At 65.5% G+C, this 54,909-nt stretch carries 58 protein-coding genes, 5 tRNA genes and 2 pseudogenes; 47 read left to right on the top strand and 18 right to left on the bottom strand.

Features of this window, described 5'->3' with window-relative positions; translation table 11 throughout:
* The first annotated feature begins 134 nt into the window (after positions 1–134).
* The 25 genes from tpiA to pnp all read left to right on the top strand — a co-directional run bounded on the left by tpiA (position 135) and on the right by pnp (position 26,198).
* Positions 135–890 (top strand): triose-phosphate isomerase, encoded by a 756-nt coding sequence (gene tpiA, locus QRO95_RS08775; RefSeq protein WP_285302334.1) that lies wholly within the window; start codon positions 135–137, stop codon positions 888–890.
* 31 nt (positions 891–921) lie between these two features.
* Positions 922–1,359, top strand: a complete 438-nt coding sequence (gene secG / locus QRO95_RS08780; protein WP_010486424.1) for a preprotein translocase subunit SecG — start codon at positions 922–924, stop codon at positions 1,357–1,359.
* Positions 1,360–1,410: 51 nt separating this feature from the next.
* Positions 1,411–1,495: transfer RNA gene (locus QRO95_RS08785), tRNA-Leu, on the top strand.
* 111 nt (positions 1,496–1,606) lie between these two features.
* Positions 1,607–1,963 carry an NADH-quinone oxidoreductase subunit A gene (locus tag QRO95_RS08790; RefSeq protein ID WP_008265012.1) on the top strand — a complete coding sequence of 119 codons (357 nt, stop codon included), beginning with the start codon at positions 1,607–1,609 and terminating at the stop codon, positions 1,961–1,963.
* Positions 1,954–2,508 carry an NADH-quinone oxidoreductase subunit B family protein gene (locus QRO95_RS08795; protein ID WP_005410463.1) on the top strand — a complete coding sequence of 185 codons (555 nt, stop codon included), beginning with the start codon at positions 1,954–1,956 and terminating at the stop codon, positions 2,506–2,508. Before QRO95_RS08790 ends, QRO95_RS08795 begins: the two co-directional genes overlap by 10 nt.
* 33 nt (positions 2,509–2,541) lie before the next feature.
* The gene (locus tag QRO95_RS08800) at positions 2,542–3,291 is read left to right on the top strand and encodes an NADH-quinone oxidoreductase subunit C (RefSeq protein ID WP_005410462.1); all 750 of its coding nucleotides are present in this window, start codon (positions 2,542–2,544) and stop codon (positions 3,289–3,291) included.
* Complete coding sequence (locus QRO95_RS08805; RefSeq protein ID WP_285302335.1) at positions 3,288–4,595, top strand: NADH-quinone oxidoreductase subunit D; 1,308 nt, start codon at positions 3,288–3,290, stop codon at positions 4,593–4,595. The genes QRO95_RS08800 and QRO95_RS08805 overlap by 4 nt, the downstream gene beginning before the upstream one ends.
* 97 nt (positions 4,596–4,692) lie before the next feature.
* Positions 4,693–5,220 carry an NADH-quinone oxidoreductase subunit NuoE gene (gene nuoE, locus QRO95_RS08810; protein ID WP_006381132.1) on the top strand — a complete coding sequence of 176 codons (528 nt, stop codon included), beginning with the start codon at positions 4,693–4,695 and terminating at the stop codon, positions 5,218–5,220.
* 4 nt (positions 5,221–5,224) lie between these two features.
* The gene (gene nuoF / locus QRO95_RS08815; protein ID WP_005410459.1) at positions 5,225–6,565 is read left to right on the top strand and encodes an NADH-quinone oxidoreductase subunit NuoF; all 1,341 of its coding nucleotides are present in this window, start codon (positions 5,225–5,227) and stop codon (positions 6,563–6,565) included.
* Positions 6,562–8,796: an NADH-quinone oxidoreductase subunit NuoG gene (gene nuoG, locus QRO95_RS08820; RefSeq protein WP_006381130.1), complete on the top strand. Its 2,235-nt coding sequence runs from the start codon at positions 6,562–6,564 to the stop codon at positions 8,794–8,796. The genes nuoF and nuoG overlap by 4 nt, the downstream gene beginning before the upstream one ends.
* The gene (nuoH, locus tag QRO95_RS08825) at positions 8,793–9,887 is read left to right on the top strand and encodes an NADH-quinone oxidoreductase subunit NuoH (RefSeq protein ID WP_006381129.1); all 1,095 of its coding nucleotides are present in this window, start codon (positions 8,793–8,795) and stop codon (positions 9,885–9,887) included. The genes nuoG and nuoH overlap by 4 nt, the downstream gene beginning before the upstream one ends.
* A 3-nt stretch (positions 9,888–9,890) precedes the next feature.
* Positions 9,891–10,379: an NADH-quinone oxidoreductase subunit NuoI gene (gene nuoI / locus QRO95_RS08830; protein WP_006381128.1), complete on the top strand. Its 489-nt coding sequence runs from the start codon at positions 9,891–9,893 to the stop codon at positions 10,377–10,379.
* A gap of 9 nt (positions 10,380–10,388) precedes the next feature.
* Positions 10,389–11,045, top strand: a complete 657-nt coding sequence (locus tag QRO95_RS08835) for an NADH-quinone oxidoreductase subunit J (RefSeq protein WP_032128645.1) — start codon at positions 10,389–10,391, stop codon at positions 11,043–11,045.
* Entirely contained in the window at positions 11,042–11,347 is a 306-nt protein-coding gene (gene nuoK, locus QRO95_RS08840) for an NADH-quinone oxidoreductase subunit NuoK (protein ID WP_005417921.1), read from the top strand. The genes QRO95_RS08835 and nuoK overlap by 4 nt, the downstream gene beginning before the upstream one ends.
* Before the next feature lie 7 nt (positions 11,348–11,354).
* Positions 11,355–13,532: an NADH-quinone oxidoreductase subunit L gene (nuoL, locus tag QRO95_RS08845; protein WP_285302339.1), complete on the top strand. Its 2,178-nt coding sequence runs from the start codon at positions 11,355–11,357 to the stop codon at positions 13,530–13,532.
* A 23-nt stretch (positions 13,533–13,555) separates the two neighbouring features.
* A complete protein-coding gene (locus QRO95_RS08850; RefSeq protein WP_049437087.1) occupies positions 13,556–15,064 on the top strand; it encodes an NADH-quinone oxidoreductase subunit M in 1,509 nt (502 codons plus the stop codon).
* Positions 15,065–15,079: 15 nt separating this feature from the next.
* Positions 15,080–16,540, top strand: a complete 1,461-nt coding sequence (gene nuoN, locus QRO95_RS08855) for an NADH-quinone oxidoreductase subunit NuoN (protein WP_032128648.1) — start codon at positions 15,080–15,082, stop codon at positions 16,538–16,540.
* A gap of 127 nt (positions 16,541–16,667) precedes the next feature.
* A tRNA-Met gene (locus tag QRO95_RS08860) sits at positions 16,668–16,744 on the top strand.
* Positions 16,745–17,101: 357 nt separating this feature from the next.
* On the top strand, positions 17,102–17,692 hold the full coding sequence (gene rimP / locus QRO95_RS08865) for a ribosome maturation factor RimP (RefSeq protein ID WP_014037945.1): 591 nt from the start codon (positions 17,102–17,104) through the stop codon (positions 17,690–17,692).
* A gap of 4 nt (positions 17,693–17,696) precedes the next feature.
* Entirely contained in the window at positions 17,697–19,208 is a 1,512-nt protein-coding gene (gene nusA, locus QRO95_RS08870; protein ID WP_005410449.1) for a transcription termination factor NusA, read from the top strand.
* 92 nt (positions 19,209–19,300) lie between these two features.
* Positions 19,301–21,946 carry a translation initiation factor IF-2 gene (infB, locus tag QRO95_RS08875; RefSeq protein ID WP_032128650.1) on the top strand — a complete coding sequence of 882 codons (2,646 nt, stop codon included), beginning with the start codon at positions 19,301–19,303 and terminating at the stop codon, positions 21,944–21,946.
* Positions 21,947–22,104: 158 nt separating this feature from the next.
* Complete coding sequence (gene rbfA, locus QRO95_RS08880) at positions 22,105–22,488, top strand: 30S ribosome-binding factor RbfA (protein ID WP_005410447.1); 384 nt, start codon at positions 22,105–22,107, stop codon at positions 22,486–22,488.
* A 107-nt stretch (positions 22,489–22,595) separates the two neighbouring features.
* Positions 22,596–23,504 carry a tRNA pseudouridine(55) synthase TruB gene (truB, locus tag QRO95_RS08885; protein ID WP_285302340.1) on the top strand — a complete coding sequence of 303 codons (909 nt, stop codon included), beginning with the start codon at positions 22,596–22,598 and terminating at the stop codon, positions 23,502–23,504.
* 173 nt (positions 23,505–23,677) lie between these two features.
* Positions 23,678–23,938: a 30S ribosomal protein S15 gene (gene rpsO, locus QRO95_RS08890; protein ID WP_005410445.1), complete on the top strand. Its 261-nt coding sequence runs from the start codon at positions 23,678–23,680 to the stop codon at positions 23,936–23,938.
* Positions 23,939–24,089: 151 nt separating this feature from the next.
* Complete coding sequence (gene pnp, locus QRO95_RS08895) at positions 24,090–26,198, top strand: polyribonucleotide nucleotidyltransferase (RefSeq protein WP_032128652.1); 2,109 nt, start codon at positions 24,090–24,092, stop codon at positions 26,196–26,198.
* 134 nt (positions 26,199–26,332) lie between these two features.
* Here the strand turns inward: pnp and QRO95_RS08900 are convergent, their stop codons facing one another.
* A complete protein-coding gene (locus tag QRO95_RS08900; protein WP_285302341.1) occupies positions 26,333–27,319 on the bottom strand; it encodes a hypothetical protein in 987 nt (328 codons plus the stop codon).
* Between the two features lie 222 nt (positions 27,320–27,541).
* Here QRO95_RS08900 and QRO95_RS08905 point away from each other — a divergent pair, with 222 nt between their 5' ends.
* Positions 27,542–28,732, top strand: coding sequence for a glycoside hydrolase family 18 protein (locus tag QRO95_RS08905; protein ID WP_285302342.1), 1,191 nt, complete (start codon positions 27,542–27,544; stop codon positions 28,730–28,732).
* A gap of 90 nt (positions 28,733–28,822) precedes the next feature.
* Positions 28,823–29,224, top strand: coding sequence for a VOC family protein (locus tag QRO95_RS08910; RefSeq protein ID WP_285302343.1), 402 nt, complete (start codon positions 28,823–28,825; stop codon positions 29,222–29,224).
* A gap of 24 nt (positions 29,225–29,248) precedes the next feature.
* On the opposite strand, the gene QRO95_RS08915 is transcribed toward QRO95_RS08910, so the two are convergent.
* From QRO95_RS08915 to QRO95_RS08925, 3 genes are read right to left on the bottom strand one after another with little or no spacing between them, the layout of a single operon-like run.
* Positions 29,249–30,808, bottom strand: coding sequence for a PepSY domain-containing protein (locus QRO95_RS08915; RefSeq protein ID WP_049401220.1), 1,560 nt, complete (start codon positions 30,806–30,808; stop codon positions 29,249–29,251).
* Positions 30,809–30,818: 10 nt separating this feature from the next.
* Positions 30,819–31,082 carry a hypothetical protein gene (locus QRO95_RS08920; protein WP_285302366.1) on the bottom strand — a complete coding sequence of 88 codons (264 nt, stop codon included), beginning with the start codon at positions 31,080–31,082 and terminating at the stop codon, positions 30,819–30,821.
* A complete protein-coding gene (locus QRO95_RS08925) occupies positions 31,082–31,378 on the bottom strand; it encodes a hypothetical protein (RefSeq protein WP_005410439.1) in 297 nt (98 codons plus the stop codon). Before QRO95_RS08925 ends, QRO95_RS08920 begins: the two co-directional genes overlap by 1 nt.
* Before the next feature lie 429 nt (positions 31,379–31,807).
* Here QRO95_RS08925 and thrS point away from each other — a divergent pair, with 429 nt between their 5' ends.
* The 11 genes from thrS to QRO95_RS08980 all read left to right on the top strand — a co-directional run bounded on the left by thrS (position 31,808) and on the right by QRO95_RS08980 (position 40,256).
* The gene (gene thrS, locus QRO95_RS08930) at positions 31,808–33,709 is read left to right on the top strand and encodes a threonine--tRNA ligase (RefSeq protein ID WP_121504558.1); all 1,902 of its coding nucleotides are present in this window, start codon (positions 31,808–31,810) and stop codon (positions 33,707–33,709) included.
* Positions 33,710–33,757: 48 nt separating this feature from the next.
* Positions 33,758–34,300: a translation initiation factor IF-3 gene (gene infC, locus QRO95_RS08935; protein ID WP_005410437.1), complete on the top strand. Its 543-nt coding sequence runs from the start codon at positions 33,758–33,760 to the stop codon at positions 34,298–34,300.
* A 266-nt stretch (positions 34,301–34,566) separates the two neighbouring features.
* Complete coding sequence (rpmI, locus tag QRO95_RS08940) at positions 34,567–34,764, top strand: 50S ribosomal protein L35 (RefSeq protein ID WP_005410436.1); 198 nt, start codon at positions 34,567–34,569, stop codon at positions 34,762–34,764.
* Positions 34,765–34,775: 11 nt separating this feature from the next.
* Positions 34,776–35,135 carry a 50S ribosomal protein L20 gene (gene rplT / locus QRO95_RS08945; protein ID WP_006380762.1) on the top strand — a complete coding sequence of 120 codons (360 nt, stop codon included), beginning with the start codon at positions 34,776–34,778 and terminating at the stop codon, positions 35,133–35,135.
* Positions 35,136–35,328: 193 nt separating this feature from the next.
* The gene (locus QRO95_RS08950; protein WP_285302344.1) at positions 35,329–36,324 is read left to right on the top strand and encodes a phenylalanine--tRNA ligase subunit alpha; all 996 of its coding nucleotides are present in this window, start codon (positions 35,329–35,331) and stop codon (positions 36,322–36,324) included.
* Positions 36,325–36,409: 85 nt separating this feature from the next.
* Positions 36,410–38,791 carry a phenylalanine--tRNA ligase subunit beta gene (gene pheT, locus QRO95_RS08955; RefSeq protein WP_285302346.1) on the top strand — a complete coding sequence of 794 codons (2,382 nt, stop codon included), beginning with the start codon at positions 36,410–36,412 and terminating at the stop codon, positions 38,789–38,791.
* Positions 38,792–38,818: 27 nt separating this feature from the next.
* Positions 38,819–39,118 carry an integration host factor subunit alpha gene (locus QRO95_RS08960; RefSeq protein ID WP_005410432.1) on the top strand — a complete coding sequence of 100 codons (300 nt, stop codon included), beginning with the start codon at positions 38,819–38,821 and terminating at the stop codon, positions 39,116–39,118.
* Complete coding sequence (locus QRO95_RS08965; protein WP_005410431.1) at positions 39,099–39,455, top strand: MerR family transcriptional regulator; 357 nt, start codon at positions 39,099–39,101, stop codon at positions 39,453–39,455. Before QRO95_RS08960 ends, QRO95_RS08965 begins: the two co-directional genes overlap by 20 nt.
* Positions 39,456–39,523: 68 nt before the next feature.
* Positions 39,524–39,600: transfer RNA gene (locus QRO95_RS08970), tRNA-Pro, on the top strand.
* Between the two features lie 117 nt (positions 39,601–39,717).
* A complete protein-coding gene (locus QRO95_RS08975; protein ID WP_014037933.1) occupies positions 39,718–39,918 on the top strand; it encodes a hypothetical protein in 201 nt (66 codons plus the stop codon).
* Positions 39,915–40,256 carry a low molecular weight protein tyrosine phosphatase family protein gene (locus tag QRO95_RS08980; protein WP_285302347.1) on the top strand — a complete coding sequence of 114 codons (342 nt, stop codon included), beginning with the start codon at positions 39,915–39,917 and terminating at the stop codon, positions 40,254–40,256. Before QRO95_RS08975 ends, QRO95_RS08980 begins: the two co-directional genes overlap by 4 nt.
* On the opposite strand, the pseudogene QRO95_RS08985 reads toward QRO95_RS08980, so the two are convergent.
* Positions 40,235–40,408: pseudogene (locus tag QRO95_RS08985) on the bottom strand (GNAT family N-acetyltransferase); the annotation flags it as partial. The gene QRO95_RS08980 and the pseudogene QRO95_RS08985 sit on opposite strands and share 22 nt — an antisense overlap.
* Positions 40,409–40,545: 137 nt before the next feature.
* Positions 40,546–41,055: a DUF3011 domain-containing protein gene (locus QRO95_RS08990; RefSeq protein WP_032128662.1), complete on the bottom strand. Its 510-nt coding sequence runs from the start codon at positions 41,053–41,055 to the stop codon at positions 40,546–40,548.
* A 240-nt stretch (positions 41,056–41,295) separates the two neighbouring features.
* Between QRO95_RS08990 and QRO95_RS08995 the strand changes: the two genes are divergently transcribed.
* Positions 41,296–41,691 (top strand): hypothetical protein, encoded by a 396-nt coding sequence (locus QRO95_RS08995; protein WP_012511691.1) that lies wholly within the window; start codon positions 41,296–41,298, stop codon positions 41,689–41,691.
* A gap of 24 nt (positions 41,692–41,715) precedes the next feature.
* Here QRO95_RS08995 and QRO95_RS09000 read toward each other — a convergent pair whose 3' ends face one another.
* Positions 41,716–42,408: an aspartate/glutamate racemase family protein gene (locus tag QRO95_RS09000; protein ID WP_049423866.1), complete on the bottom strand. Its 693-nt coding sequence runs from the start codon at positions 42,406–42,408 to the stop codon at positions 41,716–41,718.
* A gap of 86 nt (positions 42,409–42,494) precedes the next feature.
* Here QRO95_RS09000 and QRO95_RS09005 point away from each other — a divergent pair, with 86 nt between their 5' ends.
* The 5 genes from QRO95_RS09005 (at position 42,495) to QRO95_RS09025 (ending at position 44,810) form a co-directional block, all read left to right on the top strand.
* Positions 42,495–42,806 carry a helix-turn-helix transcriptional regulator gene (locus tag QRO95_RS09005; RefSeq protein ID WP_032128664.1) on the top strand — a complete coding sequence of 104 codons (312 nt, stop codon included), beginning with the start codon at positions 42,495–42,497 and terminating at the stop codon, positions 42,804–42,806.
* Complete coding sequence (locus QRO95_RS09010; RefSeq protein WP_285302349.1) at positions 42,806–43,156, top strand: polyketide cyclase; 351 nt, start codon at positions 42,806–42,808, stop codon at positions 43,154–43,156. Before QRO95_RS09005 ends, QRO95_RS09010 begins: the two co-directional genes overlap by 1 nt.
* Positions 43,157–43,193: 37 nt before the next feature.
* A complete protein-coding gene (locus QRO95_RS09015; RefSeq protein WP_132810530.1) occupies positions 43,194–43,802 on the top strand; it encodes an ATP-dependent Clp protease proteolytic subunit in 609 nt (202 codons plus the stop codon).
* A gap of 98 nt (positions 43,803–43,900) precedes the next feature.
* Positions 43,901–44,542, top strand: coding sequence for a LysE family translocator (locus QRO95_RS09020; RefSeq protein ID WP_032128667.1), 642 nt, complete (start codon positions 43,901–43,903; stop codon positions 44,540–44,542).
* 94 nt (positions 44,543–44,636) lie between these two features.
* Positions 44,637–44,810: a DUF1328 domain-containing protein gene (locus QRO95_RS09025; RefSeq protein WP_006380555.1), complete on the top strand. Its 174-nt coding sequence runs from the start codon at positions 44,637–44,639 to the stop codon at positions 44,808–44,810.
* Between the two features lie 22 nt (positions 44,811–44,832).
* Here the strand turns inward: QRO95_RS09025 and QRO95_RS09030 are convergent, their stop codons facing one another.
* The 4 genes from QRO95_RS09030 to QRO95_RS09045 all read right to left on the bottom strand — a co-directional run bounded on the left by QRO95_RS09030 (position 44,833) and on the right by QRO95_RS09045 (position 46,368).
* Positions 44,833–45,165, bottom strand: a complete 333-nt coding sequence (locus QRO95_RS09030; protein WP_005410423.1) for an SMR family transporter — start codon at positions 45,163–45,165, stop codon at positions 44,833–44,835.
* A 13-nt stretch (positions 45,166–45,178) separates the two neighbouring features.
* Positions 45,179–45,751 (bottom strand): TetR/AcrR family transcriptional regulator, encoded by a 573-nt coding sequence (locus QRO95_RS09035; RefSeq protein ID WP_049401207.1) that lies wholly within the window; start codon positions 45,749–45,751, stop codon positions 45,179–45,181.
* A gap of 86 nt (positions 45,752–45,837) precedes the next feature.
* On the bottom strand, positions 45,838–46,071 hold the full coding sequence (locus QRO95_RS09040; RefSeq protein ID WP_049423874.1) for a DUF1653 domain-containing protein: 234 nt from the start codon (positions 46,069–46,071) through the stop codon (positions 45,838–45,840).
* A gap of 12 nt (positions 46,072–46,083) precedes the next feature.
* Positions 46,084–46,368, bottom strand: coding sequence for a hypothetical protein (locus QRO95_RS09045; RefSeq protein WP_285302352.1), 285 nt, complete (start codon positions 46,366–46,368; stop codon positions 46,084–46,086).
* A gap of 404 nt (positions 46,369–46,772) precedes the next feature.
* Between QRO95_RS09045 and QRO95_RS09050 the strand changes: the two genes are divergently transcribed.
* The 3 genes and pseudogenes from QRO95_RS09050 (at position 46,773) to QRO95_RS09060 (ending at position 48,047) form a co-directional block, all read left to right on the top strand.
* Entirely contained in the window at positions 46,773–46,979 is a 207-nt protein-coding gene (locus QRO95_RS09050; protein WP_049423877.1) for a hypothetical protein, read from the top strand.
* A gap of 132 nt (positions 46,980–47,111) precedes the next feature.
* A pseudogene (locus QRO95_RS09055) lies at positions 47,112–47,676 on the top strand (DUF3011 domain-containing protein).
* A gap of 167 nt (positions 47,677–47,843) precedes the next feature.
* Positions 47,844–48,047, top strand: coding sequence for a hypothetical protein (locus QRO95_RS09060; RefSeq protein ID WP_005417823.1), 204 nt, complete (start codon positions 47,844–47,846; stop codon positions 48,045–48,047).
* 152 nt (positions 48,048–48,199) lie between these two features.
* Here the strand turns inward: QRO95_RS09060 and dxs are convergent, their stop codons facing one another.
* The 7 genes from dxs to QRO95_RS09095 all read right to left on the bottom strand — a co-directional run bounded on the left by dxs (position 48,200) and on the right by QRO95_RS09095 (position 54,804).
* Positions 48,200–50,107, bottom strand: coding sequence for a 1-deoxy-D-xylulose-5-phosphate synthase (gene dxs, locus QRO95_RS09065; RefSeq protein WP_049462121.1), 1,908 nt, complete (start codon positions 50,105–50,107; stop codon positions 48,200–48,202).
* 105 nt (positions 50,108–50,212) lie between these two features.
* Positions 50,213–50,878 carry an HNH endonuclease gene (locus QRO95_RS09070; RefSeq protein WP_019336875.1) on the bottom strand — a complete coding sequence of 222 codons (666 nt, stop codon included), beginning with the start codon at positions 50,876–50,878 and terminating at the stop codon, positions 50,213–50,215.
* A 513-nt stretch (positions 50,879–51,391) separates the two neighbouring features.
* Entirely contained in the window at positions 51,392–53,182 is a 1,791-nt protein-coding gene (locus tag QRO95_RS09075; RefSeq protein WP_285302354.1) for an acyl-CoA dehydrogenase C-terminal domain-containing protein, read from the bottom strand.
* A 65-nt stretch (positions 53,183–53,247) separates the two neighbouring features.
* Positions 53,248–53,724, bottom strand: coding sequence for an LEA type 2 family protein (locus QRO95_RS09080; RefSeq protein ID WP_049401709.1), 477 nt, complete (start codon positions 53,722–53,724; stop codon positions 53,248–53,250).
* Between the two features lie 162 nt (positions 53,725–53,886).
* Entirely contained in the window at positions 53,887–54,438 is a 552-nt protein-coding gene (locus QRO95_RS09085; RefSeq protein WP_049401708.1) for a lipocalin family protein, read from the bottom strand.
* A 141-nt stretch (positions 54,439–54,579) separates the two neighbouring features.
* Positions 54,580–54,655 (bottom strand) — tRNA-Phe (locus tag QRO95_RS09090).
* 73 nt (positions 54,656–54,728) lie between these two features.
* Positions 54,729–54,804 (bottom strand) — tRNA-Phe (locus tag QRO95_RS09095).
* Positions 54,805–54,909: the final 105 nt, after the last annotated feature.

Genomic DNA, 54,909 nt, shown 5'->3' on the forward strand with positions numbered 1-54,909 from the left:
GACCAACCCAACCCCACCCCCGCCACGAGAGGCTGCGCCGCTGGCTGAAAATCCATGTAACCGCTTACACGGAAACGGATTTTTGCCGTAACGGGTATCATGCCCGGCTGACTTCACACAGGAGCCACCCGCTCATGCGCCGCAAGATCGTCGCTGGAAACTGGAAGCTGCATGGCAGCCGTCAATTCGCCAATGAACTGCTGGGGCAGGTCGCCGCCGGGCTGCCGCTGGAGGGGGTGGACGTGGTGATCCTGCCGCCGCTGCCCTACCTGGGGGAGCTGGTCGAGGACTTTGGTGATACCGGCCTGGCCTTTGGCGCGCAGGACGTGAGCAGCAACGAGAAGGGCGCCTACACCGGCGAGGTCTGCGCCGCCATGCTGGTCGAGGTCGGCGCCCGCTATGGCCTGGTCGGCCATTCCGAGCGCCGCCAGTACCACCACGAAAGCAGCGAGCTGGTCGCGCGCAAGTTCGCCGCCGCCCAGCACGCCGGCCTGGTGCCGGTGCTGTGCGTGGGCGAGACCCTGGAGCAGCGCGAGGCCGGGCAGACCGAAGTGGTCATCGCCAGCCAGCTGGCGCCGGTGCTGGAGCTGGTCGGCGCGGCCGGTTTCGCCAAGGCTGTGGTCGCCTACGAGCCGGTCTGGGCCATCGGTACCGGCCGTACCGCCACCAAGGAGCAGGCGCAGCAGGTGCACGCGTTCATCCGTGGCGAAGTCGCGCGTATCGATGCTAGAATCGCTGATTCACTGCCCATTGTTTACGGCGGTAGCGTGAAGCCCGACAATGCCGGGGAACTGTTCGCGCAGCCGGATGTCGATGGTGGGCTGGTCGGCGGCGCCTCCCTGGTGGCCGCGGACTTCCTGGCCATCGCACGGGCGGCGGCCGCGAACTAATCCTAGAAGTTTTGTCCGAGGGCGGTTTCCAATGCTGATGTTGATCCTCAATGTCGTCTACGTGCTGGTCGCTGTGGCCATGATCGCGCTGATCCTGATGCAGCGTGGCTCGGGTGCGGCGGCGGGTTCGGGCTTTGGTGCCGGTGCCTCGGGTACGGTGTTCGGTGCGCGCGGCGCCTCGAACTTCCTGTCCAAGTCGACCAAGTGGCTGGCTGTCGTGTTCTTCGGCATCAGCCTCTTCATGGCCTGGTATGCCGGTCATGGCAGCCGCCCGGCGGCCGACCAGGATCTGGGCCTGATGTCCGCACCGGCGGCAGTCGCTCCGGCGGCTCCGGCGGGTGAACTGCCGGCCGTTCCGAAGGCTGATGCGGTCCCGGCCGCCCCGGTTCCGGCCGCGAATGTGCCGGCTCAGGCGGAATCTTCGGTTTCTGGTGAAGAAAAGCCTTCGGAAGGCTCCCAGAAAGACTGAAGCCGGTTACAATACGCGGCGCATCGGGAAGATAGTCTGATGTGATCGTTTGCCCAGGTGGCGGAATTGGTAGACGCACTACCTTGAGGTGGTAGCGACGCAAGTCGTAGGGGTTCGAGTCCCCTCTTGGGCACCATTTGTAAGTAAAGCGGGTTCGTCTGGCGCGCAAGGCGCCAGGCAGATTCCCGTCCACTCCCCCATGCCAAAGCGCCTGCAGGCGCGGCGGCAGAGGCAAGAGAGAATCGCTGTGCTGGCCGAATATTTGCCGTCTCTGCTGTTTCTGATCGTTGCCACCGGTATCGGCATTACGCTGATGCTGGTTGGTCGATTCCTCGGTCCCCGCCGCCCCGATCTGGAAAAGCTGTCGCCGTACGAGTGCGGCTTCGAGGCCTTCGAAGACGCGCGCATGAAGTTCGACGTGCGCTATTACCTGATCGCGATCCAGTTCATCGTCTTCGACCTGGAAATCATCTTCATCGTGCCGTGGACCCAGGTCTTCATGGAGCTGGGTGCCCGTTCGCTCATCACCATGGGCCTGTTCGTCGGCATGCTGTTCCTCGGTTTCATTTACGTCTGGAAGAAGGGAGCGCTGGAATGGGAGTGATTCAGACTCTCGATGGCCTCATGAACAACCCCACGCCGGAAGGCCGGGTTGATGACATCCTGCGGCCGGAGGGCGACAACCCGCTGCTGGAAAAGGGCTTCGTCACCACCAGCGTCGATGCACTGCTGAACTGGGCGCGCACCGGCTCGATGTGGCCGATGACCTTCGGTCTGGCCTGCTGCGCGGTCGAGATGATGCACGCCGGCGCCGCGCGCCTGGACCTTGACCGCTACGGCGTGGTGTTCCGCCCGTCGCCGCGTCAGTCCGACGTGATGATCGTGGCCGGTACCCTGGTCAACAAGATGGCCCCGGCGCTGCGCAAGGTCTACGACCAGATGCCGGACCCGAAGTGGGTCATCTCGATGGGTAGCTGCGCCAATGGTGGCGGCTATTACCACTACTCCTATTCTGTGGTGCGCGGCTGTGATCGCGTGGTGCCGGTGGACGTCTACGTCCCGGGCTGCCCGCCGACCGCCGAGGCGCTGGTGTACGGGATCCTGCAGCTGCAGAAGAAGATCTGGCGTACACAGACCATCGCCCGCTGACCCCTTCACCTGACAAGAGCGCGCCAAGCCCCCATGGCAGAGCAAGCATCCTTCATCGACCGACTCTCCGCACGTTTCGCAGGTGCGAAGGTCATCGTGGTCGAACCCCGCGGCGAAGTGACGCTGGAAGTGCCTGCCGCCGAGTGGCACGCCACCGCCCTGGCGCTGCGTGACGAGTTTGGTTTCGAGCAGGCCGTGGATCTCTGCGGCGTCGACTACCTCGGTTATGGCTCCGACGAATGGGACACCGCCGACGTGTCCTCGCAGGGCTTCAGCCGTGGCGTCGAAGGCAAGGCCCAGGGCCGTTTCGCGTGGGGCGAGTTCCCCACCGAGGAAAACGGCGCCGACGGTGCCCGCCCGCAGCACATGCCGACCCAGCGTTTCGCCGTGGTCGCCCAGCTGCGTTCGTACCAGCACAACCTGATGATGCACCTGCGCTGCTTCGCCCCTGACGAAGCGCTGCCGGTGGTGTCCTCGCTGACCGGCATCTGGCCGGGCCTGAACTGGTTCGAGCGCGAAGCGTTCGACCTGTACGGCGTGATCTTCGAAGGCCACCCGGACCTGCGCCGGATCCTGACCGACTACGGTTTCGTCGGCCATCCGTTCCGCAAGGACTTCCCGCTGATCGGCAATGTCGAAGTCCGCTACGACGAAGAAAAGAAGCGCGTGATCTACGAACCGGTCACCTCGGTGGAGCCGCGTGTCGGCGTGCCGCGCGTGATCCGCGACGACGCCCGTCTGCAGACCGCAGAAGGTGAGCGCGCGCAGGAGGCAGTGAAGTGAGCCACGTACACCAGGCCGGCGAAGCCTTCGCCAGCAACGCCGCCGAAAGCCGGCAGGAAATCCGCAACTACACCATGAACTTCGGCCCGCAGCATCCGGCCGCGCACGGTGTGCTGCGCCTGATCCTGGAAATGGACGGCGAAACCATCATGCGCGCCGACCCGCACGTGGGTCTGCTGCACCGTGGTACCGAAAAGCTGGCCGAGTCCAAGCCGTTCAACCAGTCGATCGGCTACATGGATCGCCTGGATTACGTGTCGATGATGTGCAACGAGCACGCCTACGTGCGCGCGATCGAGACCCTGATGGGCATCGAAGCGCCGGAGCGTGCGCAGTACATCCGCACCATGTACGACGAAATCACCCGCATCCTCAACCACCTGATGTGGCTGGGCTCCAACGCGCTCGACCTTGGTGCGATGGCGGTGATGCTGTATGCCTTCCGCGAGCGCGAAGAGCTGATGGACTGCTATGAAGCGGTCTCCGGCGCGCGCATGCACGCGGCGTACTACCGTCCGGGCGGTGTCTACCGCGACCTGCCGGACCACATGCCGAAGTACAAGGAATCGCGCTGGCACAAGGGCAAGGCGCTGAAGCAGCTCAATGCTTCGCGCGAAGGCTCGCTGCTGGACTTCCTGGAGAGCTTCACCGTCGAGTTCCCCAAGCGCATCGACGAATACGAAACCCTGCTGACCGACAACCGTATCTGGAAGCAGCGTACCGTCGGCATCGGCGTGGTCACTCCGGAACTGGCCCACCAGTGGGGCATGACCGGCGTGATGCTGCGCGGCTCGGGCATCGCCTGGGACCTGCGCAAGAAGCGTCCGTATGCCAAGTACGATGCCGTCGATTTCGACATCCCGCTGGGCAAGGAAGGCGACTGCTACGACCGCTACCTGGTCCGCGTTGCCGAAATGCGCGAGTCCAACCGCATCATCAAGCAGTGCGTGGCGTGGCTGAAGGCCAACCCCGGCCCGGTCATGGTCAAGAACTTCAAGGTCGCTCCGCCCAAGCGCGAGGACATGAAGGACGACATGGAAGCGCTGATCCACCACTTCAAGCTGTTCAGCGAAGGCTATTGCGTGCCGGCCGGGGAAACCTACGCGGCAGTGGAAGCGCCCAAGGGCGAGTTCGGCTGCTACCTGGTCTCCGATGGCGCCAACAAGCCGTTCCGCGTGCACCTGCGTGCACCGGGCTTCGCCCACCTGTCCTCGATCGATTCGATCGTGCGCGGCCACATGCTGGCCGACGTGGTGGCGATGATCGGTACCTACGACCTGGTGTTCGGCGAGGTTGACCGGTAATGCCGTCCGCCACGCCAACGCCCGCTGCAGGCAGCCGGCGCAAGCCGGCGCCGCAGTTTCTGGAATTTCACGTTATGCATTTCGCTGAGGTCGGCCGATGAAGGCGACAGGTAATTTCGAGGCGGCGCGCGACGTCGACCCGATGGTGGTGCTGAGCGACAAGACCCGCGCTCACATCGATCACTGGCTGTCCAAGTTCCCGCCGGACCGCAAGCGCTCTGCCGTGCTGCAGGGCCTGCATGCGGCCCAGGAGCAGAACGAGGGCTGGCTGACCGACGAACTGATCGCCGGCGTGGCCAAGTACCTCGACCTGCCGCCGGTGTGGGCCTACGAGGTCGCCAGCTTCTACTCGATGTTCGAGACCGAGAAGGTGGGCCGCAACAACGTGGCCATCTGCACCAACATCAGCTGCTGGCTCAATGGCGCCGAGGACATCGTCCGCCATTGCGAGAAGAAGCTGGGCATCAAGCACGGTGAATCGACCCCGGACGGCCGCGTCTACCTCAAGCGCGAGGAAGAGTGCCTGGCCGGCTGCGGTGGCGCGCCGATGATGGTCATCAACGGTCACTACCATGAGCGTCTGACCCTGGAAAAGGTCGACGAGCTGCTGGACGGGCTGGAGTAAGGGCATGGCACATCACCACGAATCCAAGGGTCCGGTCGGCCCCGCGCCGCTGCCGCACCAGGTGGTCTACACCACCCTGCATTACGACACCCCGTGGTCGTACGAAAGCTACCTGAAGACCGGTGGCTACGCCGCCCTGCGCAAGATCCTCGAAGAGAAGATCCCGCCGGAGCAGGTCATCGAGATGGTCAAGGCCTCGGGCCTGCGTGGCCGCGGTGGCGCAGGCTTCCCGACCGGCCTGAAGTGGTCCTTCATGCCCAAGGGCAACATGCAGAAGTACATCCTCTGCAACTCGGACGAATCCGAGCCGGGCACCTGCAAGGATCGCGACATCCTGCGCTACAACCCGCATTCGGTGGTGGAAGGCATGGCGATCGCCTGCTACGCCACCGGTTCGACCGTGGGTTACAACTACCTGCGCGGTGAGTTCCACCACGAGCCGTTCGAGCACTTCGAGCAGGCCCTGGCCGACGCCTATGCGAACGGCTGGCTGGGCAAGAACGTGATGGGCTCGGGCGTGGACATCGACATCTACGGTGCGCTGGGCGCCGGCGCATACATCTGCGGCGAAGAAACCGCGCTGATGGAATCGCTGGAAGGCAAGAAGGGCCAGCCGCGCTACAAGCCGCCGTTCCCGGCCAACTTCGGCCTGTACGGCAAGCCGTCGACGATCAACAACACCGAAACCTACGGTTCGGTGCCGGCGATCATCCGCAACGGTCCGGAGTGGTTCAAGGGCCTGAGCCTGACCGCCAACGGCGGTCCGAAGTGCTTCTCGGTGTCCGGCTGCGTGCAGAACGGCGGCAACTTCGAAGTGCCGCTGGGCACCAAGTTCCACGACCTGCTGGAAATGGCCGGTGGCCTGCGTCCGGGCCGCACCCTCAAGGGCGCGATCCCGGGCGGCGTGTCGATGCCGGTACTGACCGCGGCCGAGCTGAAGGATCTGCCGATGGACTACGACACCATCCGTGCGCTGGGCTCCGGCCTGGGTTCGGGTGCGATCGTGGTGCTCGACGACAGCGTCTGCTGCGTCAAGTTCGCCTGCCGCATCAGCCAGTTCTTCCACAAGGAATCGTGCGGCCAGTGCACCCCGTGCCGTGAAGGCACCGGCTGGATGCACCGCGTGCTGGAGCGCATCGTCGCCGGCAAGGCCACGATGGAAGACCTGCACCAGCTGAAGGCGGTGGCCGGCCAGATCGAAGGCCACACCATCTGTGCGTTCGGTGAAGCGGCTGCATGGCCCATCCAGGGCTTCCTGCGCCAGTTCTGGGACGAATTCGAGTACTACATCGTCAACGGTCATTCGATGGTTGACGGCAAGAAGGTGGAGGCAGCCGCCGCATGAGCGCGCAACCCGTAAACCCGAACGTGCCACCGGATCACGTGACCATCGAAATCGATGGCAAGTCGCTGGTCGTGCCCAAGGGTTCGATGATCATCCAGGCGGCCGACAAGGCCGGCATTTCGATTCCGCGCTTCTGCTACCACGAGAAGCTGCCGATCGCCGCCAACTGCCGCATGTGCCTGGTGGACGTGGAAAAGTCGCCGAAGCCGGCGCCGGCCTGCGCCACCCCGGTGATGGATGGCATGAAGGTCGCCACCCGCAGCGAGAAGGCACTGAAGTTCCAGCGCTCGGTGATGGAGTTCCTGCTCATCAACCACCCGCTGGACTGCCCGATCTGCGATCAGGGCGGCGAGTGCGAGCTGCAGGACGTGTCGCTGGGCTATGGCCGTTCGGTCAGCCGCTTCAACGAGCGCAAGCGCGTGGTGCCGGACGAGGACATGGGCCCTCTGGTCGCCACCGAGATGACCCGCTGCATCCAGTGCACCCGCTGCGTCCGCTTCACCGCCGACGTTGCCGGTACCTACGAACTGGGTGGCATGTACCGCGGTGAGAACCTGCAGATCGGTACCTTCGACGGCAAGCCGCTGACCACCGAGCTGTCCGGCAACGTCGTCGACGTCTGCCCGGTCGGCGCGCTGACCAACAAGGTGTTCCAGTTCCGCGCCCGCCCGTGGGAACTGACCGCGCGCGAATCGCTGGGCTACCACGACGCGATGGGTTCGAACCTGTTCCTGCACGTGCGTCGCGGCGAAGTGCTGCGCACCGTGCCGCGCGACAACGAAGCGGTGAACGAGTGCTGGCTGTCCGACCGTGACCGCTACTCGCACCAGGGCCTGTACAGCGAAGACCGTGCGGTCAAGCCGCTGCGCAAGGTCAATGGCGAGTGGAAGGAAGTGAGCTGGGCCGAAGGCCTGGCCGCGGCCGCCGAGATCCTCAAGGCCAACCAGGGCGACAACCTGGGCGTGCTGGTGCACCCGTCCACCTCGAACGAGGAGGGTGCGCTGCTGGCCCGCCTGGCCAAGGGCCTGGGCTCGAGCAACATCGACCACCGCATCAACAACCGCGATTTCTCCGACGCCGCAACCGCCGAAGTGTTCGGCCTGCCGCTGGCCGAGATCGAAGGCGCCGACCGCATCGTCGTTCTGGGCAGCAACATCCGCCACGAACTACCGCTGCTGCACGCCCGCCTGCGCAAGGCGCAGACCACCAACGGCGCGAAGATCCACGTCGTCAACCCGGTGGACTTCGACTTCGCCTTCAGCATCGCCGGCAAGCAGATCGTCGCGCCGTCGAAGTTCGTCGACGCGCTGGCCAACGCCGAGCTGCGTTCGGCGGTGCAGGGCGGCAACAACACCGTGCTGATCGTCGGTGGCATCGCCGAAAACCATCCGCAGGCTGCCGCGATCCGCGCCGCCGCGCGTGACTTCGCTGCTGCGACCGGTGCCAAGCTGTGCCGCATCCCGCAGGGTGCCAACGCCGTTGGCCTGACCCGCGCAGGCGTGCTGCCGGCCGGCAAGGACGTCGCCGCGATGCTGGCGCAGCCGCGCCAGGCCTACGTGGTCTACGGCCTGGAGCCGGGCCTGGACTTCGCCGACGCTCCCGCCGCGCGCAAGGCGCTGGTCGGCGCCAAGGTGGTGGCCTTCAGCCAGTTCGCCTGCGTCTCCACCCGCGACGTTGCCGACGTGATCCTGCCGATCGGTGCGCTGCCGGAAATCGACGCCACCCTGACCAACCTCGATGGTCGCGAGCAGTCGGCGCGTGCCGGCGGCAAGCTGCCGGGCGAGGCCCGTGAGGGCTGGCGCGTGCTGCGCGCCCTGGGCGGTGAGCTGGCGGTAGCCGGTTTCGACTTCACCGACCTGGCCGGCCTGCGCGCCAGCCTGGCCCCGGTGTCGGTCGCCGTTGCCGCCTCGGCACAGCCGGTGGTTGCCGGCGAAGGCCTGGAAGTGGCTTCGACCGCCGCGATCTACCGCACCGATGCGGTGGTCCGTCGCGCCCCGGCGCTGCAGTCGCATCCGCTCAACAACGCCCCGCGCATCGTGCTGAACGCTGAAGATGCCGCTCGCCTGCAGCTGCAGGAAGGGCAGATGGCCAAGGTCGGCACCGATGCCGGCAAGGCCACCCTGCCGGTGGTGATCGACGCCCGCGTCGCTGCGGGTTCGGTCTGGATTGAATCGGGCCACGGCGCGACCGCGCCGCTGGGTGCCGCTCGCGTAACGGTGGTGGCTGCATGAACGAATTGCTGTTGAACGCGGTCGATCCGCTGCACCAGTGGCTGCTTGGCCTTGGTGACATCGGCGCGCTGATCTGGATCATCCTGAAAATCCTGGTGATCACCGTTCCGGTGATCATCTCGGTGGCCTTCTACGTGGTCTGGGAACGCAAGCTGATCGGCTGGATGCACGTCCGCCACGGCCCGATGTACGTGGGCATGGGCATCTTCCAAGCCTTCGCCGACGTCTTCAAGCTGCTGTTCAAGGAAGTGGTCCAGCCGAGCAGCGCCAACAAGGCGATCTACCTGCTGGCCCCGCTGATCACCCTGGCTCCGGCCTTCGCGGCCTGGTCGGTGGTCCCCTTCGATTCGCAGATCGTGCTGTCCAACGCCAACGCCGGCCTGCTGTACCTGCTGGCGATGACCTCGCTGGGCATCTACGGCATCATCCTGGCCGGTTGGGCCTCCAACTCGAAGTATGCGTTCCTGGGTGCGATGCGCGCCTCGGCGCAGATGATCAGCTACGAAATCGCCATGGGCTTCGCCCTGGTCGGCGTGATGATCGCGTCGGGCAGTCTGAACCTGAGCAACATCGTGATGGCGCAGGCCGGCAATTCCGGTTTCTTCGACTGGTTCCTGCTGCCGCTGTTCCCGCTGTTCGTCATCTACTGGGTGTCGGGCGTTGCCGAAACCAACCGCGCGCCGTTCGACGTGGTGGAAGGTGAATCGGAAATCGTCGCTGGCCACATGGTCGAGTACTCGGGCGGTGCGTTCGCGCTGTTCTTCCTGGCCGAATACGCCAACATGATCCTGATCAGCTTCCTGATCTCGATCTTCTTCCTCGGCGGCTGGCTGAGCCCCATCCAGGGCTGGGTCAACTTCGGCGACGTCTCGCCGCTGGTCGACTGGATCTGGAAGGGCGGTGCACCGTGGCTGTTCGTCAAGGTGTTCTTCTTCGCCAGTGCCTACATCTGGTTCCGTGCCAGCTTCCCGCGCTTCCGCTATGACCAGATCATGCGCCTGGGCTGGAAGGTCTTCATCCCGCTGGCCATTCTGTGGATCGCGGTTACCGCCGTCATGGTGTTCTTCGGCGTGATTCAAAAGGGCGTCTAAGTGATGAACAGGATTACCCATTACTTCAAGAGCCTGCTGCTGCTCGAACTGCTGGGCGGCCTTTGGCTGACGCTGAAGTACAGCTTCAAGCCCAAGTACACGATGATGTACCCGATGGAGAAGTTCCCGCAGTCGCCGCGCTTCCGTGGCCTGCACGCCCTGCGCCGTTACCCCAACGGTGAAGAGCGCTGCATCGCCTGCAAGCTGTGCGAAGCGGTGTGCCCTGCATTGGCCATCACCATCGACTCGGCCAAGCGCGAAGACGGCACCCGCCGTACCACGCGCTATGACATCGATCTGTTCAAGTGCATCTTCTGCGGCTTCTGCGAAGAAAGCTGCCCGGTGGACTCGATCGTCGAAACCCACATCCTCGAGTATCACTTCGAGAATCGTGGCGAAAACATCGTTACCAAGCCGCAGCTGCTGGCCCTGGGCGACCGTCTCGAGTCCGAGATCGCCGAGCGTCGCGCCGCCGATGCCGCTTACCGCTGAGGTCGAGAGATGGATTGGGTAAATATCGCTTTCTGGGTGTTCGCCATCGCGGCAACGGTTTCGGCCGGTGCGGTGATCAGCGTGCGCAACCCGGTTCACGCCGTGCTCTGCCTGGTGCTGACCTTCTTCTCCATTGCCTGCGTGTGGCTGCTGGTCGGCGCCGAGTTCCTCGGCGTGGCGCTGGTGCTGGTCTACGTCGGCGCGGTGATGGTGCTGTTCCTGTTCGTGGTGATGATGCTCGACATCGACCCCACCAAGCTGCGTGAGGGCTGGGTCCGCTACCTGCCGGTCGGTCTCATTGTTGCCGTGGCGATGCTGGTGCAGATGCTGATCCTGATCGGCGTGAAGGGCAGGGCGGTCAACCCGTTCCCGGCCGACAACGCCGCCGCGGTCGCTGCCGACAGCTCCAACGTCACCTGGCTGGCGCGTACGCTGTTCACTGAGTACCTGCTGCCGTTCGAGTTCGCCGCCGTCATCCTGACCGTGGCCGTGGTTGCCGCCGTGATGCTGACCTTGCGCCGCCGTACCGGCGTGAAGAGCCAGAACCCGGGTGAGCAGACCATGGTCAAGGCCGGCCAGCGCCTGCGCATGGTCAAGATGGGCGCCGAAGCGCCGGTCGTGCACAGCAACAGCAAGCCGGCCGCCGGCGAGGAGACCCAGCCGTGATTACCCTTGGCCACATCCTTGCGCTGGGCGCGGTGCTGTTCGCCATCAGCCTGGCCGGCATCTTCCTCAACCGGAAGAACGTCATCGTCCTGCTGATGTCGATCGAACTGATGCTGCTGTCGGTGAACATCAACTTCGTCGGCTTCTCGCGTCAGCTGGGCGATCCGTCCGGCCAGCTGTTCGTGTTCTTCATCCTGACCGTCGCCGCCGCGGAAGCCGCCATCGGCCTGGCGATCCTGGTGACCCTGTTCCGTACCCGCCGCACGATCAATGTCGGCGAAGTCGATTCGTTGAAGGGCTGATCCACAGATGGAAATCACTCTCTCCAAGAGTCTGTTGATCGCAGTGGTGCTTGCACCGCTGTTCGGCAGCATCATCGCCGGCCTGTTCGGTCGCCAGGTCAAGCGCTTCGGCGCGCAGACCATCACCATCCTCGGCGTCGCGGTTGCCTGCGGCCTGTCGATGTACACGCTCTACCAGTTGCTGTGGGGCGGCGCGCAGCCGTTCAACCAGAACATCTACACGTTCTTCGAAGTCGGCCAGTACTCGGCCCACGTCGGTTTCATGGTCGACAAGCTGACCGCGATGATGATGGTGGTGGTGACCTTCGTGTCGCTGCTGGTCCACATCTACACGATCGGCTACATGCAGGACGATCCGGGCTACCAGCGGTTCTTCAGCTACATCTCGCTGTTCACCTTCTCGATGCTCACCCTTGTGATGAGCAACAACTTCCTGCAGCTGTTCTTCGGCTGGGAAGCGGTGGGCCTGGTGTCGTACCTGCTGATCGGCTTCTGGTTCAAGCGCCCGACCGCGATCTTCGCCAACATGAAGGCGTTCCTGGTCAACCGCGTTGGTGACTTCGGCTTCCTGCTCGGTATCGCCGGCGTGCTGTGGGTGTTCGGCACACTGGACTACTCGCAGGTGTTCTCGCAGGCCGGCATGCTGGCTGACCCGCGCGCCCAGCTGCAGATCTGGGACGGCACCATGTTCGGCATGCAGCTGCTGAACGAGCCGGTGATCTGGTCGATCGCCACCGTCATCTGCATCTGCCTGTTCATCGGTGCCATGGGCAAGTCGGCTCAGGTCCCGCTGCACGTGTGGCTGCCGGACTCGATGGAAGGCCCGACCCCGATCTCGGCACTGATCCACGCCGCGACGATGGTGACCGCCGGTATCTTCATGGTCACCCGCATGTCGCCGCTGTTCGAGCTGTCGCAGACCGCGCTGAACTTCATCCTGTTCATCGGTGCCACCACCGCGTTCTTCACCGGCCTGATCGGCATCGTGCAGAACGACATCAAGCGCGTCGTCGCGTACTCCACGCTGTCGCAGCTGGGCTACATGACCGTTGCCTTGGGCGTGTCCGCCTACTCGGCCGCCGTGTTCCACCTGATGACCCACGCCTTCTTCAAGGCGCTGCTGTTCCTGGGTGCCGGCTCGGTCATCATCGCGATGCACCACGAGCAGGACATGCGCAAGATGGGCGGCCTGCGCAAGTACATGCCGATCACCTTCGTCACCATGTGGATCGGTACCCTGGCCCTGGTCGGTACGCCGTTCTTCTCCGGCTTCTACTCGAAGGACACCATCATCGAGGCGGCCGAGATCCACGCCCACATGCAGAACAGCTGGGTGGCCACCTATGGCTACTGGGCAGTGCTGGGTGGCGTGCTGGTGACCAGCTTCTACAGCTTCCGCCTGCTGTTCCTGACCTTCCACGGCAAGGAGCGCTTCCGCGACGCGCATGATGATCACGGCCATGCCCATGACGATCACCACGCCGCAGATGCGCACCATGCTGATGCCCATCATGGGGACGCGCACCATGACGACCACGGCCATGGCCACGGTCCGCATGAGCCGCACGAAACCCCGTGGGTGGTGACCCTGCCGCTGATCCTGCTGGCCATCCCGTCGATCGCCATCGGTTTCTTCAGCATCGGTCCGATGCTGCACGGCACCGACTGGGCCGGCCACCATGCACACGACGCAATCAAGGGCCAGGTCAACACGTTCTTCACCGGCATCGTCGATTTCTACGATCCGGCCAAGAACACCGTTGCCTTCCTGGGCGAAGAGTTCCACGGGCCGGTGGCGTTCGCGCTGCACGGCATGATGCTGCCGCCGTTCTGGCTGACCCTGGCGGGCTTCCTGCTGGCTGCACTGTTCTACCTGTGGAAGCCGGACCTGTCGGGCAAGGCGCGCAAGACCTTCGCCCCGCTGGTGTCGGTGCTGGAAAACAAGTACGGCTTCGACAAGCTGTGGATCGATGGCTTTGCCGGTGGCAGCGTCAAGCTGGGCAAGGTCGCACGCTGGATCGACAGCAACATCGTCGACGGCGTGGTCAATCTTTCGGCACGTGTTGTGGACGTCGCAGCCGGCGTGCTGCGTCGTACCCAATCCGGTTTCCTCTATCACTACGCCTTCGCGATGATCATCGGCCTGATTGCCCTTCTGGGCGTGCTGATGCATTACCTGCGTTGATGACCTGTACGGAATAAGAAGACGTGTCGAACTGGCCTCTACTCAGTGTCCTCATCTGGCTGCCGATCATCGGTGGTGCCCTGATCCTTGCGATCCGTGATGCGCAGACCGCCCGCTGGGCGTCGCTGGGCGTAGCGGTGCTGACGTTCGTGGCGAGCCTCTCGCTGCTGAGCGGCTACAACGCGGGCATCGACGGTCTGCAGTTCGTCGAGACCCATGCCTGGATCCCGGCGTACAAGATCGGCTACAACCTGGGCGTGGACGGCATCGCCGTGGCGCTGATCCTGCTGACCACCCTGGTCAGCGTGCTTGCCCTGATCGGCGCCTGGAGCGCCATCGACAAGCGCGTCAACCAGTACGTGGCCGCCTTCCTGATCCTGGAAGGCGTCACGGTCGGTATCTTCTCGGCCACGGACGCGATGCTGTTCTACGTGTTCTTCGAGGCGATGCTGATCCCGATGTTCCTGATCATCGGTGTCTGGGGCGGCCCGCGTCGCATCTACGCCGCGCTGAAGTTCTTCCTGTACACCTTCCTCGGCTCGGTGCTGATGCTGGTGGCGCTGATCTACCTGTACATGAAGGGCGGCAGCTTCCAGCTGGCCGACCTGTACGCGCTGCCGCTGTCGGCCAAGGAACAGACCTGGATCTTCTTCGCCTTCCTGATCGCCTTCGCGGTCAAGGTGCCGATGTTCCCGGTCCACACCTGGCTGCCGGATGCCCACGTGGAAGCGCCGACCGCCGGTTCGGTGATCCTGGCCGCCATCGCCCTGAAGATCGGTGGCTACGGCTTCCTGCGCTTCAACCTGCCGATCGTCCCGGACGCGTCGCAGGAATGGGCGTGGCTGGTGATCGCGCTGTCGCTGATCGCGGTGATCTACGTCGGCCTGGTCGCCCTGGTGCAGGACGACATGAAGAAGCTGATCGCCTATTCGTCGATCGCGCACATGGGCTTCGTCACCCTGGGCACGTTCATTGCCCTGTGGCTGGTGCGTGAAGCCGGCAACGCCGATGCCGCCCGCCTGGGCCTGCAGGGCGCCATGGTGCAGATGATCTCGCACGGCTTCGTGTCGGGCGCGATGTTCTCCTGCGTCGGCGTGCTGTACGACCGCATGCACAGCCGCCGCATCGCCGATTACGGCGGCGTGGTCAACGTGATGCCGTGGTTCGCCACCTTCGCCATGCTGTTCTTCATGGCCAACGCGGGCCTGCCGGGTACCAGTGGTTTCGTCGGCGAATTCATGGTCATCCTGTCGGCCTTCCAGCGTAATCCGTGGATCGCGCTGGGCGCGGCCACCACCCTGATCATCGGCGCCGCCTACACCCTGTGGCTGTACAAGCGCATCTTCTTCGGTGAAGTGGCCAACAGCCATGTTGCCGAACTGAAGGACATCAACGGCCGCGAATGGCTGGTGCTGGGCGTGTTCGCCATCGGCGTGCTGGCCCTGGGCATCTACCCCAAGCCGCTGACCGACCTGATGGAGCCCTCGATCGCGAAGCTGGCGATGCAGATCGCATCCAGCAAGCTGCTGTAATTCCAGGATTTGATGATGACCACCTCGCCGCTGCTGCCATTGACCGCCGCTGACCTGCCACCGCTCGCTCCCGAGCTGGTGCTGATCGGCAGCGCCTTCGCCCTGATGATCCTCGACCTGTTCGTCAGCAACCGGAACAAGATCGTCACCCACCTGTTCTCGCTCGCTGCGCTGGCCGTGGTGCTGTTCATGCTGGCCACCGGCGTGGGCGGGCAGGGGGAGGTCTTCCATGGCATGTTCGTGCGTGATACCGCCGCGGACGTGATGAAGACCGGGATCGTGCTGCTCAGCGGCCTGACCCTGGTCTACGGCTGGCGCTACCTGCGCGATCGCAACCTGTTCCAGGGCGAGATCCCGGTGCTGATCCTGTTCGGCACCGCCGGCATGATGATCCTGGTCTCGGCCGGCAGCCTGCTGATGGTCTACCTGGGCCTGGAACTGCTGGCGCTGTGCTCCTACGCCCTGGTCGCCAGCAACCGCGAAAACGGCCTGGCCTCGGAAGCGGCGATGAAGTACATCGTGCTGGGTTCGCTGGCCTCCGGCCTGCTGCTGTACGGCATGTCGCTGATCTACGGCGCCACCGGCAGCCTGCACCTTGACGTCATCCGCGAGGCCATCCCGCACTCGGAAGAGCGCGTGCTGCTGATCACCGGTGCGGTGTTCATGATCGCCGGCGTCGCCTTCAAGCTGGGTGCCGCGCCGTTCCACATGTGGCTGCCGGACGTGTATCAGGGTGCCCCGGCACCGATCGCACTGTTCATCAGCTCGGCGCCGAAGCTGGCCGCCTTCGGCATGGCCTACCGCCTGCTGGAAATGGGCGTGGGCCCGCTGTCGACCGAACTGCAGCTGCTGATCGCCGGCCTGGCCGCGGTCTCGCTGGTCATCGGCAACCTGATGGCCATCGCGCAGAGCAACCTCAAGCGCATGCTGGCGTTCTCCACCGTCTCGCACATCGGCTTCCTGCTGATGGGCATCGCCGGTGGCGGTTCGCAGGGCTATGCCGCCGCACTGTTCTACGCACTGGCCTACGCCATCATGTCGACCGCCGCCTTCGGCGCGATCATCGCGCTGTCGCGTGCCGGCTTCGAAGCCGAGAACATCGAAGACTTCAAGGGCCTCAACGCCCGCAACCCGTGGATGGCCGGCCTGGTGCTGTGCATCATGGCGTCGCTGGCCGGCATCCCGCCGTTCCTGGGCTTCTGGACCAAGCTGGCGGTGCTGGGCGCGGCCGTCAACGGGGGCCTGCTGTGGCTGGCCATCCTTGGCGTGCTGTGTGCCGTGGTCGGCTGCTTCTACTACCTGCGCGTCATCAAGGTCATGTACTTCGATGAGCCGGTGGGCGAGGCCATGCCGCGCAGCAACGACCGCGTGCTGGGCCTCGTGCTGGGCGTGAACGCGCTGGCGCTGCTGGCGCTGGGCCTGGCCTGGAACCCGATCATGGTCTGGTGCCAGCAGGCATTTGCGCATCTTGCATAAAAGTTGACACAAAGCTGCGCGATTCGTGTAATATGCGCAGCCTGAGTTGTCACTGCAGCGGTTCAGCCAGAACATCGTTGCGGTAGCCCTCCTCGAAAGAGCAGGGCAGCAGTTCAAACACTTCCGGTGCGGGGTGGAGCAGTCTGGCAGCTCGTCGGGCTCATAACCCGAAGGTCGCAGGTTCAAATCCTGCCCCCGCTACCAAGTAAAGAGATCGCCTTCGAAGTCCTGCTTCGAGGGCGTTTTTCTTTTGGGGCTCTGGTTGATCCGCCGGGCCATGCCCGGCGAGCGAAGCGGCCGGTTTCAGGCGGGTCCAAGCCTTGCACCAGCGCGGTGCAGTCGCTATCATCAGCGGCCTAGCAATACCCCTGAAGGCGGCCTCCCAGCGGGAGTCCGGACCCGGAAGGAGGGCCGCAACCGGCAGGCACTGCAGGTTGCAACCGGAATCCAGTCACCGGAGTCTTTCCGGAAAAGGGGCCCAGCGGGCCCTTTGTCGTTTCCGGGGCGTCATGTTTCCATGCCGGCCAAGGCCGGCACCCAACCAAGAGATCAAGGCAGGCTGTGAGCGACAAGGCAACCGACATCGCGAATCTGCTCGCCCCGACCGTTGTGTCGCTGGGCCTGGAGCTGCTGGGCGTTGAGTATCTGCCGGCCCCCGGCGGTGCGACCCTGCGCCTTTACATCGACGTGCCGCTGGCTGAACAGCCCGAGCGCATCATCAATGTCGACGACTGCGAGCGGGTCAGCCGCGAAGTGTCGGCGCAGATGGACGTCGAAGACCCGATCAGCGGCAACTACACGCTGGAAGTGTCTTCGCCGGGCGTCGACCGTCCGCTGTTCAACCTGGAGCAGTTCGGCCGTCACCTCGGCGAAATGGCCAAGGTCACGCTGAAGCTGCCGCAGGACAACCGTCGTCGCCTGCAGGGCCGCATCGAAGCGACCGACGAGGCCGCGGACACCATCACCTTCATCGTCGACAAGGCTGAAGTGGTCGTGTCGGCCGACAACATCGACAAGGCACGGATCATGCCCGACTGGGTGGCGCTGGGGCTGGCCCCGAGCAAGCCGACCGGTCCGGCACCGAAGCGTCCGAAGCCGAACAAGAATTCTTCTTCCAACGAGCCGGCGGCAAAGAAGCCGCGCGCGGAGTGAGCCAATGAGCAAGGAACTGTTGCTGGTAGTCGACGCAGTCGCCAACGAGAAGGGCGTGCCGCGTGAAGTGATCTTCGATGCCATCGAGGCCGCCCTGGCCTCGGCAGCGAAGAAGCGCTATCCCGACGAGGAAGTGCTGACCCGCGTGGTCATCGACCACAAGGATGGCAGCTACGAAACCTTCCGTCGCTGGGAAGTGGTGGCCGATGACGTGGTCATGGAATCGCCGGACCGCCAGATCCGCCTGATGGACGCCGTCGATGAAGCCGAAGGCGTGGACGTCGGCGACTACATCGAAGAGCAGATCGAGAACCCGGACTTCGGCCGCATTGCCGCCCAGGCCGCCAAGCAGGTCATCGTCCAGCGCGTGCGCGAAGCCGAGCGCCAGCAGGTCGTGGATGCATGGAAGGATCGCGTGGGTGAGCTGATCACCGGTGTGGTCAAGCGCGCCGAGCGCGGCAACATCTATGTCGACCTCGGTGGCAACGCCGAAGGCTTCATCCCGAAGGACAAGGGCATTCCGCGCGACGTGCTGCGCGCCGGTGACCGCGTGCGCGGCTACCTGGCCGAAGTCCGTTCGGAACCGCGTGGCCCGCAGCTGTTCATCAGCCGCGCCGCCCCGGAATTCATGATCGAGCTGTTCAAGCTGGAAGTGCCGGAAGTCGGCCAGGGCCTGGTGGAAATCAAGGCCTGCGCCCGGGATCCGGGCGACCGCGCCAAGATCGCCGTGCTCGCCCACGACCAGCGCACCGATCCGATCGGTGCCTGCATCGGCATGCGCGGTTCGCGCGTGCAGGCCGTGTCCAACGAGCTCAATGGCGAGCGCGTGGACATCGTGCTGTGGAACGACAACCCGGCCAACTTCGTCATCAACGCGATGGCGCCGGCTGAAGTGCAGTCGATCATCGTCGATGAAGACAAGCATTCGATGGACCTGGCCGTTGCCGAAGACCGCCTGGCCCAGGCGATCGGCAAGGGCGGCCAGAACGTGCGCCTGGCCAGCCGCCTGACCGGCTGGCAGCTCAACGTGATGACCCAGGACCAGGTCACCGCCAAGTCGGAGGCCGAGCAGGCTTCGGCCCGCCAGCTGTTCATGGACAAGCTGGAAGTGGACGAAGAAATCGCCGGCATCCTGGTGAGCGAAGGCTTCGGCACCGTCGAGGAAATCGCATATGTCCCGGTCGGCGAACTGCTGGCCGTGGAAGGTTTCGACGAAGACATCGTCGAAGAGCTGCGCGCTCGTGCCCGCGATGCGCTGCTCAATGAGGCCCTGGCAGTCGAGGAAGGCCTTGAAGACGGCCAGCCGGCGCAGGACCTGCTGTCCCTGAAGGGCATGGACGAAGCCACCGCGTATGCGCTGGCCGGCCACGGCGTGCGTACCAGTGAGGACCTGTCCGACCTGGCCGCCGACGAGGTCATGGACTTCGGCATCGAAGGGCTGGATCAGGCGCGCGCCGCTGCGCTGATCCTGGCCGCACGTGCCGAGGAGATCGCCCGACTGGAACGCGGCGAATGAGCCGGCAATGAACAGGGCCCTGAGCCGCTCAGGGCGTAGAATCCGCGCCACCTCCAGATGCGGGGGGGCGCCCACAAGATCATAGGATCCGAATGTCGCAGCAAACCACCATCCGCAAGCTTGCCGAACTGGTCAACACGCCGGTCGAAAAACTGCTGGAACAGCTGGCCGGTGCCGGCATGAAGTTCAGCGGTCCCGACCAGGTCGTGACCAGCACCGAGAAGGTGAAGCTCCTGGGCTTCCTTCGTCGTTCGCACGGCAAGCCCGAGCAGGCCCCGGAAGAAACTGATCAGTCTGCAAAGAAGATCACGCTCAACCGCCGGAAACAGCAGGAAGTGACGGTCAGTTCCGGTCGCAGCAAGACGACCGTGAATGTCGAGGTGCGCCAGAAGCGTACCTACGTCAAGGATGGTGCTCGCGCCATGACCCCGGACGAAGAGCGCGCCGACATCCTGCGCAAGCTGGAAGAGTCGCGTGCGCGCAACCTTGCCGAACAGCAGGCCCTGGCCGAGAAGGATCGTCTGCGCGACGAAGCCATCGTCCGTGCCCGTGAGGAAGAGGTTGCGGCCAAGGAACGCGCAGAGGCCGAGAAGAAGGCCGCCGAGGAAGCTGCGGCCGCCGCCAAGGCTGCCGAGGCGCTGGCTGCCAGCAAGCCCAAGCGCGCTCCTATCGATGAAACCGCGCCGCGCCCGCCGCGTGCTCCGGCCGCCGCTCCGGCTGCGCCGCGCAGCGCTCCGCCGCCGCCGCGCAACGACGACCGCAACAACCGCAGCGCGCCGCGCAACGAGCGTGGCCCGGGTGACCGTTTCGCCGGCCAGATGCACCTGTCGGCTGCCGACCGCGCGCGCCGTGGCAACAGCAACAACAGCAACACCCGTGGTCGTCCGGGCGGGCGTAACCAGGCCGGTGGCCGTCGCGACATGTCGCGCGGTGGCAACAATGCAGGTCCGCACGCCTTCGAGCGTCCGACCGCGCCGGTGGTGCGTGAAGTGGCGATCGGCGACACGATCACCGTGGCCGACCTGGCGCAGAAGCTCGCGCTGAAGGGCGGTGAGGTGGTCAAGGCGCTGTTCAAGATGGGCGTGATGGCCACCATCACCCAGTCCATCGACCATGACACCGCCGCGCTGGTGACCGAAGAACTCGGTCACAAGGCGATCCGTGCCAACGACAACGACGCCGAAGACGCACTGCTGGCCTCGACCGGTGAAAACCAGGGCGAAGCCACCCAGCGTCCGCCGGTGGTCACCATCATGGGCCACGTCGACCACGGCAAGACCTCGCTGCTGGATTACATCCGCCGCACCAAGGTCGCCACCGGCGAAGCCGGCGGCATCACCCAGCACATCGGTGCCTACCACGTGGATACGCCGAAGGGCGTGATCAGCTTCCTGGATACCCCGGGCCACGCGGCATTCACCTCGATGCGTGCGCGCGGCGCCAAGCTGACCGACATCGTGGTGCTGGTCGTGGCCGCCGATGACGGCGTCATGCCGCAGACCAAGGAAGCGATCCAGCACGCCCGTTCGGCGGGTGTGCCGCTGATCGTGGCGATCAACAAGATCGACAAGTCCGACGCCGACCCGATGCGGGTCAAGAACGAACTGCTGTCCGAGCAGGTCGTGGCCGAAGACTTCGGTGGTGACACCCAGATGGTGGAGATCTCGGCCAAGACCGGCCTGGGCATCGACGACCTGCTGGACGCCATCTCGATCCAGGCCGAACTGCTGGAACTGAAGGCCGTCGACGAAGGCCGCGCTTCGGGCGTGGTTATCGAATCGTCGCTGGACAAGGGCCGTGGCCCGGTCGCCACCGTGCTGGTGCAGCAGGGCCGCCTGAAGAAGGGCGACTACCTGGTGTGCGGCATCCAGTACGGCCGCGTGCGTGCGCTGTTCGACGAAACCGGCAAGCAGCCGGAGTTCGCCGGCCCGTCCATCCCGGTGCAGGTCCTGGGCCTGTCCGGCGTGCCGGAAGCGGGTGATGACTTCGTGGTCGTCGAGGACGAGCGCCTGGCCAAGGACGTTGCCCAGCAGCGTGAGACCAAGCGCCGTGAATCGCGCCTGGTCGCCACCGCCGGCAGCCGCATGGAAGACATCATGGCGACCCTGGGCAAGGGCGAGGGCCAGCAGGTCCTCAACCTGGTCATCAAGGCCGACGTGCAGGGTTCGGTGCAGGCCCTGAGCCAGGCACTGGTCGCGCTGTCCAACGAAGACATCCGCATCAACGTGATCCACTCCGGCGTGGGCGGCATCACCGAATCGGACGCCAACTCGGCGGCCGCTTCGAAGGCCACCGTCATCGGCTTCAACGTGCGTGCGGACGCTTCGGCCCGTCGCATCATCGAATCCAACGGCGTCGATCTGCGTTACTTCTCGATCATCTATGACGTGATCGATCAGGTGAAGCAGGTGGCTTCCGGTCTGCTGGGCGTGGAGATCCGCGAAGAGATCATCGGTATCGCCGAGGTCCGCGACGTCTTCCGCAGCTCCAAGCTGGGCGCCGTGGCCGGCTCGATGGTCATCGAGGGCGTGGTCAAGCGCAACAAGCCGATCCGCGTGCTGCGCGACAGCGTGGTGATCTTCGAGGGCGAGCTGGAATCGCTGCGTCGCTTCAAGGAGAACGTCGAGGAAGTCCGCAACGGTACCGAGTGCGGTATCGCGGTGAAGGCCTACAACGACGTCAAGCCGGGTGACCAGATCGAGTGCTTCGAGCGTATCGAAGTGCCGCGCACCCTGTAATGTGATGTGGCCCGACCAACGGTCGGGCCCTACCATGATGTAGAACCCGACCAACGGTCGGGTACCATGTAGTAGCGCCCGACCGTTGGTCGGGCGACCATTGAATCAAGAGTAGTGCCCGACCGTTGGCCGGGCGACAACTGAACCAAGAGCTCCTCGTGCCCAAGACTTTCCATCGAACCGACCGTGTCTCCGCCCAGCTGCGCCGTGAACTCGGCACCCTGGTGCACAACGCTGTGCGCGAGCACGGGTTGCCCTCGGTGAGCGTGTCCGACGTGGAAATCACCCGCGACATGGCCCATGCCAAGGTATTTGTCACCGCGCTGATGCCGGAACGTTCGGCTGAAGCCGTGGCCGGCCTGAAGGAACTGGGCTACCGCCTGCGCATGGACCTGGCCCGTGCGATGAAGCTGCGCCACGTGCCGGAGCTGCATTTCCACTACGACGACTCGGTCGACCGTGGTGAGCACATCGACAACATCCTGCGCGATCTGCCTGATACGTTGGCCGCTGAGAAGCGTCGCGAGAGCGACGAAGAATAACCGCGCGACGCCGGGCATGCCCGGCGTTGTTGCATTCCGGCTGCGTGATGTCTGATGCAGACCGCGCTGCAGCAGTCGAGCATGGCTCGACTCTACAAAATCCTGTCATGACCCGAATTCAGTTCCGCCGCCTGGATGGCATCCTGCTGCTCGACAAGTCGACCGGCATGAGCTCCAACGCCGCCCTGCAGGTGGCCCGTCGCCTGTTCCGTGCCGAAAAGGGTGGCCATACCGGCAGCCTCGATCCGCTGGCCACCGGCCTGCTGCCGCTGTGCTTCGGCGAGGCGACCAAGATTGCCGGACTGTTGCTCGGCTCGGCCAAGGCCTACGACGCCGAGATCATGCTGGGCCAGACCACCGACACCGATGACTCCGAAGGCCAGGTGCTGCTGCAGCGCGCGGTGCCGGCGATCAGTGCCGAGGCCCTGCAGGCGGCGCTGGTGCCGCTGACCGGCAACATCCGCCAGCGTGCCCCGATCTATTCGGCGCTGAAGCAGGGTGGGGAGCCGCTGTATGTGAAGGCCCGCCGCGGTGACGTCATCGAAGCGCCGGAACGCGAGGTGCAGGTGCATGCCATCGAGGTACTGGAGCAGCAGCCGGAACGGCTGCGGCTGCGCGTGACCTGCGGCTCCGGTACCTACATCCGCAGCCTGGCCCGCGACCTGGGCGAGGCGCTGGGCTGCGGTGCCCACATCAGCGCGTTGCGCCGGCTGTGGGTCGAGCCGTTCCGTGAACCGGCGATGGTTACCCTGGACCAGCTGCGGGCGATGGTCGAGGCAGGCGACGAGGCCGGGATGGACGCGCTGCTGCTGCCGCTGGCGGCCGGCCTGGCTGAATACCCGCGGGTCGACCTAGATGCCGACCAGGCCCACCGCTTCTGCGTCGGCCAGCGCCAGCGCGACCTGTCCTGGCCGCATGGCCTGGTGGCCGTGTTTGGCCCGGACGATGCTGTCCAGGGCCTGGGCCAGGTCGATGACAGTGGCCTGCTGGCCCCGCAGCGTCGTTTCAACCTCTGACCTGGGCCGGGCGGTTCAGCCCCGGTCCTTGTCCCGGAAGCCCCCGACCGTTACAATTTCGCGGCCGTTTTCCGGCAGCCTGCCTCGCGCAGGTTTCATCCTCGTAGTCCATGGCGAGCCTGGCGGTGCGCGAAGCGCGTTCCTGCCGGCCACGCATCACAGAGAAAAAAGAAATGTCGATCGACACCCAGAAGGTCATTGAAGACAACAAGCGCAGCTCGGCTGACACCGGCTCCCCGGAAGTCCAGGTTGCACTGCTGACCGCCCGCATCGAACTGCTGACCGGCCACTTCAAGACCCACAAGAAGGACCACCACAGCCGCCGCGGCCTGCTGCAGATGGTCAACCGCCGTCGCAGCCTGCTCGACTACCTGAAGAAGAAGGACGTCGAGCGTTACAAGGCCCTGATCGAGAAGCTTGGCCTGCGTCGCTAAGCAACGAATCCCCCGCGGCGCAGCGATGCGCCGCGGTTTTGTTTTGTAGCACCGCAATCCCCGATTCAGGCCGGAACGATCCGGCCACCCGCTGGCGGCAAGGGTCGCCGACGGTCCAAATTCGCAGACAGCATCCCCAAGGACACCCTCCGTGGCAAAAATCACCAAAACCTTCCAGTACGGCAAGCACACCGTCACGCTTGAGACCGGCGAAGTCGCCCGTCAGGCCAGCGGCGCCGTCATCGTCAAGATGGACGACACCGTACTGCTGGTCACCGCCGTCGCCGCCAAGAGCGCGCGCGAAGGCCAGGACTTCTTCCCGCTGACCGTCGATTATCAGGAAAAGTTCTACGCCGGCGGCCGTATCCCGGGTGGTTTCTTCAAGCGTGAAGGCCGTGCGACCGAGAAGGAAACCCTGATCTCGCGCCTGATCGACCGTCCGATCCGTCCGCTGTTCCCGGAAGACTACAAGAACGAAGTGCAGATCATCGCCACGGTCATGTCGCTGAACCCGGACGTGGACGGTGACATCCCGGCCCTGATCGGCGCCTCGGCTGCCCTGGCCCTGGCCGGCACCCCGTTCATGGGTCCGATCGGCGCTGCCAAGGTCGGCTACAAGAACGGCGAGTACATCCTGAACCCGACCGTCAGCGAACTGGCTGACTCGCAGCTGGAACTGGTTGTCGCCGGTACCTCCAACGCCGTGCTGATGGTCGAATCCGAAGCCGCGCTGCTGTCCGAAGAAGTGATGCTGGGCGCCGTGACCTTCGGTCACCGCGAAATGCAGAAGGTCATCAACGCGATCAACGAGCTGACCGTCGAAGCCGGCACCAAGCCGTCGACCTGGGAAGCCCCGGCCAAGAACGACGCGCTGATCTCCGCCCTGAAGGAAGCCATCGGCCCGCGCCTGGGCGAAGCCTTCCAGGTGCGCGACAAGCTGCAGCGCCGCGACGCCATCTCGGCGATCAAGAAGGACGTGGTCGAAACCCTGGCTGGCCGCGTTGCCGCTGAAGGCTGGAACCCGGCCGAGCTGTCGAAGGAATTCGGCGAGCTGGAATACCGCACCATGCGTGACTCGGTGCTGGACACCAAGGTCCGTATCGACGGCCGTGCGCTGGACACCGTCCGCCCGATCGCCGTGAAGACCGGCGTGCTGCCGCGTACCCACGGTTCCTCGCTGTTCACCCGCGGCGAAACCCAGGCCATCGTGACCATCACCCTGGGCACCGCCCGTGATGGCCAGGTCATCGATGCCGTTGCCGGTGAGTACAAGGAAAACTTCCTGTTCCACTACAACTTCCCTCCGTTCTCGGTGGGTGAGTGCGGCCGCATGATGGGCCCGAAGCGCCGCGAAATCGGCCACGGTCGCCTGGCCAAGCGCGGCGTGCTGGCTGTCATGCCGTCGCTGGAAGCCTTCCCGTACACCATCCGCGTCGTCTCGGAAATCACCGAGTCGAACGGTTCCTCGTCGATGGCATCGGTCTGCGGTTCGTCGCTGGCCCTGATGGACGCCGGCGTGCCGGTGAAGGCGCCGGTTGCCGGTATCGCCATGGGTCTGGTCAAGGAAGGCGAGCGCTTCGTCGTCCTGTCCGACATCCTGGGTGACGAAGATCACCTGGGCGACATGGACTTCAAGGTGGCCGGTACCGCTGAGGGCATCTCCGCCCTGCAGATGGACATCAAGATCGAAGGCATCACCGAAGAGATCATGAAGCAGGCCCTGCAGCAGGCCAAGGCTGGCCGTCTGCACATCCTGGGCGAAATGGCCCACGGCCTGACCGCTCCGCGTGAAGAGCTGTCGGACTACGCGCCGCGCCTGCTGACCATCAAGATCCACCCGGACAAGATCCGCGAAGTGATCGGCAAGGGTGGCTCGACCATCCAGGCCATCACCAAGGAAACCGGCACCCAGATCGACATCCAGGATGACGGCACCATCGTCATCGCTTCGGTCAATGCCATCGCTGCCCAGGCCGCCAAGGCCCGCATCGAGCAGATCACCTCGGACGTCGAGCCGGGCCGCATCTACGAAGGCAAGGTCGCCAAGATCATGGACTTCGGTGCGTTCGTCACGATCCTGCCGGGCAAGGACGGTCTGGTCCACGTGTCGCAGATCTCCAGCGATCGCGTCGAGAAGGTCGGCGACGTGCTGAAGGAAGGCGATGTGGTCAAGGTCAAGGTGCTGGAAGTCGACAAGCAGGGCCGTATCCGCCTGTCGATGAAGGCCGTGGAAGAAGGCGACGCCGTCAGCGCCGAGTAATCGACCTCCGGTCGATTACGGTAGGTGTCAACCTTGGTTGACACGCTCCTGGAATCGCTGAAATGAAAAAGCGGGCTTCGGCCCGCTTTTTCTTTGCCTGGAATCCTGTGGATGAGGACCGTTGGTCCTTGCACTTACGCGTCTTCTTCGTCCTCCCCCAGCCACCAGACCTGGCCTGGCTTCGGGTCGCTCATCAGGTGCTCGCGCTGTTCGATGGCCTCCAGCACCCGGCCGGGGGCTGCAGCGACCCACACCGCCATGAGCTTTTCCACCGCAGCCCGGCCCTGTGCGGCCACGCCGAGGTCACGTTCGCGTCTCCATTGGTCTTCATCTGGCGCCTCATCACCATGCTGGTGCGGCGTGCCGTAGCTGCAGCGGCGGCACAGCCGGCGCACGGTGGCCGTCCAGTCCTCGACCATGCCGATGCCGGGCAGGGTGATGGCTTCCAGGGCAGCGATGTCATCGGCCGAATCGCACTGCACGAATACGGTGAAGGTCGCCATGTCCGATGCCTGCAGGCGCTGCATGGCATTGAACACCGGCACCTGGCGCTCGCCGTAGGTGCGATGGCCGGTTGATGCGCCGTCGTGCAGCACGATGTCGCCGAAGCGGAAGCCGCTTTCGGGCAGCGGTACGTTGTCGATGCGTGCACGCACCGGATCAATGCGGCTCATGTACACCACCTCGGCGTCGGACCATGGCGCCAGGCGCACGCAGGCCACGCCGAAGTGGCCCTCGATCGGGCCCTCGCCTTCGGGCAGGGTGATGCCACAGCGGGTCCACTGGCGTCGTGCTTCGGCCCAGTCCGCCATGCCGGTGGCGGCGATGCCGGCATTCCAGGCAGTGGCGACATCGAATTCCCCACGCAGCTGCTCCGATTGCAGGTTGTCCTGCAGTGAGGCAGCCCAGTCGCGCAGATACTTGTGCGCCAATCCGCGCATGTAATGCAGGTACGGCACTTCGGGGGCGAGTGCGATCAGCTCGCCGAACAGCGCCACCGCCTGTCGCAGGTCGCCTTCGCGGAAGGCGCCGTAGGCGCGTGCCTCCAGGGCCTGGCATTCGTCGAGGGTTTCGTCGTCCAGCAGGTCGCCGTCGTCGAGGTTGTCGTGGTCGGTGCTCATGTCCATGCGCGGTTGAAGGTCCGCGGCTACCTTAGCCGATGCGCGAGCCCGCGAAGGCGGCGTCGGCGTGTGTCCTGCTGCAGTGCATGAGGGTCGTTGCATGACTGGCGCGTTGTCGTCATCCGGCGGGATGCACTTGTCCACTGGACGACATGCCACGACAACCGTCCCACAGCCCCATCCGTTTGCTAACGTGGCTGCGCCTTCGAACCGGGAGATCCCATGTTCCGCCAGACCGTGGCTGCCCTTGCCGTGCTGATTGCCGGTGCCTTGCCCATTGCCGTGCATGCGGCACCCGCGCAGCCGCCGATCTTCGGTGCCTACTACCCCGGTGGTTCGGCCGAGCGCTACCCGGTGTCGAGCATTCCGGCCGAGCGCCTCACCCACCTGTTCTACGCGTTCTCCACCATCGAGGACGGGCGCTGCACGATCGGTGCGGAAGCGCCGAAGAACTTCGCGGCGCTGGCCGAGCTGAAGAAGGCGCACCCGCATCTGCGCACGTTGATTTCGATCGGTGGCTGGGGCGCAGGTGGATTCTCCGATGCAGCGCTGACCGAGGGCAGCCGCAAGCGCCTGGTCGACTCATGCATGGCGCTGTTCTTCGATCGTCATGCTGGCAGTTTCGATGGCGTGGACATCGACTGGGAGTTCCCGGTCAGTGGCGGACCGAAGGAGCTGGCACACCGCCCGCAGGACCGCGCCAATCTGACCCGGCTCGCGCAGGCGTTCCGCGTGGCCCTTGATGCGCATGGCCGCAAGGCGGGGCAGCCGATGCTGTTGACCGCCGCACTGGCCGCCGGTCGCCTGCAGACCGATGGCCCCTACGATCCAGCCGCAAGCTATGACCTGCCGGCGCTGGCCAAGGTGTTCGATTTCATCAACCTGATGAGCTACGACATGGGTACCGGCTTCTCATCGGTGTCGACCTTCAATGCGCCCCTGCATGAAGTGCCGGCTGATCCGCTGGCGCCGGAACTGCGGCGCTGGAACAACGTCGCCGGCGCAGTGCAGTACTACCGCGAGCATGGTGTGCCGGCCGACAAGCTGGTGCTGGGCGTGCCGTTCTACGGGCGCGGCTTCAAGGTCACCGGCGATGCACCGGACGGTCTGTATCAGGCCTACAGCGCACCGGCCGATGCCGGCGATTGGCGGGTGATCAAGGCGCGTTATCTCGACCAGCCGGGCTGGACGAAGCACTGGCAACCACAGGCGCAGAGCCCGTGGCTGTACAACGCCGAGCAGAAGGTTTTCATCAGCTATGAAGACCCGCGCTCGATCGGCCTGCGTGCGCAGTTCGCCCGTGAGCAGGGCCTGGCCGGCGTCTTCATGTGGGAGCTGACCGGCGACGACGAACAGGCCGGCCTGCTCAACGCCATGCTGGGCCCCTGGCAGAAGGCACGCATCGGCGATTGAGCTGCATCAGGCGATGTCCGGCGCAACGCCGCAACGCCATCGGCCCGACCCCGCACAGCATGTCCATGCCCGCAGCGCTACGCTGCGGGCATGATCCATCTCGAACGCCTGGACCATCTGGTCCTCACCGTTGCCGACATCGACCGCAGCTGTGATTTCTACCAGCGCGTGCTCGGCATGCAGGTCGTGCACTTCGGCGCGGGCCGTACCGCACTGCAGTTCGGCCAGCAGAAGATCAACCTGCATCCGGCCAGCGCCCCGCTGCAACCGCATGCGCTGCGGCCCATGCCGGGCAGCGCCGATCTGTGCCTGGTCACGCGCACGGCGACGACCGATGTGCTGGCCCACCTGCAGGCGCAGTCCGTTGCAGTGGAGGAGGGGCCGGTGGCACGTACTGGCGCGCTGGGGCTGATCGAATCGGTGTACTTCCGCGACCCGGATGGCAACCTGATCGAAGTGAGTCGTTACCCGGATCCGGCGGACCTTCGGTAGCGCCGGGTCATGCCCGGCGACGGCTCAGTTGGCCCAGACGCTGTTGGGATCGCCGTTGCGGGCGCGGCGTTGGCTGGCCACTGCCAGGCGGGCGAAGCCGAAGGCCATGGCCAGCGCGATGGCATCGACCCAGAACAGCGGCCAGTGGCCACGCGCAGCCGCACGCCACAGCCAGTCACCATTGAGCGCGCCATGCAGGATCGGCACCAGTGCGGTACTGATCGCCGCCGCCCACAGCAGTTCGCGTGCCGCCTGCGCCGGGCGTCGCAGCGCGGCCCACAGCGCACAGGCCGCCCAGCTGCCGAAGCAGGCCCAGCGGATGCCGTGGTCGACCGCGGACGGTGCCAGCCGCTCCAGCACCAGTGCGGTGACGAACGCCACCGAAATCGCAACGCACAGCCCGATGCAGACGCCGACCGTGGCCCGTGCCATGTTCACCCCGGCACGCGGTTGCTGTGGCTGGCGACGCTTGCGCCGCGATTCGATCCACAACAGGTTGCCGGAGTAGAACAGGAAGGCACCGCCAAGGCCGAGCAGGAAGTACAGCCAGACCACCACACCGTTGCCGAACTCGCCGAAGTGCAGGGCATAGGCCGCGCTTAGCGTGGCGTGGTTGGCGTCGCGCTGGCCGGGCAGCTGCGAGGCCAGGACGTTGCCGGTGGCCACGTCCAGTGCCACCGCGCCGAGCGGGCCGAGCGTTCCGGTGGATTCGCCGGTGATCTCGATGGTGGCGTTGGCATCGCCGGCGTTGGCCAGCTTCAGGTAGGCCGGTTCGAAATTGGCCACGCCCTGTGCGCGGGCCACTTCAAGCGCGCGTGCATGCAGCACGCGCAGGCTGCCCGGCGGTGCCGGGATGCCGCTGGCGTCGCGCACAGGCGCGGTGTCCATTGCGGTCGGTACCGCCTGCAGGGCCTTGCCGTCGTAGATCAGCGGGTTGAGCAGGGCCATCTGCACGAACACTAGGCAGAGCAGGGCGCCGGTCACCGCGAACATCAGGTGGAAGGGCAGGCTGAGCACGCCGATCACGTTGTGCGCGTCCTGCCACAGTTGTTTCAGGTTGCGGCCCGGACGCAGTGCGAACAGATCACCGAACAGCTTTGGCAGGTGGATCACCAGGCCGCTGAGCAGCGCCATGCCATACAGCAGGCTGACGATGCCCATCACGTAGATGCCGGCCACCGGCAGGCCGAGGCTGTAATGCAGCTCGTTGACCAGTTCGGCCAGCCCGGTCTGTGGCGGCGTCGGGCTGCCGGCGATCTGTCCCGGCCAGGCGTAGCGCCAGCTGCCGTCATCGGCCTGCCAGTAGGCCAGTGGCTGCGGGTGTTCGGTGCCGGGGAAGGTCATGCCGACGTGGCGGCGCGCTTCCGGATGCGCGGCAAGCACGTCTTCCAGCAGGTACTGCGCGTCGTCCAGGCCGGCGGGGAGTGCGGTGGCTGCACCGGGCGTCTGCCACAGCGGCAGGTCGTGGTGGAACAGGGTCAGCGCACCCGCGTAGAAGGCCACGAACAGGCCGAAGCCGGCAACCAGGCCGACCCAGGTGTGCAGGGTGGTGAACGTGCGCAGCGTCTGCGAACTGAACTTCATGGGAAAGGTCTCATTGCACCGCGCCGGTCAGGCGCAGCAGCCCGAGCACGGCAAAGCCGGCGGCGGCGCTGCCGGCCAGCACCAGACCGGCGCGCAGCGCGCTGCGGAAACTGAACGCCCACAGGGCGGCCAGCATCCATAGCGGGATGAAGGCGATGAGGGTCGGCACCAGCGCCCGTTGCCACGGGCCGGGCGGCAGCCACGCCAGCAGGCCGGTGACGGCGGCGGCCAGGAGGAAGCCGACCACGATGCCGGCGAAGGCGCGCGGCCACATCACGGCGACTCCGTGCCGGGGCGGTGCCAGGCCGCCAGCGCCGGCAGCAGCATGGCGGCCAGCATCCAGGTGCACAGCATCGCCACCAGGCCGGCGGCAAAACCAAGCTCGGCCATCCACAGCCACAGCGCGGCGGCAGCGGCGACCAGGCCGATCTGGCGGCCAAGGCGGCCGGCACGGCGCAGGCGCGGCCAGCGGCAGTGTGGCGAGGCGGCATAGAAGGCCAGCGCCGAGAACATCGCCGCCAGCATGCCCAGGCTGCAGAAGCCGAGCGTGGAAAGGCCGACGGTGATCATCGCGGGCGGCCAGCGTGGCAGCGGGCCGGCGAACGCGGGGCACGGGCGGGGCCGGCGGGAGCCGGTCGGAGCGGGTGGCGCATCACGGGGTCCTGGGGGAAAGCGGGCAGGCTGGCACAGGGCGGCCTGCGCCGACATGGTAATCATTGCAATTTCACGCCGCCAGCGAGACCCATTCAGCGGACCGTACGGTAGCCCTTGGGCTTTCCGCCGGGCTGGTTTAAGATCATCGCAGAACCCTGACTGGAACAAGGTGGCCCGCGCCCAGCGCCGGCCGAGCGTGCGACATGAGCACTACCACCGCCCACTGTTGACCTGCCCCCGAAGGCCCTGTGTTCCAGGCGCCCTCGCGGCGCTTTTTTATTGCCCGGGCGCCGCCCCGGGAACGCTTTCCAGCCCGCCCAGCGGGCCCCGCACGAAGCCACTGCGATGATCAACATTACTCTTCCCGACGGCAGCCGCCGCGAATTCGAAAATCCCGTCAGCGTCATGGAGGTCGCCCAGTCGATCGGCGCCGGCCTGGCCAAGGCCACCATCGCCGGTGCCGTGGATGGCGTGCTGGTCGATGCCAGCGACGTCATCGACCACGATGCCAGCCTGCGCATCATCACCGCCAAGGACGAGGAGGGCGTTGAGATCATCCGCCACTCCTGCGCCCACCTGGTCGGCCACGCCGTCAAGCAGCTGTACCCGGACGTGAAGATGGTGATCGGCCCGGTGATCGCCGAGGGCTTCTACTACGACATCTACTCCGAGCGCCCGTTCACCCCGGACGACATGGCCGCGATCGAGAAGCGCATGGGTGAACTGATCGCCCAGGACTACGACGTCATCAAGAAGGTGACGCCGCGCGCCGAAGTGATCGAGATCTTCAAGACCCGTGGCGAGGACTACAAGCTGCGCCTGATCGAGGACATGTCCGACGACATCCAGGCGATGGGCATGTATTACCACCAGGAATACGTGGACATGTGCCGCGGCCCGCACGTGCCGAACACGCGCTTCCTGAAGGCTTTCAAGCTGACCCGCATCTCCGGCGCCTACTGGCGCGGTGACGCGCAGAACGAGCAGCTGCAGCGCATCTACGGCACCGCCTGGGCCGACAAGAAGCAGCTCGAGGCGTACATCAAGCGCATCGAAGAAGCCGAGATGCGCGACCACCGCCGCATCGGCAAGCAGCAGGACCTGTTCCACCTGCAGGAAGAAGCGCCGGGCCTGGTGTTCTGGCACCCGAAGGGCTGGGCACTGTGGCAGGTGGTCGAGCAGTACATGCGCAAGGTGTACCGCAAGACCGGCTACGGCGAAGTGCGCTGCCCGCAGATCCTGGACGTGAGCCTGTGGCAGAAATCCGGCCACTGGGACAACTACCAGGACGCGATGTTCTTCACCGAATCGGAGAAGCGCACCTACGCGCTCAAGCCGATGAACTGCCCGGGCCACGTGCAGGTGTTCAACCAGGGCCTGCACAGCTACCGCGACCTGCCGATCCGCTATGGTGAGTTCGGTGCCTGCCACCGCAACGAGCCGTCCGGCGCGCTGCACGGCATCCTGCGCGTGCGTGGTTTCACCCAGGACGACGGCCACGTGTTCTGCACCGAAAACCAGGTCGAGGCGGAAGTGACCGCGTTCCACCAGCAGGCGCTGGCGGTCTACCAGCACTTCGGCTTCGATGAGATCCAGGTCAAGATCGCGCTGCGTCCGGAATCGCGCCTGGGCGATGACGCCACCTGGGACAAGGCCGAGGGCGCGTTGCGCTCGGCGCTGTCCAGCAACGGGGTGGAGTGGCAGGAGCTGCCGGGCGAGGGCGCCTTCTACGGCCCGAAGATCGAGTACCACCTGAAGGACGCGATCGGCCGTACCTGGCAGCTGGGCACGATGCAGGTCGACTTCATGATGCCGGGCCGTCTGGGCGCCGAGTACGTGGACGAGAACAGCCAGAAGAAGCACCCGGTCATGCTGCATCGCGCCATCGTGGGCTCGATGGAGCGCTTCCTGGGCATCCTGATCGAGCACCATGCCGGCCAGTTCCCGACCTGGCTGGCGCCGACCCAGGTGGTGGTGGCCAACATCACCGACGCTCAGGCCGAGTACGTCTCGGGCGTGACCAAAACCCTTGCGGAGCAAGGCTTCCGCGTCAGCTCGGATTTGCGTAACGAGAAGATCGGCTATAAAATCCGCGAGCATACGTTGCAGCGCGTGCCCTACCTGCTGGTCATTGGTGACCGCGAGAAGGAAAATGGGGCTGTGGCGGTGCGTACGCGTTCTGGCGAAGACCTGGGCAGCATGAGCCTGCAGGCCTTCATCGAGCGGCTCCAGGCCGAGGGCGCGTAAGCAAAGGTCCGGTCCGGGGGCACAGGCACCCGGACCGGTTCGATACCCTTGGGAGAACGTAATATCAGCACCCCTGACAACAAACAGAACCGCAAGAATCAGGAAATCCGTGTGCCGCGCGTCCGCGTGATCGGCAGTGACGGAGAAATGATCGGCGTGTTGTCGCGCGACGAAGCGCTGTCCATGGCCGAAGATGAAGGCCTGGACCTGGTCGAAATCCAGCCGCAGGCCGATCCGCCGGTCTGCAAGATCATGGACTTCGGCAAGTTCAAGTTCGAAGCGCAGAAGAAGGCCAGCGAGGCCAAGAAGAAGACCAAGCAGGTCGAGATCAAGGAAGTGAAGTTCCGTCCGGTCACGGACGAGGGCGACTACCAGATCAAGCTGCGCAAGATGCGCGGGTTCCTCGAGGATGGTGACAAGATCAAGGTCAACATCCGTTTCCGTGGCCGTGAAATGAGCCACCAGGAACTGGGCCGCGAAATGGCCAACCGGATCGAGACCGATCTGGGCGAGGACATCGTCATTGAATCCCGTCCGCGCCTGGAAGGGCGTCAGATGGTCATGATGATCGCGCCGAAGAAGAAGACCTGAGGCCTGACGGGCCGCCTTCCGGGGCGCCTGGCTGAATGGTTCAGGGTAGAGGGACGCCATGGGCGTCCCTTTGCTTTTGCAGGAAGCCGGTGAATTGCCGGCGAAAGGGTTGCAGGGGCTGGTGGCAGGGCGGTTTTGCCTGTATCATGCCCGGCTCGACCCACCCAGGACGGGTCGTACGCCGATCATGGCAGGACGGAAAGAGCGGCCCAGGCCGCCGCCAGATCAGTCAGAAACCAGGGTCATATCCCATCAAGGACATTGCAATGCCCAAGATCAAGACCAACCGGGCAGCGGCCAAGCGTTTCCGCAAGACCGCCTCGGGCAAGTACAAGTGCGGCCACGCCAACCGTAGTCACATCCTCACGAAGAAAGCGACCAAGCGTAAGCGTAATCTGCGTCAGACGGGCCATGTCCGTGCAGAAGACGCAGGCCGTCTGGACCGCATGCTCCCTTACCTCTGAGGAACTGAAAAATGGCACGAGTTAAGCGTGGCGTACAGGCGCGTCGCCGCCACAAGAAGATTCTGGATCTCGCCAAGGGCTATTACAACGCCCGTCGCAAGGTCTTCCGCGTTGCCAAGCAGGCGGTCATCAAGGCACAGCAGTACGCCTACATCGGCCGTAAGCAGAAGAAGCGCAACTTCCGTTCGCTGTGGATCACCCGTATCAATGCGGCTGCCCGCATCAACGGCCTGAGCTACAGCCGCTTCATGAATGGTCTGCTGAAGGCCGGCATCACCCTGGATCGCAAGGTCCTGGCTGACATCGCCGTGCACGACGCAGCCGGCTTTACCGCGCTGGCCGAAAAGGCCAAGGGCGCGCTGGCGGCATAAGTCCTTCCCGATGCCGTAACCGTTCACTCGGAACGGTGTCAGGTCAAGGCAATGCATGGGGAAGGGCGTAAGTCCTTCCCCATTCTTTTTTGGGTCCCGGCGAGGCCATGACGGCAGCGCGGGGACGGCGGTGGCGACAGGGGTCGGCCCTTCGCGCATCGCGATGGCAGATCGACTGGAGTTCCGGCCCCCCATGAGCGACATCCAATCCCTCACCACCCAGGCGCTGGCCGATGTGGCCGCCGCACAGAGCCCCGACGTGCTGGAACAGCTGCGGGTGGCCCTGCTTGGCAAGAGTGGCAGCATCACCTCGCAGCTCAAGCAGCTCGGCGCCTTGCCGGCCGACGAGCGCAAGGCCGCCGGTGAAGCGATCAACCAGGCCCGCGACGCGCTGACCCGCGCGCTGGGCGAGCGCAGGGCGCTGCTGGAAGACGCGGCACTGGATGCGCGCCTGGCCGCCGAAGCCATCGACATCACCCTGCCGGGCCGCAATGGCGACCGCGCCGGCCTGCATCCGATCACCCGCACCCTGGAGCGCATCACCGGCATCTTCGGCCGGCTGGGCTACGAGCTGTCGGAAGGGCCGGAGATCGAGGATGACTGGCACAACTTCGAGGCGCTGAACTTCCCGCCGCACCACCCGGCGCGCGCCATGCACGACACCTTCTACTTCGGTGACGGCCGCCTGCTGCGCACGCATACCTCCGGTGTGCAGGTGCGCTACATGGGCGACCACGCGCCGCCGCTGCGCATGATCGCCGCCGGCAAGGTGTACCGCAGCGACAGCGACCAGACCCATTCGCCGATGTTCCACCAGGTGGAAGGCCTGCTGGTGGACGAGCATTCGACCTTCGCCGACCTGAAGGGCACGCTGGCCGAGTTCGTGCGCGCCTTCTTCGAGCGCGACTTCGAGATGCGCTTCCGCCCCAGCTACTTCCCGTTCGTTGAACCGGGTGCGGAAGTGGACATCGCCTGGCAGCAGCCCGATGGCAGCACCCGCTGGCTGGAAGTGCTCGGCTGCGGCATGGTCCATCCGAACGTGCTGCGCAACGTCGGCATCGATCCGGAGCGCTACACCGGCTTCGCCTTCGGCATGGGCGTGGAGCGCTTTGCGATGTTGCGTTACGGCGTCAACGATCTGCGCGCGTTCTTCGAGAACGATGTGCGCTTCCTCAAGCAGTTCGCGTAAGCGCCGGTCCGTAGAGTCGAGCTTGCTCGACTGCTTCTAAATTCGCAGGCCCAGGCGCATGCGCCGGGCCCACCAGGGTGACACCATGAAATTCTCCGAAAACTGGCTGCGCAGCCACGTCCCGACCCGCGCTTCGCGCGATGAACTGAGTGCGGTGCTGACCGCCATCGGCCTGGAAGTGGAAGAAGTGACCGCGCTGGGCGAAGGCCTCGAGCACGTGGTCGTGGCGCGCATCGTCGACGCCGTACGCCATCCGGAAGCCGACCGCCTGCAGGTGTGCAAGGTCGATGCCGGGCAGGGCGAGCTGCTGCAGATCGTGTGCGGCGCACCGAACGCACGTCCGGGCCTGGTTGCGCCGCTGGCGATGGTCGGCGCGCAGATTGGCGAGCTGAAGATCAAGCCGGCCAAGCTGCGCGGTGTCGAGTCCAACGGCATGCTGTGCTCGGCCAAGGAGCTGGGCCTGGACAACGATGCCTCCGGCCTGCTGGAGCTGCCGGATGACGCACCGGTCGGCCAGGCTCTGGTCGATTACCTGGGCCTGCCGGACGCCAGCATCGAGATCAAGCTGACCCCGAACCGCGCCGACTGCTTCAGCCTGCGCGGTATCGCCTACGACGTCGCCGCCGCCACCCGCAGCGACGTGCTGGATTTCACCACCGAGACGATTCCCGCCATCGGCAGCCGTGAGCTGGCCATCCAGCTCGACGCCGGCGCCGAAGCACCGCGTTACCTGGGCCGCGTCATCGAAGGTGTCAACGCCGCCGCCGAGACCCCGCTGTGGATGGCCGAGCGCCTGCGCCGCAGTGGCGTGCGCCCGGTCTCGCTGCTGGTCGACATCACCCAGTACGTGATGCTCGAGCTCGGCCAGCCGATGCACGCGTACGACCTGGGCACCCTGCAGGGCAGCATCGCCGTGCGCCGCTCGCGCACAGGTGAAAGCCTGAAGCTGCTGGACGGCCGCGATGCCGCGCTGGACGACAGCTTCCTGGTCGTGACCGACGCCGATCGTGCGGTCGGCCTGGCCGGCCTGATGGGCGGTTTCGACACCCGTGTCACCGATGCCACCACTGCCGTGTTCCTGGAGGCCGCGCATTTCGCGCCAGCCGCGATCATGGGCCGTGGCCGCAAGCTGGGCTTGCACACGGATGCCGGCCACCGCTTCGAGCGCGGTGTCGACCCGGCACTGCCGCGTACCGCCATCGAGTACGCCACCCGCCTGGTGCTGGACCTGGCCGGCGGCACCCCGGCGCCGGTCACCGAGGCCGTGCGTGAGGCCGATCTGCCGCAGCCGGCAACCATCGTGCTGCGCCGCGCCCGCATCACCCGCGTGCTCGGCATCACCATCGAAGATGCGGAAGTCGAGCGCATCCTGCGCGCGCTGGGCATGGACGTGGTTGCCACCGCCGACGGCTGGCAGGTCACGGCGCCGAGCCGCCGCTTCGACATCGCCATCGAAGAAGACCTGATCGAAGAGCTGGCCCGCATCCACGGTTACGAGCAGATCCCGACCACGCTGCCGGGCGGCGCCTCGCGCGTGGCGATGCCGAGCGAGACCCAGCTGGACGCGCTGAGCGTGCGCCGCCAGCTGATCGCCCGTGACCAGCAGGAAACCGTCAATTTCGCTTTCGTCGACGATGCGCTGCTGAGCCAGTGGCAGCTGCGCGACGGCCTGGTACCGCTGGCCAACCCGCTGTCGGCCGAACTGGCGGTGATGCGCCCGTCGCTGCTGCCAGGCCTGGTCGCCACGTTGGGCCGCAACGCCGCCCGCCAGATCGGCCGCGTGCGCCTGTTCGAACTGGGCCGCGTGTTCGCCCAGCAGGCCGGCGACGGCCGGCCGGCGCCGCTGGAAACCCCGCGCGTGGCCGCTGCGGTCTGTGGTGATGCACAGGCACTGCAGTGGGGCCTGCCGGCCCGCAAGGTCGATTTCCATGACCTGAAGGGCGATCTGGAATCGCTGGCGGCTGCCAGTGGTGCGGTACTGGAGTTCCGCCCGTCGGCCCGCCCCTACGGCCACCCGGCCCGTTCGGCCGAGGTGTTCCGCGATGGCGTGGCGATCGGCTGGATCGGCCAGATCCACCCGCGTCTGGCCAAGGCAATGGACATCGAAGCCGACGTCTATGCCTTCGAACTGGACCTGGAGCCGCTGACCGCCCGCCGCCTGCCGCGTGCCGGCGAACTGTCGCGCTTCCCGGCAGTGCGTCGCGACCTGGCATTCCTGGTGCCTGAACAGGTGGCCTGGGCCGATCTCGCGGCCACCGTCCGCCAGGCCGCTGGCCCGCTGCTGCGCGACCTGAACCTGTTCGACCGCTACGTCGGCCAGGGCGTCGAGCCGGGATTCAAGAGTCTCGCTATGGGCTTGATTTTGCAGGACAAGTCGCGCACTCTGACGGACCGCGACGTGGATGCGGTGGTGGCCGAGGCGGTCACTGCCATCGAGCGTGAACATCACGCCCGGATCCGCGGCTGAGCGGGCAGCACTCGGGGGTAGCAGGCAATGGCATTGACCAAGGCGGAGATGGCGGAAAAGCTGTTCGACGAAGTCGGTCTGAACAAGCGGGAAGCCAAGGAATTCGTCGACGCGTTTTTCGATGTGCTGCGTGAAGCATTGGAACAGGGACGTCAGGTGAAGCTGTCGGGCTTCGGTAATTTCGATCTGCGGCGCAAGAACCAGCGCCCGGGTCGCAACCCCAAGACCGGCGAGGAAATTCCGATTTCCGCCCGTACGGTGGTCACCTTCCGTCCGGGCCAGAAGCTCAAGGAGAGGGTGGAAGCTTATGCTGGATCCGGGCAGTAACCGCGAACTACCGCCGATCCCGGCCAAGCGCTACTTCACCATCGGTGAGGTCAGCGAGCTGTGCGACGTCAAGCCGCACGTGCTGCGCTACTGGGAAACCGAGTTTCCCAGCCTTGAGCCGGCCAAGCGCCGAGGCAACCGCCGCTACTACCAGCGCCACGACGTGCTGATGGTGCGGCAGATCCGCAGCCTGCTGTACGAACAGGGCTACACCATCGGTGGTGCACGCCTGCGTCTGGACGGTCCCGATGCCCGCGAGGAATCGGCGCTGAGCAACCAGATCATCAAGCAGGTGCGCATGGAGCTGGAAGAAGTGCTGCAGTTGTTGCGCCGCTGATCCCATTTCCATCGTAATCCGCTATACTTCACGGCCCGCCGCACTGGCGGGCACATCGCAGCATCAGTCGGGGCGTAGCGCAGCCTGGTAGCGCATCTGCCTGGGGGGCAGAGGGTCGTCGGTTCGAATCCGGCCGTCCCGACCACTGTGATGAATCAAGAAGCCTGCGCAGCGATGCGTGGGCTTTTTTGTGCGTGCGGTGTATGCTGCGCGCCACTCGTACTACCGCGGCTGCTGAACCCGGTACTCACGAGAACACATCATGGAATCTGCAAGAAACCGTGCCTGGCGTCGCAGCCAGGCGCGCAACCGTGGTGGCGACCGCGCCACGACCGCCTACAGCTACAAGCCCGAGAAGAACTGGAAGCTGCTGTACACGCGCGATGCCAAGCTCGCGCGTGCACGCCAGCTGGGCTTCACCTATCCGGTCCTCAGCGCCCGCCAATTGCAGGAACAGGAATGATCAACCTGCTGTTCGTCTGTAGCCGCAACCAGCTGCGCAGCCCAACCGCCGAAGCCATGTGGCGACGGCGGCCCGGCTTCACTGCGCTGTCGGCCGGCACCAGCCCGCATGCACGACGCCCCATCGGCCCGGCGGACATCCGCTGGGCCGATGTCATCTTCGTGATGGAGGCCAAGCATCAGCATCGACTGCAGGCCGCATACGCGCGCCTGCTGGAACACAAGCACCTGCATTGCCTGGATATCCCGGACGACTATCGCTGCATGGATCCCGTGCTGATGGATCTGCTGGACACCAAGGTGACCGCGTATCTCGATCAGCTGCCGGCAAAGCGGTAGATCAGCTCCGGGTCACCGTCATCCAGTCCATGCACGATGCCGCTGTCGATGAAGCTCGATGCAACGAGCAGGCGCTGCATGGCGATGTTGGAGGCATTGGTCGAGGTGAACAGCTTGCGCTGTCCACGCTGTGCGATCGCGTGCCGCAGCAGTGGCATCGGCGGGCGTCGCGTCGCGGAGGCGCAGCGCAGTCGCAGCGGACATGGTCGGGCTCCTGACAGGAGGGCTCAGTCTATCGGCTCTGCCGCAGGCGCAGCCGCACCCGCCGCAGCCAGCGCGTGCTCGGCAGTCAATACACGCGGAACTCGGCCCGGCAGCCGTCGCTGACCCACACGCCGCGGCGGTCCCAGCCCCAGTTCTGGTCCTCGATGCAGGCCGTCACCGACTTCTGCTTGATCAGGCGCACCTCGTGGCGCACACGGATACGGCATTCCTTGTCCTTCTTTTCGTAGGACTCGCAGACCAGGCGCTCGCCATCATCGTCACGGTCCCTGCCGCGGCCGGGCCAGCGTCCGCGCCCATAGCCGTCGGCGACGAACTCGGCGCGGCAGCCGTCGGTCACCCACAACGTGCGGCGGCTCTGGCCCCAGTTCTGGTTCTCCACGCACCGGGTCACCGACAGTTGCCTGGCCAGGCGCATGGGGCCTTCGATCGGGCATTGCGCGGTCTTGTTGAACTGCGATTCGCAGCGCAGCGCCGGAATGTGATCGGTGTCGTAGTCCTGTGCGGCCACGGTGGTGGCGGCCAGCAGCAGGGCAAGGGAGGTGCCGGTGATCGTCAGCAGCAGGCGATGGGACATGTGCAGGCTCGGTGGGGACGGGGCGGCAAGAATGGCCCAGTCCGGGGCTGCCGGAACGCTTCGTTCCGAAGATGGCTCAGTGGCGGTTTAGTAGTACGCGCGGGCCCATGCAGAGGCTTACATCCCGTATCATCGCTGCACATCCGATCGCATCGGTTTACACCCTCTTACATGTCTCCCACGCCGGTCGGCACAGTCTGTGGCTGTTGTCACTGGCATGCGGCCGGCGCGTGGAGGAGGATGCGCGGACCACGACGACCACAGGGGGTTGCGTTGATCAGCAGTACCGTCATTCATCGCTCGGCCGACGCAGGCGGCGCCGAGGTGCGGGTCCTGGACACCACGTTCAAGGGCAAGCATGTGTTCATTGCCTGGGGCCTGCGCGGGCCGGAACTGACCCGCAGCGCGGACCCGGCTGCCACCGTGGCCGCACGCAAGGCGCTGCACGCGGTTGCCGGCCACAGCGAGGGGCCGCGCAGCCCGGAAGTGTTCATCGCCAACCAGTCGGCGGTGGCGATCACGGTCTATCGCCTGCTTACCGAGGCGCGCTCCGGCGATGCCATCTTTTTCCTGTGCGATTCACAGGCGGTGGTCGAGTGGCTCATCACCGCGCTGGAAGTGCAGGGCGCGGACTGATTCCGCGCTCCGGCGCGCATCGATTCACGCCAGCGCCGCGTCCACCGCAGCCCGTGCGTGCAGTGCAGTGGTATCGAACAGCGGCACTGCGCTGTCTTCCGGTCGTACCAGCAGCATGATCTCGGTACAGCCCAGGATGATGGCTTCGGCACCGCGCGCCACCAGTCTCGCGATCACGCCGGCGTAGACCTGTCGTGAGTGCTCGCTGACCACACCGGCGATCAGTTCCTGGTAGATGATGTCGTGCACGCTGCGACGATCATCGGCTTCGGGAACCAGCACCTCCAATCCGAAGCGATCCTGCAGCCGGCCGCGGTAGAAGTCCTGTTCCATGGTGAAGGCGGTACCGAGCAGGCCCACCTTGCGTGCGCCTGCCTGCACGATGGCCTGGGCGGTGGGGTCGGCGATATGCAGCAGCGGCAGTGGGCAGACCGCCTCGATGCGGTCGGCCAGCTTGTGCATGGTGTTGGTGCAGATCAACAGCAGATCGGCGCCACCGGCCTGCAGGCGCCGTGCAGCGTCGGCCATATGGTCGCCCAGCGCATTCCAGTCGCCGTCATGCTGCAGCTGCTTGATGCCGGCGAAATCCACCGACCACAGCAGCAGCTGCGCCGAATGTGCGCCACCGAGGCGCTGCCGCACGTCCTCGTTGATGAGCCGGTAATACTGCGCCGAGCTTTCCCAGCTCATGCCGCCGATCAGGCCAAGGGTCTTCATGCACAGCTCCATGCCGGGGAGCCGTCATTGCAGCACAGCCGATGCGGGAGTTGCACTACACATTAGTGGTTGCTAATGTGTTGGTCATGATCGAGAACGCCCTCTTCAAAGCGCTGGCCGACCCCACCCGCCGCCACATCTTCGAAAAGCTGGCCGAGGGCGGGCAGCATGCCAGCGCGCTGCGCGAGGGCATGGCGATCAGCCAGTCTGCGATGTCCCAGCACCTGGCGGTGCTGCGCGATGCCGGGCTGGTGAGCGAACAGCGCCAAGGCCGCTTTGTCCACTACCAGGTCGATCCGCGCGGGCTGGCGCACATCGGCAACTGGCTGCAGCGCTACCGGGCCTACTGGCCCGCGCGGATGGATGCCTTGCAGGATCTGCTGAAGGAGATGGACTGATGGACGATGTTCTGCACGAAGCGACTCCCGCGTTGGTGATGGAGCAGTGGCTGCCAGCGCCACCGGAACGGGTCTGGCGCGCACTGTTCGATCCGGCACTTCGTGAGCGCTGGTTGCCGGCGGCCGATCTTGCCGATCCGCAGCCCTGCCTGTGCGAGGAGGGGCGGGAGCTGGGGTTCCGCCTGCGCGATGCGCAGCCTCCGCATCTGCACAGCCTGGTGTGTTTCCAGCTGCGCGCGGATGACGGTGGGGGGACGGTGCTGACCATCGTGCATCGGCTCACCGACCTGCGCGCGTTGCTGCCGTTGGCCGCCAACGACGATCATCGCACCATGATGCGCGCGGCCTGAGGCGGCGCCTGGATCAAACGCTACAGGGAGCAGGCACATGCGGGACAGAATGCAGCTGATACCGATGGTGGTGGAACGCAGCGAGCGCGGTGAGCGCTCCCATGACATCTACTCGCGGCTCCTGCGCGAGCGCATCATCTTTCTCAACGGTGAAGTCGATGACACTGTGTCGGCGCTGGTCTGCGCGCAGCTGCTGTTCCTGGAATCGGAAAACCCGGAGAAGCCGATCCATCTGTACATCAACTCGCCGGGTGGGGTGATCTCCAGCGGCCTGGCGATGTACGACACCATGCAATACATCTCGGCCCCGGTGCATACGCTGTGCATGGGCACCGCGCGGTCTATGGGTTCGTTCCTGCTGATGGCCGGCGAGCCCGGTCACCGTGCGGCGTTGGCCAATGCCAGCCTGCATGTGCATCAGCCGCTGGGCGGGGTGCAGGGCCAGGCGTCGGACATCTTCATCCATGCCGAGGAAATGCAGCGCACCAAGCAGCGCATCACCCGGCTGTATGCGCAGCATTGCGGACGCAGTGTCGAGGAGGTCGAGCAGACCCTGGACCGCGATCGTTTCATGAGTGCCGAGCAGGCATGCGAATGGGGCTTGATCGACCAGATACTGGTACGGCGCGACGCGCTTGCGGCCTGAGCCTGCCTCTGTAACCACCGCATCCATGCTGCGCTGTGTGTGCCGCGCCAGGCCGGCGCACTCTATGCTGGTGGGATCTTCTGAAGTGGATGTCCGATATGGCCCTGCATACCTGGTGGTGGTTCCTCGCCACGGTGTTCGTTCTGTGTGGTACGCCGGGGCCGAACATGCTGCATATCCTCGGTCGCAGCGTCGGGCTCGGCTTTCGCGGTAGCGTGCCGGCGATGGCTGGCTGCCTGCTGGCGATGCTGCTGGTGCTGGCGGCCTCCGCAGCAGGCTTGAGTGCGCTGCTGCATTCCTCGCCGATGCTGTTTGAGGTGCTGCGCTATCTGGGCGTGGCCTATCTGGCCTGGCTGGGCCTGAAGGCATGGCGTGACAGTTGCCGGCCGGCACCACCGGTGACGGTCGATGCCGCGTTGCCGGTTGCGGCGTCGCTGGGCGCGTGGAAGGTGTTCCGTGGTGGCCTTCTGGTGGGCCTGAGCAATCCCAAGCTGCTGCTGTTCGCTGCGGCGTTCCTGCCGCAGTTCGTCGACCCGTCGCGTGGCCAGGCGCTGCAGTACAGCGTGCTGGTCGCCACCTTCGCCGGCTGCGAACTGTTCTGGTACGTGATGTATGCCGCCGGTGGCCATGGCCTGCGCCGATGGTTGGCCAAACCCTTCGCGCGGCGCTGGTTCGAGCGGCTGGTGGGCAGCGTTTTCCTGGCCTTTGCAGTGGCCCTGCTGCGTTTCCGCCCGCGCTGATTCACGCCGCGCACGCGGCCTGTTCACGACTGCCGCATCGGCTACGGCCTAGCCTGATCATCCAGTACGCAGTCCCCACGGGGAAAGGTTTGACATGATCAAGTGGGCCATCATCTTCGCCATCATCGGCGTCATTGCGGGCGTGCTCGGCTTCGGCGGCATTGCCGGCGCCGCGGTCGGCATCGCCAAGTTCCTGTTCTGGGCCGGCATCATCATCGCCGTGGTGCTGTTCCTGCTCGGCATGACCGTAGCGAAGAAGGTCAGCTAGCGTTGATCGCGCAGCAGCGTACTCAGTGCGCGCTGCTGCGCGAGAACAGATTGATCACCAGTACGCCAGCACAGATCAGGCCGATGCCGATCAACGCCGGTGCATCCAGGCGCTGCTTGAACACCACCAGCCCGATCAGCGAGATCAGCACGATGCCGACGCCGGACCAGATCGCGTAGGCGATGCCGGTCGGGATCGACTTCATGGTCATCGACAGCAGGTAGAAGCACAGTCCATAGCCGACCAGCGCGCCCAGTGTCGGCGCCAGCCGGCTCATGCCGTCGGATGCCTTCAGCAGCGACGTGGCAATTACTTCCAGCACGATGGCCGCGGCAAGGTAGAGATAGGGATTCATTGAGCGCTCCTGCTCACTGCGGGTCGCATAGTTTCAGGGCCTGTTCGGCCATCGCCAATGCGTTGGCGCGTTCTTCCTCGTCCAGCGGACGCCCATAGGCCGTGGCCCAGTAGCCATCGGCAGCGCAGCGCGCCGCATACAGTCGGGGATCGTTGGCTTCGCCGGCGAACTCGGCCAGCATCGCACGCTTCCAGGTACGCCAATGCGCGAGCAGGGCTGGTTCCATCAGGTTGCCCAGGGTCAGGCCGATGTCGTTGTCCTGTTCCTGCTGCAGCAGATGCTCGAAATTGGCCTGCACATAGGCGCGGCTGAAACGGCCATGCCCTTCGGGGTTTTCCTGCAGCAGGGCACGCACCCGCGCTTCGAATTCGCCGATGAGCGCTCCGATGGCTTCATCCACCAGTGCCTGCTTGCTGCTGAAATGATGGAACAGCGCACCCTTGCTGACACCGGCGGCCTGTGCGACGTCCTGCACGGTCAGCGCGGCCAGGCCGTTACGACCGATCACTTCAATGGTGGCCTGCAGCAGTGACTGGCGCACGCTGTCGGGCGCCTTGCGGCGCGAACGGGAGGGGGATGCGGACATGGCGGGAAGAAACCGACTGGACGGTACGATTGTAACGCAGGCCCGTGGTGTCACCGCGCTGCCGGCCAGGGCCGGCAGCGGAACCGTCATGCATCGATGCGGGCGAAACGCGGCTGCGGTCCGTGTTCGCCCGGTACCTGTTCGACGAACATGGCATACGGGCGCACCCACAGGCCGCCTTCGCCATAGAGCGCGCGATACAGCACCAGTGGCTCCAGCGTCTCGCTGCTGCGGACGATATCGAGCACTTCGTACTCGCCGCCCTTGAAGTGGCGGTAGCGACCCGGGGCCAGGGTGGGTAGCGGGCTCAGCTCAGCCATGGGGTGCGAGCCTCACTTGCGTGCCGGGCTGGCCGGCTTCGCGCAGTAGGCATCGATGGCCTCGGCGGTATTGGCCAGGCCCTGTGCCTGTGCCAGTTCCCACGGGCGTTCGCAACGCTGGCTGTGCTCGCACCACTGGTAGCCGGCCGAACCAATCCATCCGTGGGCATCGCGATCGCCGCCCACCTTCGGTACCGCAGACGAGGTGGGCGCCGCATCGGCACGTGCGGCGGCGTCGTGCTGGTTGGCGCACGCGGTCAGCACCAGCAGGGCTGGAATCAGAAGAAGCGCTTTCATCGGGCGGGCTCCGTGCCTAAAGCGACAGTGTCTGTCGCAAATAGCCGTCCAGCAAGCGCTCAGTGCATGGCGGCGCGGATCAGCTCTTCAATCAGCACCAGATAGCTGGCCACGAAATAGAACTTCAGCAGCGTCCAGCGCTGCTGCGAGAAGAAGGTGCGCATGTGGAAGGGGCCCCTGTTGGTGACGGTAGTGTGAAGCTCCGTCAACTCCGTGACAAGGGTCACGGAACGCCTTCACTAAACAGCCTCAGGGATGTGAGGGTTGGGAAGCGCCCGACCGAATCCTGAGGCATTTTCGTACAAATCTGATGGGCCATCTCCGACGCGATCGATAGCCTGAGGGTGTACTGGCACGTGGCCCTGCCGCCTGTCACCGCCTCTTTCCTTCCGCAGGAGCTTCTCATGGTCTTTACTGTCCAATGCACTGCCCGGCACTGGTCCGTGTTGCATCCGAAGGCGGGTGACGCCACCCGTTACGCCCGCGGTGCCGATGCCTTCGACGCGGCCGCTGCGCTGGCCCTCGAGCACCATCGTCGCACCGGCCAGCGCAGCACGGTCCGGGTCGAGGCGCTCGGCAGCACCGTGGATGCGCTCCATATCGGGGAGTGACGCCACCGGCCGAGGCGCAGTCAGCCACGGTTGAGTTGTTTGAATGGGGAAAAAACCGCCGTGGTGCGCCCCCCTGTGCGCCGCGCCACGAATCCCGGATGCTTGCGCCATCGTATTCATCCGGAGATTCCGATGGGCAAGGCACTCACCTGGCGCACCCTGGCCTGCACGCTGCTGCCGATGCTGGCGGCCGCAGGCGGCGCGCAGGCGCAGAGCTATGGCTACGGTTATGACGACGATCGCTATGGCGGTCGTGATGGCGGCGGCATCGTCCGCTGCGAATCGATCAAGAACCGCAGCAATGAATGCCGTCTGGAAGGCCGTGCCCGGATGATCCGCCAGTTGTCCGGTTCGCCGTGCGTGGAAGGCGAGACCTGGGGGCAATCGCGCTACGGTGTGTGGGTCACCCAGGGCTGCCGTGCCGAGTTCGTTGGCGAGTACCGCCGTGGCGGTGGCTGGGGTGGTGGCCATGGCAACGGCCGGGGCAACGGTGGCAATGGCTGGGGCGGGGGGTGAGGTGATCACCTGCCATTCCAACGGCCACCGCCAGGAGTACTGTGATGCCCGCATCCGTCGTGGTGTGCGCCTGGTGCGTCAGGATTCACGCAGCGCCTGCATCGAGGGCCAGACCTGGGGCTGGAACCGTCGTGGCATCTGGGTCAGCGACGGCTGCCGGGCGCAGTTCCAGGTGAATTGAGCTCGCCCATCGAAAATCAGAATAATCTGATACAGCTCACATTTTGAACGTCGTATCTTCTGTGATCAGGGCGCCCCTGCGTGCCCCTGATCCGTCGCGATGAAGTCTGCCGTAACCGGCACGCCCGTCCCGCCACCGTCGATACGCTGCCTCAAGGAGTGAGCTGCATGTTGATCCGCCTGCAATGCGAGCAACGCCAATGGCGCGTGCTGCACCCGGACCGGCCGGAACCGATCGAGTTCCGCGATGGTGCCCGGGCCTACGATTTCGCTGAAACCCTTGCACGCCTCCACTTCGTCGACACCGGGCAGCGCGCTGCGGTGCGGGTGGAGGCCAGCGGCGCGTTCGTGGAAGCGGTCAGCTACGGCTGAGGGTTGGGGTTTCCGGCCAGATCATCGTTCCGGAGACCGCTAGCCACGCACAGCGTGGATCTACTTTGCATCTGTCTCCACGCATGGCGTGGATCGACCCCTGTTCCGCAGTAGATCCACGCCATGCGTGGATCTACTGGTGGTGACCGGCCTCAGCCTGCCGCGCTGAGCGGCGGGGTCCCGGCAGCCAGCTGCGGCCAGCGCTTGAGTACCGCCGCGCGGATGCCCGCCGCATCGATACCGGCTTCGGCCAGCAGGTCCTCACGGCTTGCGTGGTGCTGGTAACTGTCTGGCAGGCCCAGGTGCAGGATCGGGCGCAGTACGCCTTCGGCGTTGAGCAGTTCGCCGACGCCGGAGCCGGCGCCGCCGGCCACCACGTTGTCTTCGATCGTGACCAGGCCCTCGTGCTGGGCGGCCACGGCCAGCACCAGCTCGCGGTCCAGCGGCTTGATGAAGCGCATGTTGACCACGCTCAGCCCCAGTTCGCGGCCGACCTGCTCAGCGGCGGCCACGGTGCTGCCGAAGGCGAGCAGCGCGACGCGGCTGCCCTGCAGGCGCAGCTCGCCCTTGCCGATCGGCAGGGTGGACAGGTCGGTACCGGCGGCAACGCCGGTGCCGGTGCCGCGCGGATAGCGCACGGCGGCCGGGCCCGGGTGCTGCAGGCCAGTGCTGAGCATCTGCCGGCACTCGGCTTCATTGGACGGAGCCATCACCACCAGGTTCGGCACGCAGCGCAGGAAGCTCAGGTCGAGGTTGCCGGCATGGGTGGCGCCGTCCGGACCGACCACGCCGGCGCGGTCGATCGCGAACAGCACGTCCAGGTCCTGGATGGCCACGTCATGCACCAGCTGGTCGTACGCGCGCTGCAGGAAGGTGGAATAGATCGCCACCACCGGCTTGCCGCCCTGGGTGGCCATGCCGGCGGCGAGGGTGACCGCGTGCTGCTCGGCAATTGCCACGTCGAAATAGCGCTGCGGGTATTCCTTGCTGAAACGCACCAGGCCGGAGCCTTCGCGCATCGCCGGGGTGATGCCGTACAGGCGTGGCTCGGCAGCGGCGGCATCGCACAGCCAGTCGCTGAACACATCGGTGTAGGTCGGCTTCTTGGCACCGGCCTTGGCCACCAGTCCCTTGTCCGGATCGAACGGGCCGACGGCGTGGTAACCGATCTGGTCGCCTTCGGCCGGCTCGTAGCCCTTGCCCTTGGTGGTCATCACGTGCAGCAGCTTCGGGCCCTTGGAGGCGCGCAGCGTCTTCAGCGTGGACAGCAGGGCCGGCATGTCGTGGCCGTCGATCGGGCCGGTGTAGTGGAAGCCCATTTCCTCGAACATCGTGGACGGCACGAACATGCCCTTCCAGTGTTCTTCCCAGCGCTTCACGAAGCGCGCCGGGTTGTTCTTCTTGTCGCCGAGGATCTTCTTGCCGCCTTCGCGCAGCGCATTGAGCGTGCGGCTGCCGGTGGCGCGGCCGAGCATCTTGGTCAGACCGCCGACCGCCTCGGAGATCGACATGTTGTTGTCGTTGAGGATCACCAGCAGGTTCGGCTCGGGCTCCATGCCACCGGCGTGCATCAGCGCTTCGAACGCCATGCCGGCGGTCATTGCGCCATCACCGATCACTGCAACGACCTGGCGGTTGTCGCCTTCGGACTGGCGGGCGATGGCCATGCCGAGTGCGGCCGAGATCGAGGTCGAGGAGTGGCCGACGCCGAAGGTGTCGTACTCGCTCTCTTCGCGCTTCGGGAACGGCGCGACGCCGTCCTTCTGCTTGACGGTGTGGATCTCGTCGCGGCGACCGGTCAGGATCTTGTGCGGGTAGGTCTGGTGACCGACGTCCCAGACCAGCTGGTCCTGCGGAGTCTGGTACAGGTAGTGCAGGGCCACGGTGAGTTCGATCACGCCCAGGCCGGCGGCGAAGTGGCCGCCGCTCTTGCCCACCGACTCGATGAGGTAGGCGCGCAGTTCGTCGGCGACCGCCCTCAATTCGGATTCGTCGAACGTGCGCAGGTCATCCGGTGTCTGGATGCGCGCGAGGCGGGGATAGCGGGCAGAGTCGATCATCATGTTCGCACTTGTTCTGAACGCCCATTTTCGCCCTCAAACGGGGGTGGGGCAAGCAAACGCCGCCGCCCGTGACAGGACGGTGAGGGTTGCATTTTCAGCGATTCAGGTGCTCAGTTTTGACCGCTTGGGCAATTGCGCCTTCAGGAAGGCCATCTGGTCGGCCAGGATGTTGCGGTTGGACAGGATCAGATGCTCGATCCAGCTGGGCCGGTAAGGCACCGCCAGCAACGGCATTCCGGCCTGCTGGGGGGTGCGGTCGCTCTTGCGCGAGTTGCAGTGGAAGCAGGCGGTGACCACGTTTTCCCAGCAGTCCAGGCCACCCTTGGACAGCGGCATGACGTGGTCGCGGGTGAGCGTGGGGCGGTTGAACTGCTGGCCGCAGTACATGCACAGGTGCGCGTCGCGGGCGAACAGGGCCGGGTTGGTCAGGTTTGGCGTGGGGTCGATCGCGCGGGAGCGGGCGTGGCCGCGGGCGGCGATGATCGGGTGCAGGTCCATGCCGCTCTGCAGTCCGCTGAAGCGGTTGGTACCGCCGTGGATGTGCAGGCAGGGATCGCCGAGTGTCCAGGCGACGGCTTCGCGGGCGTAGAGGCACGCCGCATCCTGCCAGGTGATCCAGTCCAGTACGCGTCCGTGGGCATCAAGCGAGAGCAGCCGGACCGAACCGGGGCGATGCAGCGTCGTGGCGTTGGGCGATGCTTCGGCGCCCGGAGCAGAAAACGGAGCTCCGGCTTCGATCAGACCCAAGCGTGTAGTGTCTGTCTCCATCGGGAGAACAGCTTATACCTGAATGTTGACGATTTGTGTATCGCCTGTCGGCGATACGCAAATCGCAACGATTCAGGTCCGCGCATTCCTCCTATCCCCCGCACCTGTCGGTGCGCCCCCTTTAGCAACCCAGCCCGCCGTTGGCGCGCTGGGTTGCCCGCGCATTCTTCCTAATCCCCGCGCCTGTCGGCGCGCCCCCTTTAACAAAAGGGGGCTTTTCTCCAGATGGATTTCGGTGGTTTCCATCCACGCATGGCGTGGATCTACGGTGTCGACCAAGGTCGACACCTACCAGCAGCAGAAATCTGTCGAAGGCGGGGTGGGTCCGGTTGCGGGGGCGTGAGCGCCATGGATGGCGCGACCGAGGCTACAGGGACGTACTTGCGCCGTCCCCCGCAATTGGACCCACCTCGCCACCCCGCAGGAAGCCAGCTCTTGCCGTTGCCGTTGCTGTTGCTGTTGCGGGTGCCGGCCAGCGGCCGGCACTACCGCGGGTGCCGGGCGCAGCCCGGCTCAGGCGCCGAAGCGCTCGTCGTCCATCGCCATCAGCGGGGCGGCGCCGGCCTGGATCGCGGCGGCGTGGCTGAGGGTGCGCGGCAGCACGCGGGCGAAGTAGAACCGTGCGGTCTCGCGCTTGCCCTGAGCGAAAGCGGCGCCGTGCGCGCTGGCATCGGCGGCCGCCACGCTGCGGGCCCACCAGTAAGCCAGCACCACGTAGCCCGAATAGAACAGGTAGTCGTAGCTGGCTGCACCCAGTTCGTCCGGGTTGGCGGCCGCGCGCTGCAGCACGTCCAGGGTCAGCTTGCCCCATTCGGCGGCCTTGGCGCGCAGCGGGCCGATGAACTCGGCCAGCGCTTCGTTGCCCTCGTTGGCCTTGGCGAACGCCTCGATCTCGGCCAGCATCAGCTTCAGGCCGGCACCCTGGCTGGACGCGGTCTTGCGGCCGATCAGGTCCAGCGCCTGGATGCCGGTGGTGCCTTCATACAGCGTGGTGATGCGCGCATCGCGGGCCAGCTGCTCCATGCCGTGTTCGCGGATGTAGCCGTGGCCGCCGAAGCACTGCAGGGCGTTGTAGGTGTTCTCGATACCCCATTCGGTCTGGCAGGCCTTGGAGATCGGGGTCAGGAAGCTCACCAGGGTGTCGGCGCGCTCGCGCTCGGCGGCGTCCTCGGCGTGGTGGGCGACGTCGATCAGGGTGGCGGCGTGCAGGGCCAGCAGGCGGCTGCCCTCGACCAGTGACTTCACCGTCAGCAGCATGCGGCGCACATCCGGATGGACCAGGATCGGGTCGGCCGGCTTGTCCGGGAACTTGGCGCCGCTCAGGGCGCGCGACTGCAGGCGCTCACGGCTGTACTTCAGTGCGTTCTGGTAGGCGCGCTCGGACAGGCCGATGCCCTGCAGGCCGACGCCCAGGCGCGCGGTGTTCATCATGGTGAACATGGCCTGCAGGCCCTTGTGCGGCTGGCCGACCAGGTAGCCCTGCGCACCATCGAAGTTCATCACGCAGGTGACCGACCCCTTGATGCCCATCTTGTGCTCGATCGAGCCGCAGCGCAGTGCGTTGCGCTCGCCGACGTTGCCTTCGCGGTCGACCTTGAACTTCGGGGTGACGAACAGCGAGATGCCCTTGGCACCCGGAGGGGCGTCGGGCAGCTTGGCCAGCACCAGGTGCACGATGTTGCCGGTCAGGTCGTGCTCGCCGGCAGTGATGAAGATCTTGGTGCCGGTGATCGAGTAGCTGCCATCGGCATTCGGCTCGGCCTTGGTCTTGAGCAGGCCCAGGTCGGTGCCGCAGTGCGGTTCGGTCAGGCACATGGTGCCGGTCCAGCGGCCCTCGATCAGCGGCTTCAGGAAGGCCTCGTGCTGCCAGGCCTCGCCGTGCTGCTTCAGCGCTTCGATGGCGCCGTGCGAGAGCAGCGGGAAGTTGCCCCACGCCAGGTTGGCGGCGTTGATCATCTCGTTGAGCGGCACGCCCAGGGTGTGCGGCAGGCCCTGGCCGCCCAGCTCCGGCGAGGCGGTCAGGCCGGTCCAGCCGCCATCGACGAACTGGTCGTAGGCCTGCTTGAAGCCGGGCGGGGTGGTCACTTCACCGGTGGCCTGGTCGAGCACGCAGCCGATCTCGTCGCCGACGCTGTTGAGCGGGGCCAGCACGGTGGCGCTGAAGCGGCCGGCTTCTTCCAGCACGGCATCGACCACGTCGGCGGTGGCGTCGGTGAAGCCCAGGCGGGCGAACAGGGGTTCGACCTTGAGCACATCGTGCAGGGCGAAACGGAGGTCGGAAAGCGGGGCGGTGTAGCTGCTCATCGGTACGTCTCGATTTGATCAGGGACAGGGGGAGCGGCGCCGGGCGCCGCGGCGGAAAGCGGGAGTCAGCGCAGCACGCCCGGCAGGCCCGGGGCCTGGTTGAGGGTGCTGCGGCTGCTGATGTCGAAGCTGCGCTGCTTCTTTTCCTGCGGCGTGGCTGCCACCGTTCCCTTCAGGCCATAGGCCAGGGTGCGGTTGCTGGCCAGCGCATCGGCCACTACCAGGCGTGCGGCCGAGCTGGGCACCAGATCGACCTGGATGACGTCGGCCGAGGTGCCGCCGATGGAAATGCCCGGCTTGGCCTGCAGGGTGCCGGCGTCGCTGTCGCCGACGGTCAGCGCCAGCGCGACGTCATCGAAGGTCATGGGCATGGAGCTGTAGTTCTGCAGGCGCAGGGCCACGGTCCAGTTGCCGTCGGCGCGCACGGTCAGCTGCTGCAGGCTGGCTGCCGGTTCCGAAACACGCTTGACGATGCCGTTGTTGCAGGCAACAAGGGCGAGGGTGCACAGGACGATCAAGGCGATACGGAAGCGGTGGAGCATGGGCGCAGGTCCTCTGGAGGGGTGCGTTGGATAAGCATACTACGGCGTATGGTCGTTTGGATCGCCTGTGGCGACCCGTCGCAGAGGGTAGCGCGTGAAGATGGCGGCCGGGCGTGCGCGGCGCCGGATGGCGCGCGCGTGGTGCGCCGGATGCGGCACGGTTCAGTCGGCGGGCGTATCGCGAATCGGAGCCATCAGGCGCAGTGGGCCGAGGTCGTAGCCCATCGTCTCGGCTTTCTCTTTCAACTGTTCGAACCGGGTGCGATCCATTTCCGGCAGGCGCGAGAGGATCCACAGGTACTTACGGTCCGGCTCACCGACCAACGCCCACTGATAGTCCGGGTCCAGTGCCAGGACCCAGTAGTCGGCCCAGACCAGCGGCACCCAGCTCAGCCAGTCCGGCACGAAGCGCACCTGCAACTGGCCGGGATGGCCGGCAACCGGGCGTGCAACGCCTTCAGCAACCACGCGTTCTCCGTCGCCGTTGCGGCAGGCATTGGTGACACTGATGCGGCCATCGCGGCGCAGCCCGTAGTTGGCGGTGATCTCGCCGACGCACTGCTTCTGGAACGACACCGGAAGATGCGCGATCTCGTGCCACTGGCCTGCGTAGCGGTCGATGTCCAGCGTGTCGACTGCGCGCACCGGTTCGGCGGCGATCACCGGGGAGGCGGCCAGCAGCAGGCAGGCAAGCAGGGTGGGGCGCAGAGGCATCGGCAGGCTCCAGGCAGGAGTCTGGAGCGTAGGTGCCACCGCACATGCCGGTGTAAATGTTTCGTCAACCGGGTGGTGTGGCCGCCGCTTGCGCGGAGCGCGAACAAAAAAAAGACCTGCATTTCTGCAGGTCTCTGAAGATGGTGGCCGAAGACGGAATCGAACCGCCGACACGGGGATTTTCAATCCCCTGCTCTACCAACTGAGCTACTCGGCCAAATTGTGTGGCAACCGTGATCAAACCCGGTTTCCGGAAAAAAAAGACCCGCATTTCTGCAGGCCTTCGAAAGTGGTGGCCGAAGACGGAATCGAACCGCCGACACGGGGATTTTCAATCCCCTGCTCTACCAACTGAGCTACTCGGCCACATGTTTCGTTGCAGCGAGGTCGCTGCCAAGGACGCGTATATTACGGAGGTCGGCTGCCTTCGGCAAGCGTTTTGCCAAGATTTCTTCACATTGCCGTCTGCGC

The sequence above is a fragment of the Stenotrophomonas maltophilia group sp. Smal13 genome, assembly GCF_030236855.1.
In the GTDB taxonomy this organism is placed as follows: domain Bacteria; phylum Pseudomonadota; class Gammaproteobacteria; order Xanthomonadales; family Xanthomonadaceae; genus Stenotrophomonas; species Stenotrophomonas maltophilia_A.

Coding starts and splice junctions, on each gene's coding strand:
- QRO95_RS08910 (WP_285302343.1), top strand. CDS start 28,823: ATGATCCATCTCGAACGCCTGGACCATCTGGTCCTCACCGTTGCCGAC.
- nuoG (WP_006381130.1), top strand. CDS start 6,562: ATGAGCGCGCAACCCGTAAACCCGAACGTGCCACCGGATCACGTGACC.
- nuoI (WP_006381128.1), top strand. CDS start 9,891: ATGAACAGGATTACCCATTACTTCAAGAGCCTGCTGCTGCTCGAACTG.
- QRO95_RS08925 (WP_005410439.1), bottom strand. CDS start 31,378: ATGATCACCGTCGGCCTTTCCACGCTCGGCTTCTGCAGCCTGGGCATG.
- pheT (WP_285302346.1), top strand. CDS start 36,410: ATGAAATTCTCCGAAAACTGGCTGCGCAGCCACGTCCCGACCCGCGCT.
- QRO95_RS09040 (WP_049423874.1), bottom strand. CDS start 46,071: ATGGCTGAGCTGAGCCCGCTACCCACCCTGGCCCCGGGTCGCTACCGC.
- QRO95_RS08950 (WP_285302344.1), top strand. CDS start 35,329: ATGAGCGACATCCAATCCCTCACCACCCAGGCGCTGGCCGATGTGGCC.
- QRO95_RS09005 (WP_032128664.1), top strand. CDS start 42,495: ATGATCGAGAACGCCCTCTTCAAAGCGCTGGCCGACCCCACCCGCCGC.
- nuoN (WP_032128648.1), top strand. CDS start 15,080: ATGACCACCTCGCCGCTGCTGCCATTGACCGCCGCTGACCTGCCACCG.
- QRO95_RS09000 (WP_049423866.1), bottom strand. CDS start 42,408: ATGAAGACCCTTGGCCTGATCGGCGGCATGAGCTGGGAAAGCTCGGCG.
- truB (WP_285302340.1), top strand. CDS start 22,596: ATGACCCGAATTCAGTTCCGCCGCCTGGATGGCATCCTGCTGCTCGAC.
- tpiA (WP_285302334.1), top strand. CDS start 135: ATGCGCCGCAAGATCGTCGCTGGAAACTGGAAGCTGCATGGCAGCCGT.
- QRO95_RS08980 (WP_285302347.1), top strand. CDS start 39,915: ATGATCAACCTGCTGTTCGTCTGTAGCCGCAACCAGCTGCGCAGCCCA.
- QRO95_RS09060 (WP_005417823.1), top strand. CDS start 47,844: ATGTTGATCCGCCTGCAATGCGAGCAACGCCAATGGCGCGTGCTGCAC.
- rpsO (WP_005410445.1), top strand. CDS start 23,678: ATGTCGATCGACACCCAGAAGGTCATTGAAGACAACAAGCGCAGCTCG.
- QRO95_RS09015 (WP_132810530.1), top strand. CDS start 43,194: ATGCGGGACAGAATGCAGCTGATACCGATGGTGGTGGAACGCAGCGAG.
- nuoH (WP_006381129.1), top strand. CDS start 8,793: ATGAACGAATTGCTGTTGAACGCGGTCGATCCGCTGCACCAGTGGCTG.
- QRO95_RS09050 (WP_049423877.1), top strand. CDS start 46,773: ATGGTCTTTACTGTCCAATGCACTGCCCGGCACTGGTCCGTGTTGCAT.
- QRO95_RS08975 (WP_014037933.1), top strand. CDS start 39,718: ATGGAATCTGCAAGAAACCGTGCCTGGCGTCGCAGCCAGGCGCGCAAC.
- nuoE (WP_006381132.1), top strand. CDS start 4,693: ATGAAGGCGACAGGTAATTTCGAGGCGGCGCGCGACGTCGACCCGATG.
- QRO95_RS08835 (WP_032128645.1), top strand. CDS start 10,389: ATGGATTGGGTAAATATCGCTTTCTGGGTGTTCGCCATCGCGGCAACG.
- QRO95_RS08905 (WP_285302342.1), top strand. CDS start 27,542: ATGTTCCGCCAGACCGTGGCTGCCCTTGCCGTGCTGATTGCCGGTGCC.
- QRO95_RS08915 (WP_049401220.1), bottom strand. CDS start 30,808: ATGAAGTTCAGTTCGCAGACGCTGCGCACGTTCACCACCCTGCACACC.
- QRO95_RS09035 (WP_049401207.1), bottom strand. CDS start 45,751: ATGTCCGCATCCCCCTCCCGTTCGCGCCGCAAGGCGCCCGACAGCGTG.
- QRO95_RS09025 (WP_006380555.1), top strand. CDS start 44,637: ATGATCAAGTGGGCCATCATCTTCGCCATCATCGGCGTCATTGCGGGC.
- rpmI (WP_005410436.1), top strand. CDS start 34,567: ATGCCCAAGATCAAGACCAACCGGGCAGCGGCCAAGCGTTTCCGCAAG.
- nuoL (WP_285302339.1), top strand. CDS start 11,355: ATGGAAATCACTCTCTCCAAGAGTCTGTTGATCGCAGTGGTGCTTGCA.
- QRO95_RS08965 (WP_005410431.1), top strand. CDS start 39,099: ATGCTGGATCCGGGCAGTAACCGCGAACTACCGCCGATCCCGGCCAAG.
- QRO95_RS09075 (WP_285302354.1), bottom strand. CDS start 53,182: ATGAGCAGCTACACCGCCCCGCTTTCCGACCTCCGTTTCGCCCTGCAC.
- nusA (WP_005410449.1), top strand. CDS start 17,697: ATGAGCAAGGAACTGTTGCTGGTAGTCGACGCAGTCGCCAACGAGAAG.
- QRO95_RS09020 (WP_032128667.1), top strand. CDS start 43,901: ATGGCCCTGCATACCTGGTGGTGGTTCCTCGCCACGGTGTTCGTTCTG.
- QRO95_RS08795 (WP_005410463.1), top strand. CDS start 1,954: ATGGGAGTGATTCAGACTCTCGATGGCCTCATGAACAACCCCACGCCG.
- QRO95_RS09045 (WP_285302352.1), bottom strand. CDS start 46,368: ATGAAAGCGCTTCTTCTGATTCCAGCCCTGCTGGTGCTGACCGCGTGC.
- dxs (WP_049462121.1), bottom strand. CDS start 50,107: ATGATCGACTCTGCCCGCTATCCCCGCCTCGCGCGCATCCAGACACCG.
- QRO95_RS09080 (WP_049401709.1), bottom strand. CDS start 53,724: ATGCTCCACCGCTTCCGTATCGCCTTGATCGTCCTGTGCACCCTCGCC.
- QRO95_RS08990 (WP_032128662.1), bottom strand. CDS start 41,055: ATGTCCCATCGCCTGCTGCTGACGATCACCGGCACCTCCCTTGCCCTG.
- infB (WP_032128650.1), top strand. CDS start 19,301: ATGTCGCAGCAAACCACCATCCGCAAGCTTGCCGAACTGGTCAACACG.
- QRO95_RS09030 (WP_005410423.1), bottom strand. CDS start 45,165: ATGAATCCCTATCTCTACCTTGCCGCGGCCATCGTGCTGGAAGTAATT.
- QRO95_RS08995 (WP_012511691.1), top strand. CDS start 41,296: ATGCGCGGACCACGACGACCACAGGGGGTTGCGTTGATCAGCAGTACC.
- QRO95_RS08920 (WP_285302366.1), bottom strand. CDS start 31,082: ATGTGGCCGCGCGCCTTCGCCGGCATCGTGGTCGGCTTCCTCCTGGCC.
- thrS (WP_121504558.1), top strand. CDS start 31,808: ATGATCAACATTACTCTTCCCGACGGCAGCCGCCGCGAATTCGAAAAT.
- QRO95_RS09085 (WP_049401708.1), bottom strand. CDS start 54,438: ATGCCTCTGCGCCCCACCCTGCTTGCCTGCCTGCTGCTGGCCGCCTCC.
- QRO95_RS08960 (WP_005410432.1), top strand. CDS start 38,819: ATGGCATTGACCAAGGCGGAGATGGCGGAAAAGCTGTTCGACGAAGTC.
- QRO95_RS09070 (WP_019336875.1), bottom strand. CDS start 50,878: ATGGAGACAGACACTACACGCTTGGGTCTGATCGAAGCCGGAGCTCCG.
- QRO95_RS08900 (WP_285302341.1), bottom strand. CDS start 27,319: ATGAGCACCGACCACGACAACCTCGACGACGGCGACCTGCTGGACGAC.
- QRO95_RS09010 (WP_285302349.1), top strand. CDS start 42,806: ATGGACGATGTTCTGCACGAAGCGACTCCCGCGTTGGTGATGGAGCAG.
- QRO95_RS08800 (WP_005410462.1), top strand. CDS start 2,542: ATGGCAGAGCAAGCATCCTTCATCGACCGACTCTCCGCACGTTTCGCA.
- nuoF (WP_005410459.1), top strand. CDS start 5,225: ATGGCACATCACCACGAATCCAAGGGTCCGGTCGGCCCCGCGCCGCTG.
- rplT (WP_006380762.1), top strand. CDS start 34,776: ATGGCACGAGTTAAGCGTGGCGTACAGGCGCGTCGCCGCCACAAGAAG.
- secG (WP_010486424.1), top strand. CDS start 922: ATGCTGATGTTGATCCTCAATGTCGTCTACGTGCTGGTCGCTGTGGCC.